The sequence below is a fragment of the Vibrio jasicida CAIM 1864 = LMG 25398 genome (assembly GCF_000400365.1).
GTDB lineage: Bacteria > Pseudomonadota > Gammaproteobacteria > Enterobacterales > Vibrionaceae > Vibrio > Vibrio jasicida.
The window spans coordinates 1-54636 of record NZ_BAOG01000111.1 but is presented as its reverse complement, the minus strand read 5'-3'; the positions used below and the strand labels follow the sequence as shown (position 1 = coordinate 54636).

The following is a 54636-nucleotide window of genomic DNA, read 5'->3' as shown; positions in this document are numbered from 1 at the left end:
AATGGTAGACATATGGTTCACCTCGTTCTGAGAGCCTACTCTAAGCGTAGGGCTTGAGAGTGAGGCGGACCATATAATTAGCCCCGCTCAATGAGCGGGGCTATTCAAAAGTCATCAGCGTGACGGGCTTAGTATGACTTCAGAATCTTACTTAAGGATCGCGCTGTTGCCGTTTTCACGGATGTGTTTAAGCATTGATTTAACGCCACGAGCGCTAGAAGCAACGATGTTGCCTGACTTCATGTACTCAGTGCCGCCAGCAAAGTCAGTTAGGATTGCACCAGCTTCACGAGCGATAAGCTCACCAGCTGCCATATCCCAAGGTTTTAGACCTAGTTCGAAGTAACCATCAACACGGCCTGCAGCCACGTAACATAGGTCAAGAGCAGCAGAGCCGCTACGACGGAAGTCAGCACATTCAGTGAATAGAGAACCTACGATTTTGATGTAAGACTCAGCGTGTTGCTTCTGTTTGAATGGGAAACCAGTTGCTAGAACAGTACCTTGAAGGTCTTTCAGTTGAGCTACACGAATACGAGCGTTGTTTAGTTGAGCGCCAGCACCACGTTGTGCAGTGAATAGCTCGTTTTGCATTGGATCGTATACACAAGCCACTTCAGTTTTACCTTTGAAGCGAACTGCGATAGATACTGCGAACGTTGGGTAACCTTTTACAAAGTTATTGGTGCCATCCAGTGGGTCGATGATCCATTGTACGTCTTTATCTTTACCTTCGATAAGACCAGCTTCTTCAGCAACGATACAGTGCTCTGGGTAAGAGTGCTTGATAGTATCAATGATGATAGCTTCTGCTTCTTTGTCTACGTTAGTAACAAAGTCATTAGTGCCTTTTAGCGTAGACTCAACTTTATCTGTGTTTTCTAATGATTTAGCAATATGATTGCCTGCTTTTCGCGCAGCGCGAATAGCAATGTTTAGCATTGGATGCATACGAATTTCCCAACGGATGTTAAAGAACAATTTAAAGCGGCGGCGAGTATACCAGAGTGCAGAGAAAAGGGAAGTGGTTATTTTTTGGTCGCATGTAAAAGCCGCACTAATTAGCCCTACCTTAAAGCTGAAAAACAATTGATGAGAATGCGAATAGAAACCTGCTTCACCCTAGGGTGTGTTAAAAAATTATGGTAATATCCTTCGGTTTTAATTTAGGTAGTAATCACAGATGTTGGATCAAGTAAAAGTCGTACTCGTCGGAACTTCTCATTCAGGCAACATTGGCTCGGCAGCTCGAGCAATGAAAGTCATGGGTTTAAGCCAGCTTGTATTGGTTGATCCGCAATGTGAGGTCGACGACCAAACCCTAGCACTAGCGGCAGGGGCAGGTGATATTGCACAAAATGCCAAGGTAGTAAAAACACTAGAAGATGCCATTGAAGATTGTGGCCTAGTGGTTGGTTCTAGTGCACGTTCACGCACTTTAGAATGGCCAATGCTTGAACCACGTGAATGTGGTGAAAAGTTTGCCGTCGAAGGCCAAAAGCACCCTGTTGCATTGGTATTTGGCCGAGAAAGAACAGGCCTCACTAATGAAGAATTGCAGAAGTGTCACTACCATGTTTGCATTCCAGCTAACCCTGAATACAGCTCGCTCAACCTAGCAATGGCTGTACAGACGCTGAGCTATGAAGTGCGTGTTGCACACCTCAACCTAGAACAAAGCCAGTACACGCCAAGTGAGCCTGAAGAGTACCCTCGCCATAAAGAATTAGAAATGTTCTTCGAACACCTTGAAAAAGTAATGGTGGAGACCCAATTTATTAGCAAAGATCAGCCTGGTCAGGTGATGAACAAGCTTCGTCGTTTGTATTCACGAGCTCGACCAGAGGCTCAAGAGCTTAATATCTTGCGTGGTGTTTTGACGGCGATTGAAAAGAAGCTCTGAACAAAGAATAACCACTTTAGGTGTAAGGATGAATACCTGACTATTTTAGTCAAATAAATACTTGACCATTTTAGTCGGGTATGGAAAAATCCTAATCATTACAAACGATGTGGATACGGTGTGGTATGAAACTTACATCTAAAGGAAGATATGCGGTGACGGCCATGCTGGATGTGGCACTGCACTCGCAACAAAACCCAGTACCTCTAGCTGATATCTCAGAGCGTCAGGGTATCTCGCTCTCATACTTAGAGCAGCTTTTTTCAAAATTGCGCAAAGCCGGTCTTGTTGCCAGCGTTCGTGGTCCTGGCGGTGGTTACCGACTGGGTACTGACGCTCACAGCATTGCTATTGGCACTGTTATCGCAGCGGTTGATGAGTCAGTTGACGCAACCAAATGCCAAGGCAAAGGCGACTGCCAAGGTGGCACTCGTTGCTTAACCCACACTTTGTGGCGTGACCTAAGCTCTCGCATTAGTGACTTCTTAAATAACATTACGCTCGGTGAGTTAATGACAGATAATGAAGTCTTAGAAATTTCTGATCGTCAGGACATTGATCTTGTGGTCACTCATGGGTTATCAAACAAAAATACAACCACCGCGCCCATCGGTGTAAACGTCCGCTCTTAGCGGTCAGCATTTTACATTGGAGTAGAGAATGAAACTGCCGATTTATCTTGATTATTCCGCTACATGTCCAGTCGATCCTCGTGTTGCTGAAAAAATGGTTCAGTACATGACAATGGATGGCACATTTGGCAACCCAGCTTCGCGTTCGCACCGTTACGGCTGGCAGGCAGAAGAAGCTGTAGATACTGCTCGTGAGCAAATTGCTGACCTTCTAAATGCAGATCCACGCGAAATCGTATTTACATCAGGTGCGACCGAGTCAGACAACCTTGCAATCAAAGGTGCTGCTCACTTTTACTCTAAGAAGGGTAAACACGTAATCACTTGTAAAACAGAGCACAAAGCCGTTCTTGACCCATGTCGTCAATTAGAGCGCGAAGGCTTTGAAGTGACTTACCTAGAGCCAGAAGCAAACGGCCTAGTTGATTTAGGCAAGCTGCAAGCAGCAATGCGTGAAGATACTGTTTTGGTTTCAATCATGCACGTTAACAACGAGATTGGTGTTATCCAAGACATCACCGCAATCGGCGAATTATGTCGTGAACGTAAGATTGTGTTCCATGTGGATGCTGCACAGTCGGCAGGCAAGTTGTCAATCGACGTTCAAGAAATGAAAGTTGACCTTGTTTCACTGTCTGCGCACAAAGCTTACGGTCCTAAAGGTATCGGCGCACTTTACGTACGTCGCAAACCTCGAATCCGTCTTGAGGCGCAAATGCACGGTGGCGGTCATGAGCGTGGTTTCCGCTCGGGTACACTTCCAACTCACCAGATCGTAGGTATGGGTGAAGCATTCCGCGTAGCAAAAGAAGACATGCAAAAAGATTACGATCACGCATTAGCACTTCGTAACCGTCTTCTAGATGGCGTTAAAGATCTAGAAGCAGTAACGGTGAATGGTGATCTAGAACAGCGTGTTCCACACAACCTAAACGTGAGCTTTGCATTCGTAGAAGGCGAATCTCTACTGATGTCACTAAAAGACCTAGCAGTCTCTTCTGGTAGTGCTTGTACATCAGCGAGCCTAGAGCCATCTTATGTTCTTCGTGCTCTTGGTCTAGACGACGAATTGGCGCATAGCTCAGTACGTTTCTCATTTGGTCGTTTCACGACTGAAGCAGAAATTGATTACGCAATTGAACAAATCCGCGTTGCAGTGACTAAGCTACGCGACATGTCTCCTCTATGGGATATGTACAAGGAAGGGGTTGATCTGAGCACTGTTGAATGGGCTCATCATTAATCTCACGGACTGAATAGAGGATTCGAGGTAATTTATCATGGCATACAGCGAAAAAGTAATTGATCACTATGAGAACCCACGTAACGTTGGTTCTTTCGATAAAGAAGACCCATCAGTAGGCAGCGGCATGGTTGGCGCACCAGCTTGTGGTGACGTAATGAAACTTCAAATCAAAGTGACGCCAGAAGGCATCATTGAAGACGCGAAATTCAAAACATACGGTTGTGGTAGTGCAATCGCTTCAAGCTCACTCGTAACTGAGTGGGTAAAAGGCAAGTCTATCGACGAAGCGGCATCTATCAAAAACTCTGAGATTGCAGAAGAGCTAGAGCTTCCACCAGTGAAAGTTCACTGCTCAATCCTAGCGGAAGATGCAATCAAAGCAGCAGTTGCTGACTATAAGAAAAAACACCAGGAATAAGTATTCCGTATATAATGGGAGCCCTTAAAACGCTCCCATTCCAAAACGTAATTTAGATAAACTTAAGGTGCAGTATGGCCATCACAATGACAGAAACAGCGGCAAGTCGCGTAAAAGCATTCCTAGACAACCGAGGCAAAGGTGTCGGTTTGCGTCTTGGAGTGAAGACGACAGGCTGTTCCGGCATGGCTTACGTACTTGAGTTCGTCGATGATCTTAACGAAGAAGATGAAGTATTTGACCTTTCAGGTGTGAAAATCATCATCGATCAGAAGAGCTTGGTGTACTTAGACGGTACCGAGTTAGATTACGTGAAGGAAGGGTTGAATGAAGGCTTTGAATTCAACAACCCGAATGCAAAAAGTGAATGTGGTTGTGGTGAAAGCTTCAACGTCTAATTGTTCGTCCTTCTGGGCGACCGAGTCCAGAAGGCTTTACTAGGACCCGATCTTAATGAATCACTTTGAATTATTTGGGCTACCAAGTCAGTTTAAGCTGGATGGTAGCCTTCTTTCTTCTCAGTTCCGAGAACTACAAAAACGCTTCCACCCAGATAACTTTGCTACTGCTTCTGAGCGTGATCGCTTGATGGCGGTACAAAAAGCAGCGCAAATTAACGATGCTTATCAAATTCTAAAGCAGCCTATTTCACGTGCGGAATATCTCTTGGCTGAAAAGGGCATCGAAATCCGTGGCGAACAACAAACTATGCAAGACCCAATGTTCTTGATGGAACAAATGGAATTGCGTGAAGAATTGGAAGAAATTGCTGACAGCTCTGATCCGGAATCAGCGCTTTTTGACTTCGACTCTAAGGTCAGCAAAATGTACAAACAGCATTTGGCGAGTGTAGAGAAAGAACTTGATAATAGTCTTTGGCCAGAAGCCGCAGACCGAGTTCGAAAACTCAAATTTATTGCCAAACTAAAGAACGAAATTGAACTGGTTGAAGACAAACTCCTCGGCTAGTTAGCGTGACAAGGACCCATCATGGCACTACTTCAAATCGCAGAACCGGGCCAAAGCTCGGCACCTCATGAGCATAAGTTAGCAGCGGGTATCGACTTAGGTACCACTAACTCTTTGGTTGCCTCAGTTCGAAGCGGCGACGCAAAAACTCTGACAGATGACCAAGGCCGTAGCATTTTGCCTTCAGTGGTAAACTACACGCAAGATTCAGCGTCAGTCGGTTACGATGCCAAAGCAAAAGCAGAGTTAGAGCCAGCAAACACCATCATCTCGGTAAAACGTCTGATCGGCCGTTCATTAAAAGACATTCAAGCTCGCTACCCATCTTTGCCTTACCAATTTAAAGAAAGCGACAACGGTCTGCCAATTCTGCAAACCGCTCAAGGTGACAAAAACCCGATTGAAGTGTCTGCCGACATTCTAAAAGCGCTTGGCAAGCGTGCAGAAGAAACGCTAGGTGGTGAATTAGCTGGCGTGGTAATTACTGTTCCTGCTTACTTTGATGACGCTCAACGTGCAGGTACAAAAGACGCGGCGAAATTGGCTGGTCTTCATGTACTACGTCTGCTTAACGAGCCAACAGCGGCTGCGATTGCTTACGGTTTAGATTCTGGCCAAGAAGGCGTTATTGCGGTTTACGACTTGGGTGGTGGTACGTTTGATATCTCTATCTTACGCTTGTCGAAAGGCGTATTTGAAGTATTAGCAACAGGTGGTGACTCGGCGCTAGGTGGTGATGACTTTGACCATCTTTTAGCAGACTACCTGATGGAGCAAGCTGGCTTAAAAGCGCCGCTTTCTGCTGAGAAAAACCGTGCGTTGCTGAACATTGCAACCGAGACGAAAATTGCGTTTTCTGAGCAAGACCGCGTTGATGTTGATGTATTTGGCTGGAAAGGCTCAGTGACTCGTGAGCAGTTCGAAGATTTGATTCGTCCTCTGGTTAAGAAAACGCTGATGTCTTGTCGTCGAGCATTGAAAGATGCAGATGTCGATGCAGAAGATGTACTCGAAGCCGTAATGGTGGGTGGCTCAACACGAACGTTACTTGTTCGCGAAATGGTCGGTGACTTCTTTGGTCGCAAACCGCTTACTACGATCAATCCAGACGAAGTCGTCGCAATCGGTGCCGGTATCCAAGCGGATATTTTGGCAGGTAACAAACCTGATTCTGAAATGCTTCTGCTTGACGTCATCCCATTGTCTCTTGGTATTGAAACCATGGGTGGCCTGGTTGAGAAAATTATTCCTCGTAACACCACAATCCCAGTTGCACGAGCGCAAGAATTTACCACATTTAAAGATGGTCAAACGGCTATGACAGTGCACACCGTTCAAGGTGAACGTGAAATGGTGGACGATTGCCGCTCACTCGCTCGTTTTTCATTGAAAGGCATTCCTCCAATGGCAGCAGGCGCAGCACACATTCGCGTGACTTATCAAGTGGATGCTGACGGTCTATTGTCCGTGACCGCGATGGAGAAAAGCACAGGCGTACAATCTGAGATTCAGGTGAAGCCTTCGTACGGTCTGAGTGATAATGAAGTCGCGAACATGCTACGTGATTCAATGGCGTTTGCGAAAGAAGACATGCAAGCTCGAGCTCTAGCGGAGCAACGTGTTGAAGCTGACCGAGTGATTGAGGGCTTGATTGCGGCAATGCAAGCTGATGGCGATGAGTTGCTGTCAGAGCAAGAAAAACAAGCATTAGTTAAAGTTATTGAAGCATTGATCGAGTTGCGCAATGGCGACGATGTCGCAGCAATCGAACAAGGTATTAAAGACACCGACAAAGCAAGCCAAGACTTTGCGTCGCGACGTATGGATAAATCAATTCGAGCTGCACTGTCTGGTCAGTCAGTTAATGATATATAAGAGATAAGTAGTTATGCCTAAGATTATTGTATTACCGCACGAAGATTTGTGCCCAGAAGGTGCAGTGTTGGAAGCAAACACTGGTGACACCGTTCTAGATGTAGCACTGAAAAACGGTATCGGTATTGAACACGCATGTGAAAAGTCATGTGCTTGTACAACTTGCCACGTGATCATTCGTGAAGGTTTTGATTCACTAGAAGAGAGTGAAGAACTAGAAGACGATATGCTAGATAAAGCATGGGGTCTGGAACCAGAATCTCGCTTAGGTTGCCAAGCGAAGGTCGCTGATGAAGATTTGGTTGTTGAGATTCCGAAATACACGTTGAACCACGCGTCAGAAGATCACTAATACTATCTCCCCAATAATATAGGGGCGAAGCAAAAGGAAGATGAGCAATGAAATGGACAGATTCTCGCGACATCGCGATTGAGCTTTGTGACAAGTTTCCTGATACGGATCCTAAAACGGTACGTTTTACGGATTTGCATCAATGGATCACTGAATTGGAAGAGTTTGACGATGAACCAAACCGTTCTAATGAAAAGATCCTAGAAGCCGTTATCTTGTGCTGGATGGATGAAGCTGACTAATACTCGATTCGGCGGTAAAACGCAGCAGAGTTAACAATTCTCACTAAAAAAAGCGGACCTCAAGGTCCGTTTTTTTATCAAGTTGACATTTTTACCCTACATAATGCTAACATCCGTTAGTTATTAAAAAGAAGAGGCGTAGGCAACGCCGTTATAAGACAAGGAGAAACCATGTCTACACAGATGTCTGTATTTCTAAGCCAAGAACCAGCGGCACCACATTGGGGCGACAAAGCATTGCTTTCTTTCGCTGAAAATGGCGCAACGATTCACCTAGGTGAAGGGCATGATCTTGGCGCAGTCCAACGTGCAGCTCGTCAACTAGATGGCCAAGGAATTCGTTCAATTCTACTTGCTGGTGATAACTGGGATGTTGAAAGCGTTTGGGCTTTCCACCAAGGTTACCGCAACCCGAAAAAACACGGCACACTAGAGTGGATTGCTCTGTCTGAAAAAGACCAAGCTGAGCTTCATGCTCGCATCACTGCAACCGACTTTACTCGTGACATTATCAACAAAACAGCAGAAGAAGTTGCCCCTCGTCAACTGGCAACCATGGCTGCGGAATTCATCAAATCTGTTGCGCCTCAAGGTACAGTTACTGCTCGTATCGTAAAAGATAAAGACCTACTGTCGGAAGGCTGGGAAGGTATCTACGCAGTGGGTCGTGGTTCTGAGCGAACGTCAGCAATGCTGCAACTTGACTACAATCCAACAGGTGATGAAAACGCACCGGTATTTGCATGTTTAGTTGGTAAAGGCATTACATTTGACTCAGGCGGTTACAGCTTGAAGCCATCAAACTTCATGACGGCAATGAAGGCTGATATGGGCGGTTCAGGTACGATTACTGGTGGTCTTGGTCTCGCTATTCTTCGTGGTCTGAACAAGCGTGTGAAGCTGATTCTTTGTTGTGCTGAGAACATGGTATCTGGTCGTGCGCTTAAACTTGGCGACATCATCACCTACAAAAACGGTAAGACGGTTGAGATCATGAACACCGACGCCGAAGGGCGCTTGGTACTTGCTGATGGTCTTATTTACGCAAGTGAGCAAACCCCAGAGCTCATCATTGACTGTGCAACGCTGACAGGCGCAGCGAAGAACGCACTAGGTAATGATTACCATGCGCTAATGAGTTTTGATGACGAGCTTTCTCATCAAGCGCTAACGGCCGCGAACCAAGAGAAAGAAGGTCTGTGGCCACTACCTCTTGCTGATTTCCACCGTGGCATGCTGCCATCAAACTTTGCTGACCTGTCTAACATCAGTTCTGGTGATTACTCTCCTGGTGCGAGCACTGCCGCGGCATTCTTGTCTTACTTCGTTGAAGATTACAAGAAAGGTTGGTTGCATTTTGATTGCGCGGGTACCTACCGTAAGTCAGCGTCAGATAAATGGTCTGCTGGTGCGACAGGTATGGGGGTTCGTACTCTTGCCCGTTTCCTAAACGAACAAGCCACGAAATAAGACTTTTACCAGTGCAGACTTTTGTCTGTACTGGTATAACTAAGAGAGACGCAAGTCCCTCATATAAAACTATTATTACAAGTACAAAAAGGAAACTTTATGGCTCTAGAAAGAACGTTTTCAATTGTTAAGCCCGACGCTGTAGAACGCAATCTGATTGGTGAGATCTACCACCGCATTGAAAAAGCTGGTCTACGCATCGTTGCTGCAAAAATGGTTCATCTGACAGAAGAACAGGCGAGCGGTTTTTACGCAGAACATGAAGGCAAACCTTTTTTCCCTGCACTGAAAGAGTTCATGACATCTGGTCCTATCATGGTTCAGGTTTTGGAAGGTGAAGATGCAATCGCTCGTTACCGTGAGCTAATGGGGAAAACAAATCCAGAAGAAGCGGCATGTGGCACTATCCGTGCAGACTACGCACTTAGTATGCGTTACAACTCTGTTCATGGCTCAGACAGCCCTACATCTGCAGCTCGTGAGATTGAATTCTTCTTCCCTGAGTCAGAGATTTGCCCGCGTTAATCTTGTTCTAATATGAATGTTGAGCCTCGGAATTTTCCGGGGCTTTTTATTATCGAAAATTGACTGAGAACTGATCACACCTATTGTCTAAAATTTAATCTATAGGATTTTAATGCCTTAGCAAACTCAGGGTCTTAGAACCCTTGTTGTAGCTGCATAAAGGCTGTACAATTCGCGCCCTTATTCTTGTTTCAGTCATTGAGAGGCAACATGACCACTGAAAAAATCAATCTACTCGACTTTGATCGCAAAGGCATGCGTCAATTTTTCGCGGAAGAGCTAGGCGAAAAAGCGTTCCGTGCGGATCAGGTTATGAAGTGGATCTACCATTTCGGTGTTGATGACTTCGATAACATGACGAACATCAACAAGAAGCTACGTGAAAAACTGCAACACAAGTGCGAAATCAAAGCACCAACGGTAGCAGAAGCTCAGCACTCTTCAGACGGCACAATCAAGTGGGCGATGAAGGTGGGTGATCAGGACGTAGAAACGGTTTATATCCCAGAAGAAGATCGTGCGACATTATGTGTATCGTCTCAGGTAGGTTGTGCGCTGGAATGTAAGTTCTGTTCAACTGCTCAACAGGGTTTCAACCGTAACCTAAAAGTATCTGAAATCATTGGTCAGGTATGGCGTGCTGCGCGCGAAGTTGGTTTGCAAAAAGAAACCGGTCGTCGCCCAATCACTAACGTGGTAATGATGGGCATGGGTGAGCCTCTTCTAAACATGAAGAACCTTATCCCTGCGCTTGAAATCATGCTTGATGATCTTGGCTTTGGCTTGTCTAAACGTCGTGTCACCGTATCTACTTCTGGTGTGGTTTCTGGTCTTGATCAGATGACGGGTAAAATTGACGTCGCATTGGCGATCTCTCTACACGCGCCAAATGATGAACTGCGTAGCCAAATTATGCCGATCAACGACCGTTGGGACATTCAAGATTTCCTTGCATCCGTTCGTCGTTACATCGCTTCATCGAATGCTAATCGCGGAAAAGTAACCGTTGAGTACGTACTACTTGATCATGTGAATGATGATATGGACCACGCTCGTGAACTTGCGGAACTCATGAAAGATACGCCATGTAAGATCAACCTGATTCCGTTTAACCCGTATCCAGGTTCTCCTTACAAAAAACCAAGTAACTCACGCATCGACCGTTTCCAGAAAACATTGATGCAATACGAACACACGGTAACGGTTCGTAAAACGCGTGGTGATGATATCGATGCCGCATGCGGGCAGTTAGTTGGTGATGTTATTGACCGCACCAAACGTACAGCATCTCTAAAAGCTGCGCGTGGTGCAGAAACCATCGACGTAAAAGCAGTATAAGTTGTAACAAATTCTTGAATAGCCAGAGCCTTATGCTCTGGCTATTTTGTTTGTAATATCTACACTGTATCCTTATAGACACAGCGTTGTGAGTAGAAATATTACTTAGCTGTGTCAATTTTTGGACAAAAGCTTGAGCTATCTGTTAATTTGAGAGCAAAGAGTTTTTGTCTTCCTTATACATTCGCTTATCATGGTGAGCGAAATATAACAAAGACACTGACTATTCTCAGTATTCTCTCAATTACGTTTGCTGATTCATTGCAAGCGAGCATTCATACTCCGAACACTGAGAATTTCTAAAAGATTATTTTGGTTAACGCGTTTAGGCTAGCTATCTTTAAGTGAGGCTTAAGAACAAAAACGAAAATAAATAACTGTGTTAGCCACCAAACAGATTAAATACCGCCATTATGACAGAACACGAAAACACCAATGAAGTCCCGCTTTCTATGGAAGCTGGCACGTTACTAAAAAACAAACGCGAATCTCTAGGGATGACTCAGAAGCATGTTGCTGATCGCCTAAGACTTCGCGTTTCTGTTATTGAAGATATTGAAAGTAATCGATTTGAAGCACAGCAAGTTACTACGTTTACTCGTGGTTACTTACGTTCTTATGCAAAGCTTGTTGGGCTTGATGAAAAGATTGTTTTGGCAGCTTTAGAGCAAACTTCTGAAGTTCACGTTAAGCCACAAGAAACAGAGATGCAAAGTTTCTCTCGTAAAACCAAACACGAGAAACACAATAGCCGAATTATGCTGCTCACATGGGCGATTGCGATTGTGATTACTGGTATCTCTGGCGCTTGGTGGTGGCAGAACCAGCAAGAAAACAGCCTTGCTCAAGTTGTGACAGAATCAAGTTCAGAAACGGAACAAACAGCGGACGATGCTGATATCGATCTAATGAGTGCCGATGAACTTATCGCAAGCACGCCTGCGGAAGTTGCGCCAGTGGTAGAAGTTGCTGAAGCCGTTTCATCTGCTGACGAGACGGTAAGTAAAGCAGAAAGCGCGGTAGCAACAACTGAAGAAACGATGACAGAAGCTGTGGCAGAAGAGCCTGTTGCGGTCATCGAAGATGCTCAAGCAACTCAAGAACCAATGACGCCTGTTGTGCCAGAGGGCATGACGTTATTAACCATGAAGTTTAAAGCAGACTGCTGGATTCAGGTTAAGGACTCGAATGGCAAAACGCTAGTAAGCGGGACCCGTAAACCGGGTCAAGACGTAGAACTTGCCGGAAAAGCACCTTTTAAAGTGATATTAGGCGCACCAGAAGGCGTAACCATGACATTTGCAAGTGAACCTGTCGACCTTTCTGGGTATACTTCAGGCAAAGTCGCTAGATTCACTTTACCGTTATAAATATTATGCAACACGAATCTCCAATTATTCGTCGTAAATCGACGCGTATTTATGTGGGTGATGTGCCAATTGGTGATGGTGCACCGATTGCTGTACAGTCAATGACAAACACTCGCACGACTGATGTGGAAGCTACAGTCGAACAAATCCGAGCATTAGAAAAAGTGGGTGCAGACATTGTACGTGTTTCTGTTCCTACTATGGATGCAGCGGAAGCTTTTAAGCTCATCAAACAGCAAGTGTCTGTGCCGTTAGTTGCGGACATTCACTTTGACTACCGTATCGCCCTGAAAGTGGCAGAGTACGGTGTTGATTGTTTGCGTATCAACCCAGGTAACATCGGAAACGAAGAGCGTATTCGCTCTGTTGTTGATTGTGCCCGTGACAAAAACATCCCTATCCGTATTGGTGTAAACGGTGGTTCTTTGGAAAAAGATCTGCAAATGAAATACGGTGAGCCAACGCCAGAGGCATTGGTCGAGTCGGCGATGCGTCACGTGGATCATCTAGACCGTCTTAACTTTGACCAGTTCAAAGTCAGTGTGAAAGCGTCAGATGTGTTCCTAGCGGTGGATTCATACCGTCTATTGGCAAAACAGATTGACCAGCCACTACACCTAGGTATCACCGAAGCCGGTGGTGCAAGAGCTGGTGCTGTTAAGTCATCGGTTGGTCTTGGTATGCTTTTGGCTGAAGGCATCGGTGATACGTTACGTATCTCATTGGCGGCAGATCCAGTAGAAGAGATCAAAGTTGGCTTTGATATTCTTAAGTCTCTGCGTATTCGCTCACGTGGCATCAACTTTATTGCTTGTCCAAGCTGTTCACGTCAGGAGTTCGACGTGATTAACACAGTTAACGCATTGGAAGAGCGTCTAGAAGACATCATCACACCTATGGATGTGTCTATCATCGGTTGTGTCGTAAACGGTCCAGGTGAAGCTGAGGTTTCACACCTAGGTCTAGCTGGCAGCAATAAGAAGAGCGCATTCTACGAAGACGGCAAACGTCAGAAAGAGCGTTTTGACAACGATGATCTAGTGAATCAGCTAGAAGCGAAAATCCGTGCGAAAGCGTCTGTATTAGACCAAGCTAACCGCATCGATATCAAACAAGAAGATTAATCTCATAGCTTGAGCACGCTAAGTGTGCTCGGGTTACTAAGCGACGGTAATAATTGTGGCAAAGAAAATCCAAGCAATCCGAGGCATGAACGACTGCCTTCCAACTCAGTCTCCGCTGTGGCAGAAACTTGAAAACGCAGTAAAAAGTACCGTGAGTGCATACGGCTACAACGAAGTGCGCATGCCAATCGTTGAAGAAACAAACCTATTCAGCCGCGCGGTTGGTGAAGAGACAGACGTCGTTTCAAAAGAAATGTACACCTTTGATGATCGTAACGGAGACAGCCTAACACTTCGCCCTGAAGGTACAGCGGGCTGTGTACGTGCATGTATTCAAAATAGCCTGATCAACCGTGACGAACAACGTCTATGGTACATGGGACCAATGTTCCGCCATGAACGCCCGCAGAAAGGTCGTTACCGTCAATTCCACCAGTGTGGTGTTGAGGTGTTCGGTCTAAATGGTCCAGATGTTGATGCTGAGCTTATCATGATGACAGCACGTCTATGGCGTGAGCTGGGTATCCATGAACATGTTCGTCTTGAGCTTAACTCTATCGGTTCTCAAGAAGATCGCGCAGACTACCGCACGGCACTGGTTGCGTTCCTTGAGCAACATATCGATGTGCTAGACGAAGATTGTAAGCGTCGTATGCACACGAACCCACTGCGAGTTCTGGATACGAAGAACCCTGACGTTCAGGCTATTTTAGGCGATGCACCTCGTCTTTCTGAGTACTTAGGTGAAGAATCTAAAGCACACTTCGCAGGTCTATGTGAACTTTTAGACGCTGCAGGTATCGAATACACAGTTAACGAGCGTCTAGTTCGTGGTCTGGATTACTACAATCGTACGGTGTTTGAGTGGATCACTGAGAGCTTAGGTGCTCAAGGCACAGTATGTGGCGGTGGTCGTTACGATGGCCTTGTAGAACAATTAGGTGGCAGTGCAACACCAGCAGTTGGTTTTGCAATGGGTCTAGAGCGTCTTGTTTTGATGCTAGAAACACTAGAGCTAACAGATGTTCGTCGAAGTGTTGATGTTTACGTAGTGACAGCTGGCGAAGGCACAATGATGGTAGGCATGAAGCTAGCAGAACAGCTTCGTGAAGCTGTTCCTGGTGTTCGTGTGATGAATCACTTCGGTGGTGGTAACTTCAAGAAACAGTTTAAACGCGCAGACAAAGTCGGTGCTGTTGTAGCATTAGTGCTGGGCGAAAACGAAGTTGCGGATAATACCGTAGTACTAAAAGATTTGGTTGGTGGTGAGCAAGAGACTTACAATCAAGCAGAAGTTGCTGAGAAGATCGCAGCACTTATCTAAGTCTTTTAATAAGCTAAAGATTATATCCTAATTTGTAATAACGAGGCTCCCAAGATAGGAGCCTTTCGACGAATAGGAGCAATGGTAGCCCTTGCTGCCATTTACATGTTTTAAGAGGACAGGAAGTGGAACTTTACGATACTGAAGAACAACAAGTTGAAGCCATTAAAGACTGGTGGAAGGAAAACGGCAAAGCCGTCATCATCGGTGCGGTTGTTGGTTTAGGTGGTCTATTTGGCTGGCGTTACTATCAGGATTCTGTCGTTCAGGCGAGTGAAGCAGCTTCTCAAAGCTACACAACAGCGATGAATGCTTTGCAAACGAAAGGCGCAGATGCTCAAACAGATATTCAAGCGTTCATTGATTCAAACAAAGTGAAAGAGTACTCAGTACTTGCTGCACTTCAATTAGCAAAAGTTCAGGTTGATGCAAAAGATCTTGCCGCTGCGCTTGAGCAATTGAAATGGGCTCAAAGCAACACGAAAGATGCCGCGCTAACTCCACTTATCAGCTACCGTATTGCGCGCATTGAAGCGGAAATGGGCAACTTTGACGCAGCAAATGCTGAGCTAAGCAAAGTAACAGATGCAGCATGGACTGGTCGTATTGCAGAACTTCGTGGTGATATCGCACTTCGTCAAGGTGACAAAGAAGCGGCATACGCAGCTTACACGGAAGCTCAGCAAGCAGCAGATGCTAGCCCGACGCTACAAATGAAATTGGACGATCTGGCGAAATAAGGACCGCATTGGATGAAAAGAGTCTTTAAGAAAGCCTTGTTAGGGGCATTAACAGTGGGAATTCTTGCCGGTTGTGCTAGCGAGGAAGACACCATTGTTATGGCTCCACTGCCTCAGGTAGATAGCCAGTTCACACCAAGCAGTGAATGGAGTACATCAATTGGAGATGGCGTAGGTCATTACTTCTCTAAGCTGTCTCCTGTCATGGCCAATGACACTCTGTTTGTTGCTAGTCGTGATGGTTTAGTTAAAGCATTGGACCCAGAAAACGGCAAGCAGAAGTGGCAAGTAAATCTAGAAGAAGATGTGATTGCTCGTCTTTCTGGCGGTATTACAGCGGCTTACGAAAATCTTTATATTGGTTCTGAAAACGGTGAAGTGATCGCGCTTGACCAAGACACTGGTGACGTGATTTGGCGTATTGAAGTTGGCGGTGAAGTATTGGCGAAGCCAATCGCAGACTCAGGTTTGATCATCGTTAATACTAGCCGTGGCACTCTCATTGCGCTTGACGAAAGCACTGGTGAGCAACGTTGGGCACTGAGCACTGAAGTTCCAAACCTAACCTTGCGTGGCGATAGCACACCAACTGCAATCGGTGGTGGTGTATTCTGGGGTACAGCGAATGGACGTCTTGCGGCGGCAATCGTTGAACGAGGTCAGTTGATTTGGCAACAGCCAGTTGGAACACCAAAAGGCGCAACTGAGATTGATCGTCTGGTTGACGTAGATTCTTCTCCTATCGTTCTTGGCGGTACTCTTTTCACTGTTGGTTACAACGGTCAGTTGATTGCTATCGACTTGCGCAGCGCAAACCCAATTTGGAAACGTAACTACTCATCAGCCACAGATATTGCGACAGATGGTAGTCGTATCTTTGTGATTACAGAGAAAGATCATGTGGTCGCTGTTGATGCTCGTAGTGGTACTGAGCTTTGGGAAAACAGCAAGCTTGAGTACCGCCAGCTAACAGCACCTGTCCTTGTTGATAACTATCTTGTTGTTGGTGATACATTGGGTTACTTGCACTGGATGGATCGTTCAACGGGTGAGTTCGTCGCACAACAGTTTGTCGATGACAGTGGTTTCGCTGTAGGGCCAACCTTGTTGTCAGATGGTTACGTGATTACCACTCGCAATGGCGATGTAAAGAAACTAACCATTAACGAATAATATCGTGATATAATTCACATTCGGCTCCTGGCTGGTAACAGTTAGGGGCCGTTTTGTTGTTTGAAATTATTATTTATTAACAGTTATTCCTGACGTGGTTATAGGTAAAAAGCTGGTTTGATTTGGCATTAGGCAAGTCGTTACCTATAACTACAGAAGAAAGATTATTGTAGAGGTTGTTATGGTACCTGTTGTTGCTCTTGTGGGGCGTCCAAACGTAGGTAAATCTACGCTATTTAACCGATTGACTCGTACTCGTGATGCGTTGGTTGCGGACTTCCCTGGCCTAACGCGTGACCGTAAATATGGCCAAGCTCGCCTTGGTGAGGAACACGAATTCATCGTTATTGATACCGGTGGTATTGATGGTACGGAAGAAGGCGTAGAAACAAAGATGGCAGAACAATCGTTAGCGGCTATTGATGAAGCTGACGTAGTGCTGTTCCTTGTTGACGGTCGTGCTGGACTAACACCATCGGATGAAGCGATTGCTGCGCATCTGCGTAAAATCGAAAAGCCAGCGATGTTGGTAGTAAACAAAATCGATGGTATTGATGCTGACGCCGCATGTGCCGATTTCTGGCAACTTGGTGTTGACGATATGTACCAAATCGCTGCGGCACACGGTCGTGGTGTAACGGCATTGCTAGAGCGTGCATTAGCGCCATTTTTCGATGATCTACTGGCAAGTGAATCTGAAGAAGGTGAGATTGAAGATCTGACTGAATTCGAAGATGAAGAGTTAGCGATCGAAGATTACACCGAAGAAGACGCAGAAGCTGAGTTCAAACGTTTGCAAGACCAGCCAATCAAACTGGCAATTATTGGTCGTCCAAACGTAGGTAAATCAACGCTGACTAACCGTATTCTTGGTGAAGAACGTGTAGTGGTATATGACATGCCAGGAACCACTCGTGACTCTATCTACATTCCAATGGAACGTGATGGTCGTGAGTATGTGCTGATCGATACTGCGGGCGTACGTCGTCGTGGTCGTATCAACGAAACAGTAGAAAAATTCTCTGTTGTTAAAACGCTGAAAGCCGTAGAAGATGCAAACGTGGTTCTATTGGTTATCGACGCGCGTGAAAACATTTCTGACCAAGATCTTAGCCTACTTGGCTTCGCACTGAATGCTGGTCGTTCAATCGTACTAGCGGTAAACAAGTGGGACGGTCTGGATAACGATGTAAAAGAGAATGTGAAGAAAGAACTCGATCGCCGTTTAGGCTTCGTTGATTTTGCACGTATTCACTTTATCTCTGCATTGCACGGTACTGGCGTTGGTCACTTGTTCGAGTCGATTCAAGAAGCTTACAAGTCGGCAACGACACGTGTAGGTACATCTGTTCTTACTCGTATCATGAAGATGGCAACAGACGATCACCAACCGCCTATGGTTCGTGGCCGTCGTATTAAGCTTAAATACGCACACGCGGGTGGTTACAACCCACCAATCGTGGTTGTTCACGGTAACATGGTTCGCGATCTACCTGATTCGTACAAACGTTACTTGATGAACTACTTCCGTAAGTCTCTGGAAATCATGGGTACACCAATCCGTATTAACTTCCAGAACAGCGATAACCCGTACGAAAACCGTGGTGGCAAGCTGACTCTTTCTCAAGAGCGTAAGCGCAAACGTATGATGTCTGCAGTGAAGAACCGCAACAAGTAATCGCCTAAGATTTTATGAATACCCAAGTTTCGACTTGGGTATTTTTTTATTCGAAGCTTTCATAAGAAGTAATCAACACATGACAATCACAGCAACCAAGACGCGTTTCTGTCACCAAACTTGGCAGTTAGAGGCGCACGTACAATTTGTTCAATCTACATCAGAAGCTACCCATGTTGTTACTGATGTCACGCCTTTTCATCCAGTCAGCCATATTTGGCCAGATCATCCAGCGGATAAAGGCACACTCACTATAAAAGGCATGAAGTTTGAAGTGGTTGACTGCCAAGTTGGTGCTGTAGAACTAGCAAGCGGCGAGTTATATATTGGCCAAGCTATTCCGGTAAAACGTGATACGGAAGGGTGGGCGTTTGTTGTAGTGCATGTCTTGCCATTCACCGATACGTTTGATGCTGGTGATATTGCGTTGCTGGAAGTAGACAAAGAATACCAACTGTCTCTAAGTCGCGGTCATAGCGCAGGACACATCACATATCTTGCGCTCAATAAGGTGCTGGCGCAGAACTATTGGCGTAAAGATGCTGACCGTAAAGACCCGCATGGTAACTACGATTTCAATAGCTATGCGCAAGAAACCAGTTTTGTCACCCAAGACAAATGTCTGGATACGTATCGTTTAGGCAAAACACTCCGCAAAAGGGGTTTAAACAGTGCAGATATGCTGTCTGACCTGAAAAGTATCGAACAACAGGTGAATGTTCTGTTGGGGGATTGGTTAAAAAGAGACGCTGCGATCACTGTTGATTGCCATGGGGAACACCTCACGGACTCACGTTATTGGCAATGTGATTTAGGCGAAGGAGAAATCGCTGTCATCCCTTGTGGGGGAACGCATGCGAGTCATTTGAGTGACTTTGGTTCTATCCTAGTCACACTAGTGGAAATAGACTCACAAACTATCGAAATGCACACCGATGTAATACGCTAAATTTGGATTCTGATCTTTTTATTAAATCCTGTTATCGTGGTTTTTGGTTCGAAAGTGTAGTTTTTAGTTCTGAATAAAATTGAGGGACAGAATATGTAACTTATGCTTTCGGTATGTGGTTATATAAATATTCTTTTAAGGGGTGATCGCTGATCAAAGGGGAAATATCCGAAGATCAGTATGTGATCTTTTATAGTGTCGCGTGCGCATAATGTGAGTTAGCTACCTGTGTAATATTAATAGATTTATTATATTCCTAGCTAACAAACATAATAACAATGTGAATACGCAGTACGATGGATAAAGATAGACTGTTAGATGCTCACCGAGCAGTCAATCGTCTTTTAGGTAAGCTTGCTCTTGGGATGAGTCGCGATAAACTTAATCATGAAGTGATTGAGTTAAGTGAACATTTGTTCGGAAAGAGGCAAGCTTCAATATTACGATTACAGCCAGATACAAACACACTTCATTTAGAGTTTGCCCCGCATTTGCCTGATTTTTATAACCAAGCGATTGAAGGCGTTCCTATTGGACCTGATATTGGTTCTTGTGGGGCTGCCGCATTTTTAAAGCAAACCGTTGTAGTGAGTGATATTGATCATCATGTTAACTGGGCGGCTTTTCTTAAACTTACTCAGCAGGCTCAACTCCGGGCTTGTTGGTCTGTCCCTATTATTGCTTCCGATGGTCATGTGCTTGGTACATTCGCGGTCTACAGTACTGAGCCGTCAACACCGCACCCTTATGAAATTGAAGTACTAGAAATGCTTGCGGCTTTGTATGCGATTGCATTGGAGAAGTTTCGCCTGGAAGAGCAGCTCCACTTTCATGCAAGTCGAGATTCATTAACTCACTGCTTCAATCGTCGAGCTTTGTTGGCCGAGGTTGACCACAAAGTGAATGGTGAATGTGGGCGGAATGCCGTTGTCGGTTGCTTTTTTGTCGATATCGATGAATTTAAGTACATCAACGATCGTTTTGGTCATGAAGCGGGTGACCAAGTGCTTATTTTAGTGGCTGAGCATTTAAAGCAGGTCTTTCGTTCATGTTCAGTGATAGGGAGATATGGAGGGGATGAGTTTGTTGGCTTTAGCTGCTTTGCTGATGATCGCGCTTATCAAGAGTTTGGTATCCGTTTAGAAGCGGAGCTCAACCAAATCTGTCATTTAGAAGAATATTCAGTTAGGGCAAGTATTGGTTGGGCTTGTAGTTTAGCGAGTGAACGTGCAGTGTTAGAGCAGCTTATCCAACAAGCTGATGTGGTAATGTATCAAAACAAGCGTGCCAAACGAGCGTGATTAAGATCAAAGCACAAGATTGCCTTATGATTAAACTGTGAGTCAGTAAATAGAAGTTTTTAGGGGTAACCATGCAACCGAATATTTGCCCAACATGCGATATTGAGCTGGAGTGGACAGGTCAATACCACTGTAATCAATGTGAGTCGGATTATAAGAAAGTGGGATTTTGTCCAGATTGCGACGCTGAACTAGAAAAGCTACAAGCTTGTGGTGCGGCGAACTATTTCTGCAACAGTTGTAATGAACTCAAATCGAAATCACGTGTTCGATTTGAGTTTCAGAAAGTCAGTTAATTAACGGTTGAGCGAAGCTCACCATCAGATAAGCGGGTGACCAATACGTCGCCCGTTTTTACATCTTTCGCTTGAGTAACAACCTGACCTTGCTCAGTTTGAGTGATCGAGTAGCCACGTTTTAGCGTTGCCAGTGGGCTTACCGTATCTAGCTTCTCAGCCGCGATTGCCAGTTGATGGCGCATGGTTAGTAACTTACGGTCCATCGCATCCAGCAATTTTTGCTCAACTCGATCAAGCTTCGACTTCTGCTCAGCCAAGCGCTTTACTGGTGAGTTCAGTTGTAGGCGATGATGCTTACGCTCAACAGCTTGTTGGCGTGTAGTAATGAATCGTTGCATCGTGCGTTGTAGGCGCATCTCCAACTCATCAAGTTGTTGCGTCTGGCGTTGCAATTGATAGCTTGGGTGTTGGCGCTCTAAACGGTGTATAAGTTGAGCTGATTGCTGTTTTTGCTGCGCTAGGTAGTAACGCATTGCACTGGCTAGCTTATGTTGACGAGTCACCAAAGCTTGATCTTTGTGGCTGTTATCGCGGCTTACCAATTCAGCCGCCGCTGATGGAGTCGGCGCTCGCATGTCCGCTACAAAGTCGGCAATAGTTACGTCAACCTCATGACCAACTGCACTGATGATCGGAATTTGGCTTGCAGCAATCGTGCGAGCAAGAATTTCGTTGTTAAAGCACCAAAGGTCTTCTAACGAGCCGCCACCACGACCAACAATCAATACATCACATTCATCACGACTGTTTGCACGACCGATCGCTTGCGCAATTTGAATGGCCGCTTCTTCACCTTGCACCATGGTCGGGTAAACCACCACGGGTAGGGAAGGATCACGGCGTTTCAATACGTCTAAGATGTCGTACAGCGCTGCACCGGTTTTTGAGGTGATCACACCAACGCGTTTTGGGTGCTCAGGTAAAGGCTGCTTATTGGTTTGAGCAAACAAACCTTCTGCTGCCAATTTCATCTTAAGTGCTTCGAACTCTTGTTGCAGACGACCATCACCTTCAGGTTGCATGCTTTCAATGATCAATTGATAATCACCACGAGGCTCATACAGAGACAGACGTGCTTTAACTAATACTTGATTGCCGTTAGCAGGTTTGAAAGTGACGCGACGATTGTTACCACGGAACATGGCACATTTAACTTGAGCGCGAGAATCTTTAAGAGTGAGATACCAGTGACCAGAGACAGGAGCTGAGAAGTTGGATATCTCTCCGACAAGCCAGACGATCCCCATTTCGTTTTCAAGTAACAGGCGGACTTCCGCATTGAGTCGAGAAACAGTGAAGATGTTTTGATTGGTCTGGGAGAGCACAGCTAATTCCGTAGACGTGAGTATGGAAATTAGCGGCAATATAATACATATCAAGGGGGTAATTGCAAGAAAAAAATTAAAAAATTTGTGGTCAAGCGATTGCGTTAACCGTATAATCCCTCCGCAATATCTAATCCAAATGTAGCCAACAACCTAAAACTGGTTACCCTCATTATGCGAAACGATGAGATTGGATTGTTCTTTCTACTCCTCTAATTGTGAGATATTGCAAATGCTAAGAATTGCCAAAGAAGCGCTGACATTCGATGACGTACTACTCGTGCCAGCTCACTCCACTGTTCTCCCAAACACAGCTGATCTTCGCACTCAGCTGACTAAGAACATCACCCTAAACATCCCAATGATTTCAGCGTCTATGGACACTGTTACTGAAGCTCGTCTAGCTATCGCGCTAGCGCAAGAGGGTGGCATTGGCTTTATCCACAAAAACATGTCTATTGAGCAGCAAGCTGCTGAAGTTCGTAAAGTTAAGAAGTTCGAAGCTGGTGTCGTTTCTGACCCAGTAACGGTAAACCCTGAAGCGACAATCGCTGACGTGGTAGCTCTAACTGAAAAACACGGCTTCGCTGGTTTCCCTGTCATCACAGAGAACAACGAGCTTGTAGGCATTATCACTGGTCGTGATGTGCGCTTTGTTACTGACCTTTCTAAGAAAGTGTCGTCAGTAATGACAGCAAAAGAAAACCTTGCAGCAGTTAAAGAAGGTGCAACTCGTGAAGAAGTGCAAGAGAAGATGCACGAAGCACGCGTTGAAAAAGTACTGGTTGTGAATGATGATTTCCAACTAACCGGTATGATCACTGCGAAAGACTTCCATAAAGCAGAACGTAAACCAAACGCATGTAAAGATGAACGCGGTCGCCTACGTGTTGGCGCAGCTGTTGGTGCTGGCGCTGGTAACGAAGAGCGTGTTGCTGCTTTGGTTGAAGCTGGTGTTGACGTTCTACTTATCGACTCTTCACACGGTCACTCTGAAGGTGTACTAAACCGTATCCGCGAAACTCGTGTTGCTTACCCAGATCTAGACATCATCGGTGGTAACGTTGCGACGGGTGCTGGTGCTAAGGCTCTTATCGAAGCGGGTGTTAGCGCAGTTAAAGTTGGTATTGGCCCTGGTTCAATCTGTACAACTCGTATCGTAACGGGTGTTGGTGTTCCTCAAGTAACAGCAATCGCAGACGCAGCAGAAGTGGCGAATTCATTCGGCATTCCAGTTATCGCTGACGGCGGTATCCGTTTCTCTGGTGACATCTGTAAAGCAATCGTGGCTGGCGCATCTTGTGTGATGGTTGGTTCAATGTTCGCTGGTACAGAAGAAGCCCCTGGTGAAGTGATTCTTTACAACGGTCGTTCTTACAAGTCTTACCGTGGTATGGGTTCTCTTGGCGCGATGTCTCAAGGTTCATCTGACCGTTACTTCCAGTCTGACAATGCAGCAGACAAGCTAGTACCAGAAGGTATCGAAGGTCGTATCGCATACAAAGGTCGTCTAAAAGAAATCGTACACCAACAAATGGGTGGTCTACGTTCAAGCATGGGTCTTACTGGCTCTGCAACGATTGAAGATATGCGTACTAAAGCTGAATTTGTTCGTATCTCAGGTGCGGGCATGGCTGAATCACACGTACACGACGTTCAAATCACTAAGGAAGCTCCAAACTACCGTCGCGGTTAATTTTTACTGTTGTAAAAATAAAACCTATACACTCGACGTAAACGTTTGCTTTTTTCCTTGAAGCATTAATAAGAGGCGAGTACACTCGCCTCCGTTTTAATAACCTAGCTTATAAGACTGCTCAAAATGACTAAAAATATTCATGACCAACGTATTCTGATCTTGGACTTCGGTTCTCAGTACACTCAGCTAGTAGCGCGCCGTGTACGTGAAATCGGTGTTTACTGTGAACTGTGGAGCTGGGACGTTGAAGAAGCGGATATTCGTGAATTCAATCCAGACGGTATCATCCTATCTGGTGGTCCAGAAAGCGTAACGGAAGATAACTCTCCACGCGCTCCTCAATACGTATTTGACTCTGGTGTGCCAGTACTAGGTGTATGTTACGGCATGCAAACTATGGCTGAGCAGCTAGGTGGTAAAGTAGCGGGTTCTACTGAACGTGAATTCGGCTACGCACAAGTTAAAGTTTCTGGTGAATCTGCACTATTTAAAGATCTTGAGCTAACTCAAGACGTGTGGATGAGCCACGGTGACAAAGTAGTAGAAATTCCTGCTGACTTCGTGAAAGTCGGTGAGACAGACGCATGTCCGTACGCTGCGATGGCGAACGAAGAGAAGAAATACTACGGCGTTCAGTTCCACCCAGAAGTAACGCACACGAAAGGCGGCCTACAAATGCTAGAGAACTTCGTTCTTGGCGTATGTGGCTGTGAGCGTCTATGGACTTCTGAATCTATCATCGAAGACGCGGTTGCTCGTATTAAAGAGCAAGTGGGTGACGACGAAGTTATCCTAGGTCTATCTGGTGGTGTGGATTCATCGGTAGTAGCGATGCTGGTTCACCGTGCAATCGGTGACAAGCTAACGTGTGTATTTGTAGATAACGGTTTGCTTCGTCTAAACGAAGGTCAACAAGTTATGGATATGTTTGGCGACAAGTTCGGCCTGAACATCATCAAAGTTGACGCAGAAGAGCGTTTCCTAAATGCATTAGAAGGCAAAGCGGATCCTGAAGAGAAGCGTAAGACAATCGGTCACGTATTCGTAGACGTATTCGATGAAGAGTCTAAGAAGCTGAAAAACGCGAAATGGCTAGCTCAAGGTACGATTTACCCTGACGTTATCGAATCTGCTGCATCTAAGACTGGTAAAGCGCACGTGATCAAATCACACCACAATGTGGGTGGTCTTCCAGATGACATGGAAATGGGTCTTGTTGAGCCACTTCGTGAGCTGTTCAAAGATGAAGTTCGTAAGATCGGCCTAGAGCTTGGTCTTCCATACAACATGCTTTACCGCCACCCATTCCCAGGTCCCGGTCTAGGTGTTCGTGTTCTTGGTGAAATCAAGAAAGAGTACTGTGACTTGCTACGTCGTGCAGACGCTATCTTCATTGAAGAGTTACACGCTGCGGACCTATACAACAAAGTATCTCAAGCGTTCACGGTATTCCTACCAGTTCGTTCTGTAGGTGTAATGGGCGACGGTCGTAAGTACGATTGGGTTGTCTCTCTACGTGCGGTAGAAACTATCGACTTTATGACTGCGCATTGGGCGCACCTACCATACGACTTCCTAGGTAAGGTTTCTAACCGTATCATCAACGAAGTTGAAGGTATTTCTCGCGTGGTTTACGACATCTCTGGTAAGCCACCAGCGACAATCGAATGGGAATAATATTCCCTTCATATTTGAAGTAGCAACGTTGTTGACTTCTCCATTTCACCCTAATCACATAGTAAACCTATGCTCATAGGGCTGAAATGGCTTGTCGCCTAGTTGCAACTCCAACTATTTTGGGAATTAGCTTTCGTATTTGACGTAAAGATTAAAATAGTAAAGCCAGCCTTCGGGCTGGTTTTTTTATGCCTGAAAAGTGTGAACGCAGGTCTCAACTTTTTTATTAGAAAATATATACATGCGAGATTGTTGAATATATATTCATTTTTAGTGTTTGAATATTAAAGTTGGTATTGCTATGGAACAGGCAGAAGTTACCTCCCTCATCCCCATCATTATTACGTTAGTCCTCGCGCTAACTACAAGAAACGTTGTTGTCGGTCTTTTTGCCGGCGTTGTTAGCGGTGTGGCTATGTTAGAAGGCACATTCGTCGATAAAGGTCCGCTCGATTCGTTTAGCGCACTGATGAAAAGTTACCTGTTGCCGCAACTGACTGACAGTTACAATGCGGGCGTCATTTTGCTCTTAGTCTTTATTGGTGGCTTTGTGGCCTTGATGGAAAAATCTGGCGGTGGCGTGGCGTTCGCTAAAAAGATCACTCAGTGGGTTGCAAGTAAATGCCAAGCGCAGCTTTCTGCTTGGTTTGGTGGCGTTGTTATTTTCTTTTCAGACCTTGGTACACCGTTAATTGTTGGCCCTGTCTTTCGTCCTCTTTTTGATAAGCTGAAAGTCTCTCGCCAGAAACTTGCGTTTATTATTGATTCCACTTCATCCCCTGTGGCTATCCTGATCCCTTTCATTGGTTGGGGCGTTTACATCATGAGCCTGATTCAAAAAGAGTTTGCTGCGTTGGATGTGGGTATAAGTGATTGGGATGCCTTTATTGGCGCGATTCCTTACCAGTTTTATGCCTTTTTAGCGATCGCGATTGTGCCGATTGTCTCTTTCTTCAAACTGGATTTTGGACCAATGGCGAAAGCCGAACAGCTTGCTGAGCAGGGTTCTGATTTTGGAAAAGTGCAAGATTCATTGAATGTGTTTGAGCATAAAAATGCAAAAACAAGTTTTGTTTGGGCACCGCTGCTCGTCATGCTTGTGGTGCTTTGTTCAATCTTGGTTCCTCACGGTTTTCCATTTCAGAAAGTAGCAGGCTCAACTTTCCGTGCTGCACTGTCGTCGGCGTATTTCTTTGCTGCAATTACCCTAATTAGTTTGATGGCGTTTTATGGCGTGAGAAAGCTCTCTGATGGCATTCAGGTTTACCTAAAAGGGATGTCGAACATGATGTCCGTTGCGGTGATTCTAGTTCTCGCTTGGTCGCTGAGTTCTGTCGGTAAAGAGCTTGGCGCTGCGGCTTACATTGCAGAGCAGGCACAAGCTGGCTTCCCATACTGGTTATTACCAGCGGTGGCATTTTTACTGGCGGGTATTATCTCTTTTGCCACAGGGTCGTCATGGGGCACTTTTGCCATCATGATGCCATTGGTCATTCCAACCGCAGTCGCGATTGATGCGCCATTATTGGTGTGTATCGGTGCGGTGCTATCTGGTGGCTTATTTGGTGATCACTGTTCGCCAATTTCGGAAACCACCATCTTGTCCTCTACGGGTGCAGGTTGTGAGCAGTATGAGCACTTTAGAACTCAATTGCCTTATGCGGTACTCAACGGCGCTATCGCTCTGACAAGCTTCCTTGTTGCGGGTGTGATGGCTTCTCCTGTAATTGTGCTGGTGGCAATAGTCGCGCAGTTTGCCATTTACTTGGTGCTCTCTAAACAGCAATCTTCACCGACGCTAGAGCAAGCAACAGCAGATCAATAACAATAAATGAGAGCGGGGGATTATCCCCCGTTTTCTTTTGAGTCGAGGTAACAGTTTTTGTGATACCCACTGTGTAACAGTATTTATTTATGAAATTTGCGTCGCAGAATTAATTCACTTCACTCGGCGTTTTTTCTACATGATCCACTATGTGTCTAGTTATTCCTTGTATATTGTATTGTTAAATACGGAGATTAGACATGTTTGCACTCAAACATCTGCCTCTCGCATTGGGTTGTGTACTCGCTGCACAAGCTCATGCCAGCATGAATATCCAACCTGATCCACAAAACCCAAATGGTTACGTGATTGCTCGTGGCGACATCCAAGCTATGGAGCAAAGTAAAACCTCTGACCCTATGTATGCTATTTGGTCACAAGCGCTAGAGACTCGTCCAAATACGGTTGTTGAAGCGATTGTTCCCGGAGCAGCAAGCAATCCGGAAAACGTTAAGCGAGTTGAACGTGTCTTCCCTGAGAGCGAATGGAACTTCCTTACTCAGATGGCGGCACCAGAGTATACGTACACACGTTTCTTGCGTGCGATCGGTAAGTTCCCCGCATTCTGTGGTGAGTACACCGACGGGCGTGATTCAGACGCGATTTGTAAGAAATCTATCGTGACAGCATTTGCGCACTTTGCTCAGGAAACCGGTGGTCACATTGCGGTTGATAACGTATCGGACAACCCGCTTGCATTAGAAGAGTGGCAGCAGGCACTCGTGCACGTACGTGAAATGGGGTGGTCAGAAGGTCAAGAGGGCTACACCACAGGTTGTGGTCAGAACGATTGGCAAAATAAGCGTTGGCCTTGTGAACCTGGTCAGGGGTATTTCGGTCGTGGTGCAAAACAGCTTTCTTACCACTTTAACTACGGCGCTTTCTCTGAAGTTATGTTCGATGGCGATGCATCGGTATTGCTGAAAAATCCGGGCTTAGTCGCAGACTCATGGTTGAACTTAGCTTCTGCGATTTGGTTCTTCTTAACCCCTCAAGCGCCAAAACCAGCAATGCTGCACGTGATTGATCGTACTTGGGTACCATCGCAGCGTGAAATTGATGCGGGCATTGGCTACGGCTTTGGTACCACGATCAACGTCATCAACGGTGGTATTGAGTGTGGTGAGCAAAACAAAGACAAAGGTCAGCCAGTTAACCGCATTCGTTACTGGGAAGGTCTAGCGGCGCACTATCAGATTCCTATCGAAGCTGATGAAACCAATACCTGCTGGCAACAAACGCCTTACGGTAGCTTAAACCTTAACGGTGCCACTGACGTGCTTTACACCAACTGGGATGGTAACTGGAAGTACTACTCAGATCGCCCAGGCGGTCACTCATTTGAATGTGAATTGGTTGGTTTCCAAACCGCGTATTCAGCGCTAGTGGCTGGTGATTACGAGAAGTGTGTTACTAACTTCTACCAATCTCATGCAGGTTGGCCTGAAGTTCGCGTTGTCGATAAATTAGACCCAGTCGATCCGGTTGACCCACCTGTAGGCGGTGTTGCTGCATGGGATGCTGGCAAGGTTTATAACACGGGCGACCAAGTCTCTTACAAGGGGGCGGTATATGAAGCGAAGTGGTGGTCACAAGGTAATGAGCCTACTAAAGGTGACCCTTGGAAATTGGTCTCAGGTACGCCAACAGAGCCACCAGCGACTGAACCGCCAACGACTGAGCCACCTGTAACAGAACCACCTGTCACCGAGCCGCCAGTGACAGAGCCTCCGGTTACTGAACCACCAGTATCGGGTGACTTTATTGCATGGGAACCAGGTGTGACTCAAGTGGCTAATGGCGACAAAGTGACTTATCAAGGTAAATGCTTTATCGCGAAAAATGGGCCGGGAGTATGGGAATCACCGACACAGAGCAATTGGTTCTGGGATGAGATCTCTTGCCAGTAGTTGAACAATAAATAGTCTAACTATCTATAAAGACTCTTCTTTTTAGCAGGGTCTTTTTTTATTCGTTTGGTTGCTTATTTGTGCAATCTAAGTTTTCAATAACGTCTTTTCTCTTTTGTTTTTGAGTCCATTAAAATTCGCGCGCAATTTTTATCAACATTTTTGAAAAGGTAATGTACATGTCTACAAAACTGGCTAACCCAGCGCCACTAGGTCTAATGGGTTTTGGTATGACTACCATCCTGCTAAACATCCACAACGCAGGTTTCTTCCCAATGGATTCTATGATTCTGGCTATGGGCATCTTTTACGGTGGTTTAAGCCAAGTACTTGTTGGCATGATGTGCTTCAAGCGTGGTGACACGTTCGGTACGACTGCATTTACTTCTTACGGTCTATTCTGGCTAACACTGGTTGGTCTAATCGTAATGCCTTACATGGGCCTTCCAGCAAGCCCAGCACATTTCATGGGTTGGTACCTACTACTATGGGGTATCTTCACTGGCTTCATGTTCATTGGCTCTCTATGTTACCCAGTAGCGAAGCAAGTAGTATTCGGTTCTCTTACTATCCTGTTCTTCCTACTAGCGGCACGTGACTTCACTGGTAGCGAGCTGATCGGTACTATCGCAGGCTTCGAAGGTATCTTCTGTGGCGCGAGCGCAATCTACTTTGCAATGGCTCAAGTACTAAACAACGAATACGGCCGTACCGTACTTCCTGTTGGCGAAAAGCAAAAGCCACAAGTTGCTACGCAAGAAATCGCTGCATAATCGCTTCGAATTGAATGCAAAAGAAAAGGGTTAGCCACTGGCTAACCCTTTTTTAATGTCCGTTGTTCGGACCACTGCTTTTTCTTATATACCTGCCAACCCATTGGGGGAGGATGTTAAGTGAAGCATTAGGTAGATGGTTGCTCTACCGTTTCTGTTGTATCGCTTTCTGCGGTTGGTGCTTTACCTGTTTTGCGCTTGTACTTCTCTTCCCAGTAAGTCGCGCCTTTAATACCAAGTGCTACTGGGTTGAACGTAAACTCAGTCACACCACGTTTCTGTTGCTCTTCGTAGTCAGCCAGCGCTTTTAGTGCAGGCTTCGACATGAAGAAAATGATCAGAATGCCGACAATGTTCAGCCATGCCATTAGACCTACGCCCACATCACCCATTGCCCACGCAAGGTTGGCAGTCTTCACGGTGCCGTAGAATACCGCAGAGATGAGTACCAGCTTCAGAATGAACATCAGACCGTTTACTTTTACAGTGCGACGGATGTACGCGATGTTCGTTTCTGCGATGTAGTAGTAAGCCAGAATCGTCGTGAAGGCGAAGAAGAACAAGGCAACCGCGATGAATGGTTTACCAACCCCAGGTAGAGCGCTTTCAATCGCCATCTGTGTAAATACAGGGCCATTAGCACCGATATCTGCAGGTAGGTTTTGCACTAAGAATGAACCCTCTACTGCGCCTTGTACGTTGTATGCACCCGTGATAAGAATCATAAACGCGGTTGCTGAACATACTAACAACGTATCGATGTAGATAGAGAATGACTGAACAAGACCTTGTTGCGCTGGGTGGTCAACACTTGCTGCCGCTGCTGCGTGAGGGCCAGTACCTTGACCTGCTTCGTTAGAGTAAACACCACGTTTTACACCCCAACCAATCGCAGCACCAATACCAGCCATCGGCGTGAATGCATCACCAATGATCATGCCAACGATACGCGGAATCTCTCCGATGTTAAGTAGGATGATAACGAACGCGGTGATGATGTAAGCCAGCGCCATGAACGGAACCACAATCTGCGTGAAGTTCGCGATGCGCTTTACGCCACCAAAGATAATGAAAGCAAGAATGACACAGACAACCGTACCAGTGAAAATTTTAGCGAAACTGAAGGTACCAATAGCGGTTTCAATCATGTCACCTGAGCCAAAGGCTGCTTCTACTGCGTTACCAATACTGTTTGATTGAACGCCGGGAAGTAGAACGCCACATGCAAAGATGGTTGCGATAGCGAAGACCCATGCGTACCACTTCTGACCCATTGCTTTTTCGATGTAGTAAGCTGGACCACCGCGGAATTCGCCTTCGTCTTCCTCTTTGTAAATCTGTGCGAGTGTTGATTCTGCGTACGCCGTTGCTGCACCAAAGAAGGCAACAACCCACATCCAGAATACTGCACCTGGGCCACCGAAGCCGATAGCAGCAGCAACACCTGCAATGTTACCTGTACCTACACGGCCAGATAGTGAAACGGCCAAAGCCTGAAATGATGAAATCCCCTTGGTTGAACTCTTACCATTAAGTAGCAAGCGCCACATTTCAAAGAAGTGACGAATCTGCACAAAGCGCGTCATGATCGAGTAGAACAAACCAGCGCCAAGACACAGATAGATCAGTGCCGGACTCCAGATAATTCCATTCAGAAAATCAACTAATGACTGCATGAGTATTTTCCCTGTTTGTTATGGTTGTGGTTGTTTTTCGTACAACACATTACCCTTTTTTGTAATGCAATTGTTAACCTTTTTAACTAAAAATCCCTTGTAGCGTGATGGTGGGCACAGAACGGTTAAATATTGTTAAAAATTGGTTCTTGTTATGTATCTGTGTGGTTTTTATTGGAAATAACAATGAATTGATTGAATATGCAGAACATTGTCATGAAAATGTTCCGCGAGAGATGATAGTTATATCTTCTGAATGCTATTCAACTTGTGGAGTAATGCACTGTTTGAAATGGTTTGCAGGTGTTTAGGCGTAACGACTCAGGTTCAATTCTGAGTGATTTGTCACTTTGGGAACGGCGTTCATGATGACGTCTGTTAGTATCTGAGCTGAGCCACAAGCCATAGTCCAACCGAGCGTGCCATGCCCTGTGTTTGTAAACAAATTCTTGTAAGGTGTTGTCCCTATAATGGGCGTACCATCGGGTGTCATAGGGCGAAATCCACTCCAAAACTCGGCTTTAGTAAAATCGGCGCTTTGCGGAAACAGATCTCGAATCACCATTTCAATCGTATTTTTGCGTTTTTGCGGTAACGAAGGATCAAAGCCTGCTAGCTCCGCGGTTCCTGCGACACGAATACGGTCATCAAAGCGCGTCATTGCGACCTTATAGGTTTCATCCATGACGGTAGAACGAGGCGAAAATTGCTCACATTCAATTGGTACCGTCAGTGAATATCCTTTGACGGGGTAAACAGGAATGTCGATCTCAAGCTGTTTGAGTAACGCTGTAGAATAGCTGCCAGAGGCAAGGACAAACTGGTCTGCTTTAAACAAACCACGGTCCGTTTGGACACCCATGATCTTTTTGCCTACGGTAACCCAATTGCTCACCTCTGTATTGAATTCAAACCTTACACCATGGGCTTTTGCTAGCTCTGTTAACTGCTGACAGAACTGAAAACAATCACCCGTTTCGTCATCAGGCAGATATAACCCACCGACCAATTTTTCTTTTACTAATGCCAATCCTGGCTCTTGCTTTATGCACTGTTCGACATCCATTAACTGAAAACGTGTACCGCTTTGCTCTAACAACTCAAGGTCTTTCTCTATGGCATCGAGCTGCTGTTGAGAGCGAAATACTTGCAAGGTGCCTAACTGCCGCCCTTGGTATTCAATCGCATGATCACGGCGCAACTGCTCCAAACACGCGCGGCTATGATTGGCGATAGAGAGCATTCGGGCTTTGTTGATTTGATAGCGGGACAAAGTGCAGTTCGACACCATTTGCGTTGCCCAGCGGATAAGCTCCGGGCTAAGAGACGGTTTTATTTTGAGTGGTGCATGTTCTTCAGTGAGCCACTTTATGGCTTTGAGTGGAATCCCCGGCGCAGCCCATGGTGAAGAGTAACCATAAGAGATTTGTCCGGCGTTAGCGAAGCTGGTTTCCATCGCACTGCTTGGTTGGCGATCGATCACGGTCACCTGACAGCCTGCCTGAGATAAATACCAAGCCGAGGTTAATCCGATAACACCACTGCCTATTACGATGACTTCCATTGATGTGCTCCACACATTTTTGATGTTGCGCAGTTTCTCTTCTTTACCTTTTGTTAACAATCGATATAAATTACATTTAGCGTTTAGAAAATCTATAGGCTCAAAGATGAAAAGTAGTGTCGTTAGCGGATTGTGGTTATTCTGCCAAGTGGCGGAACACAACAGCTTTACCAGTGCTGCAAAGGCATTGCACCTAACGACGGGGGCGATCAGCCAGCAAATCATTCAGTTAGAAGAACAGCTTGGTTTTACTTTGTTTGAACGCCACTCGCGTGGAATTCGATTGACGCCTAAAGGATTGCAGTTATCTCAATCCTCACAATTCCACTTCTCCGAACTAGGAAAGACACTTAAAGAACTGCAAATTGAAAAGCCCCACAATGAAATTCGCCTCAAGCTGACGCCTTCTTTTGCGTTTAAATGGTTAGTTCCACGCCTTGAAAGCTTTCATCTAGAAAACCCCGATCTCCAAGTGCAGATTTTTGCAGAGGGAGCACTAGTGAATAGTGAGCGAAAGGACTATGACGTTGCGATAGACTACGGTTCTCATCCCTATCGAGATAAAAGCGCAGAGCGGATTCTCAATGAGCAACTTCTACCGGTGATGAGCCCCAAATACCTTGAGGATCATAGGTGGCTAAAAACTCTTAAAGCGTCACCAGAACAATGGAGAGACGCAACATTACTGCACGATGCTATGCCATGGGATAAGGCTCCGCGTGACTATGAATGGCTGTACTGGGCATCAAGCATGGGGTTTGATTTCAAAACAGAGGTAGGGCACTTCTTTAATCGTACGGATATGGCAATGTCTGCCGCCGAAGCTGGAGTGGGGATAGCAATGGCACGTATGGCGCTGGTGGAAGATGAACTTGAAAGCGGTCGCTTAGTCTCGCCATTTGAACCTGTGGATGCTAACGCAGGCTACTACCTGATCATTAATACCAAAAGTGAGCCTACAGCACGATTTAGACGTTGGCTTTTACAGCAAGTCCAATCATCAATGTAGAGAGATAATTGGCACAAGTGTTTAAGAAATAATAAAAATAAATTTCTTAATTACATGATACTTCGAATTGCTTCCCACAAATTGCCTTCCGTTTATTAACTCCTCTCACTCTGTCTTCTTTTTCCATATCATCCAAAAATTAATCAATGGATGAGAAAGACTATGGCTAAAAGAATCTCTCTTATGTTGGCCCTAGCTCTATTTTCGGTAGGAGCAAGTGCAATGTTTTGGCCGTTCAAAAAATACGATGTGGAAATGTCTCCGGATGTGCGTGGTGTTATCAAGCTTGATGGCGTGCCACAGGCGGGGTTAACGGTTCATCGAGAGCTTTATTATGAAGGGTACAAAAAAGGCAAAACCTTATCAGATGAGGTTCAGACCAATGAACTAGGAGAGTTCTCTTTCGAACGGCTCATTGTTCGTTCTAGTGCTCCTGGAGATCTCTTTGGAGGAAGCTTAAGGGTTCATCAAAAGATTTCGCTCACTTATAACGGTGAACAAAAGAAGCTTTGGGGAGTTTGGTCTCCTACAGATGGGCGGAAGCCTTTGGTATCAATGCTCTCTAATATCGATTGTGAGTTAACCAATATTGAACGTATTCATGAAGTAGAGATCGCGCCGGAAAAAGGTGCGCCAATTTCGGTTTACTCGGTTTGCGACTGGAATCACGACAGGGTAACCACCTATCTGTATGACGAAGACACTGATACATACATTGCAAAAAAGGATATGGCTAAATAATTATGAGTGATATTTCCCCAAAGCAAGCCAGTTACTTGGCATCCGCAGCTTATGCCATAAAAAACAACTTAGAAGACTTAGAGGTGCCTCTTTCTCTTCGCAATGATTTTTCTTTCAAAAACATGGTTACAGGAACTAGTGGTGGTTTTTTCTTTCGCCCAGAAACTGGATTTGCTTTGTTGGGGAAAGGAAAAAGTCAGCGCCATAAGAACGACTTAGTTTTAGCTTTTAGAGGTACCGCAGGATTAGCTGATGGAATTACCGACTTAACTTGCAGTGGAAAGGGGACGGGGACAGGAGAGATCGTGCACTCTGGGTTTCAAACGACTTTCTATTCTATGAAAAAGGGCCTAACTCGTTTTCTACGTGATAATCCGGTTGTTGGTAATGGTACTATTCATTGCGTCGGACACAGTTTAGGTGGCGCACTTGCCACTTTGGCTGCGAACTGGATATCGGCTTCCCCTGAGTTTAAAGGAAAAGTGAATTTGTATACCTTTGGCTCACCAAGAGTGGGAATGAAGCCGTTTTCTGTTAACTCATCCTCGCGCATATCGTCACATTTTCGTTGTGTGAATGGTGCAGACCCAGTGACAAAAGCGCCAGTGTGGCCTTTTTATCATGTGCCTTATGATGGTTCAGAATACATATTAAATCGTGCACAAGGACTGCTTCCTAGCGCGCATTTTATGTCGGAATATAGTTCTTACACACAATCAGCAACGTGGGATAGCCTAGGGCTTCAAAAAGCGAACTCAGCTTTTAAGCGTGTTGTCCTGAATTACGAGAATCGATTGCAAGCGAAACCTTCTGCTGATTGGGCAGATAAGATTTCAGCGGCAATCCTTACGCTGTTAATTGATGGTGGCTTTGCAGCAACAGTCTTTGCATTGCAAAGTGGTGGTGCTGCAATCGCAACTATCTACGATGCGATGGCGCGCTCAATGGTAAAAATCTCAGAACTTTCTAGTGAATTTGCCTCTCGCGTAAAAGGCTTACTTGGTCATATGTTGGTGTTTGCAGGTAAAGTCGCCCAAATTGCGATTAAATTTACTTACTCCTTTATCCGTTGGGTATTCGAACTGGTTTTAGGCAAACTAAATACAGCAGTAAAAGCCGCACTAAAAACTAGCTTTTAGTCTTCAATATAAAACCGCCTCATTCGAGGCGGTTTTTTAAATCTCTATGTTTGAGGGACTGCTTGAACGGTCTTGGGTGTGACTGCTGGCTGTAAAGTATCTGTGGCGAGGTATGTGGTACTTGAAGGGAAAGCAAATTGAGCGCCTTCTGCGGTAATGATCTTATCAATCAATATAAGAAGTTCTTGCTGCAAGTTGAGGAATGTCTCTCTATTTGTGGTGTTCAAGTGAGCGAGTATCTCAATATCCAGGCTGTAAGCATTGAAGGCACTAAAGTGAACTCGAAGAGGAGAATCTAAAACATCGGGATGCTCTTTGAGTAAGGACGTGATTTTCTCTGTAATGCTCTGCAATTGAGACATGCTAGTCTCATAGCGTAGCCCGATAGTCGCTTTGAAAGGATATCGGTCACGACGGCTGTAGTTGATGATCTCTCGCTTAATAAGGTCACCATTGGCAATGGTGATTTGTGTTCGGTCTTTCGCTCGAATTCGTGTTGAACGCACACCTATTTGTTCGATAACTCCTGACTGACTGCCAATTTGGCAGTAATCACCCACCGATAACGATTTGTCTAGGAATAAGATAACCCCGCCGATTAAGTTCTCCATAGTTGGACGGATAGCGAGTGCGATTGCCATGCCCCCTAAACTCAAGCCTGTCACGATGCCATAAACAGGGACTCCTAAGCGATTCAAACCATAACCAAGACAGGCAATGGCTGCCATTGAACCTAATAAAGTGCCAATAATTTGGGTCAGACTTTGTCGAAGTATGGTATTCGTGCGCTGCTTACTCATTAATAAACGACAAGTTTTGTAAATCAATAGGTAAGCCACTTGACTGAGTAATAGCCAACAAATGAGTTCTATGATGACGTTAAGCGTCGACATCAGTATGCCAGTTAAGTTGAGTTGATAGTCTGCGAGATAGAGAAAACCACTCAAAGTGATTACGGCACATATGGCTTTCGAAATCGGAGAGTGAATATGGTTATAGAGCAAAGCAAGTGCGGAGATGGTTAGAGAAAGAGAAAGAACCAACCCGAGCCATTGCCATATCGCTTGATCTCCATATTCAAGCATAAATACGCTTGGTAATGTTTCTACGAGGTGAAACCATGTTGGTGGAATCAATCGTCCTGCGCTTAGCGAATAATATTGGTAGTAATCCAAGTCCGCGCCTGAATGAGAGGGTAGATGTTTTACCAACAAGTAATCACTGTAAAGCCCATGAACGGTTTGCCCTGAGAAACGATACTGCCCATCAGCTTGTTTGATCAACTCCAAACCTGTCTCTGGTATTTGCCAGCGATCCAGTGTGTTGCTATCTGGAATGAGTGATAAGTCCAAAGGCGGGGCTCGGTCGAGAATTTCCTTCATCAACATGACCGATTCAATAGCAACTCGATTTTGGCTAGATTCCGGTACTTTAGACAGATCGAAGGCTTGAGTTGCTTTGTCGAAAAGTGCATAGATGTGTTGTCGGTTTGGTTCGGTATTTTGGGTTGGATCTTCGATGATTTCTGTCAGCTGCTGATTCGCTTGTGAAACCAAAGTCTCAAAGCTTGTGAGTGCTTTTTGAGGGCTAGAGAGATCGGGAGGTGCGAGGGGGAAAGCTTCCTCAGCCTGAGCAAAGAACGTGAAAAGTACACAGCAGACACTGAGCATCGATGATGTGATTGTTTTCATTATATTATCCTAGCCTTGTGATTATTGAATAAGTCTAGTCAATGATTTTCATATGCGGAAAAGCCTTGTTGTTATCTCTTTATCTCCGTCTGACTTGAATAAAGTCCAATCCCTTCAATGTGACTCAAACTGCTTTTCTTTGCTGAAAAAATCGGCAATATAAAAGAATAACCATTCACTCAATAGTTCAGGGAAGATGCATGAAAGACGAAACACTCTCAATCCATTTTGGCTACGAAACAGACCCAACAACCAAATCTGTTGCGACACCGATTTACCAGACCGTCGCGTATGAGTTTGATAATGCTCAGCATGGTGCCGATCTATTTAACCTCGAAGTTCCAGGCAACATTTACACCCGCATTATGAACCCAACCAATGACGTGTTGGAAAAACGTATGGCAGCACTAGAAGGCGGTATTGCTGGTTTGGTTGTTAGTGCAGGCAGTGCGGCAATTAACTATGCCATTCTCACGCTCGCGCAAGCCGGCGATAACATCGTTTCTACTCCTCAGCTATACGGCGGCACTTACACTTTATTTGCGCATATGTTGCCGAACCAAGGTATTGAGGTACGTTTTGCCAAGGATGACAAACCTGAAAGTCTCGCTGAGCTTATCGATGAGAATACCAAAGCGGTTTACTGTGAAAGCATTGGTAATCCGGCTGGCAATATCATCGATCTTGAACGTGTTGCTGAGTTGGCTCATGGGCAGGGCGTGCCTGTGATTGTTGACAATACGGTCGCAACTCCTGTGTTATGTAAACCAATCGAATTTGGTGCAGATATCGTGGTGCATTCACTGACTAAGTATGTGGGTGGTCACGGTACGACATTAGGTGGCATCATCATTGATTCGGGCAAGTTTCCTTGGGCGCAGCACAAAGATCGTTTCCCGGTATTTAATCAGCCTGAACCTTCCTACCACGGCGTGGTTTACACCGAGGCATTTGGAGAGGCAGCGTTTATTGGTCGTGCTCGCACCGTTCCTTTGCGTAATACCGGTTCTGCTTTGTCACCGATGAATGCGTTTATGTTGATGCAGGGGCTGGAAACGCTGTCGCTGCGTATGGAGAGACACACCGAGAATGCACTCAAAGTTGCGGAATATTTAAGCCAGCACGATAAAGTGAGTTGGGTAAGTTACGCAGGCTTGCCTGACTCTGAGTTCTATCCGTTGGCTGAGAAATACATGCAAGGTAAGCCGTCGGCGATATTGTCGTTTGGGTTGAAAGATGGTTACGAGGCGGGTGTACGTTTTTACGATGCGCTTAAGATATTCAAGCGACTGGTGAACATTGGTGATGCGAAGTCGCTTGCTTGTCATCCTGCATCAACTACACATCGACAGTTGAGTGAGGCGGAGCAAAAGCAAGCGGGCGTTTCTCCAGAGATGATTCGTTTGTCTGTCGGCATTGAACATATCGATGATATTCTGGCTGATTTAGAACAAGCTCTGAACGCATAATTATACTTTTCAACAGAGCTTTGGGTTACCCATAGGTCAGCCTTACTAAAAGCTGGCCATATTTCTATAAGGTGCTTATTTATAATGATTTTTGAGTATTTGGGTTATAGTATTCCAAATGCTCATGATGGTGTACTTTTCTTACCTTGCGTATAAGTCTCATCTTACTGACTATGCTTAGAAAATAGTCACTAGGAAGGGGCGCTCATGTCTTACGTGTTTCACCGTCATTGCCACGCCAAATTGCCCACTATCGCCAGAGGGGAAGGGGTTTACCTGTTCGATAATCAAGGCAACCAATACCTCGATGCTTGCGGCGGAGCTGCTGTTTCAAACCTTGGGCATAGCTACCAAGCTGTTAAACAAGCCATGCTCGACCAAATCGAAAAAGTGCCTTTTGCTCACACGGGCTTTTTTACTAGCGAAGCTAGTGAGCAGTTGGCTGAGTTGATTTGCCAGCAAATGCCATCGCAATTTAATCATGTCTACTTAGTCAGTGGGGGCTCTGAAGCGGTTGAATCTGCGCTAAAGATGACAAGGCAATATTTTGTGGAATGTGGCAAACCTGAGAAAAAGCAGTTTATTGCCCGCCAACAAAGCTACCACGGTAATACACTTGGTGCGTTGGCTGTTGGTGGTAATGAATGGCGGCGTGAGCCTTTTAAACCCATCTTGCACCCAAGCCATCATATTGCGCCGTGTTATGCCTATCGTTATCAAAGAGAAGATGAGTCAGAACTCGATTATTCACTGAGAGCCGCCAATGAGCTTGAAGCTAAGATTTTAGAACTGGGCGCGGATAACGTTATGGCGTTTGTTGCAGAGCCGATTGTTGGCGCAACAGCGGGTGCAGTACCTGCCACTCAAGATTACTTCAAACGAATACGAGAGATTTGCGATCGCTATGATGTGTTGCTGATCATGGATGAGGTGATGTGTGGCGTTGGGCGCAGCGGTAGCTTTTTTGCTTTTGAACAAGAGCAAGCTGTCCCAGATTTAGTCTGTATGGCGAAAGGGTTAGGGGCGGGTTATCAACCTATCGGTGCGGTTGTTGCCAATGACAAAGTCTATCAAGCAATCGCGTCTGGTAGTGGCTTCTTTCAACATGGGCATACCTTTATGGCGCATCCTGTTGCGTGCGTAGCTGCCGTTGCAACCATTCAAACCATCGGTGACCAAAAGCTCCTGCAAGCCGTCAATCAACAAGGGGCGATGTTAAAAAGAGAGCTCGAATTGGCGCTTTCAGACTTCCCATATGTTGGGGATATTCGTGGTAAAGGGTTGTTTCTTGGCATTGAGCTTGTCGCAGACAAAGTAAGTAAAACCCCGTTGTCTAATTCAACTTTGGCAGACAAAAAGATCAAGCAAAAAGCGATGGAAAATGGACTGATGTGCTACCCAATGGGCGGCACGATTGATGGTGTAAATGGGCATCATATCCTTCTTGCACCGCCTTTTATCATCGAGCGAAGCCACATTGACGAGCTGGTGGAAAAGCTCACTCGTACACTTAGAGAGGTGTCGCAGAAATGGCAGTGAACTCCCAAACTAAAAGAGCTCGAATCGCGATTATTGTTGCGCCCAATGGAGCGAGAAAAACCAAGCAAGACCATGCTCAATTGCCGATGACTATTGAAGAAATGGTTGTCGAGGCGAAAGCATGTCAAACGGCAGGGGCTGCCATGATCCATTTGCATGCGAGAGATGCGCAAGGCAGGCATTCTCTAGAGGTTGAAGACAACTTAGAAATCTACCACGCGGTGAAAGCTGCGGTTGGTGATTCGATGATTGTTCAGCTCACGACTGAGGCTGTTGGGACGTATTCGCCACAACAGCAAATGGTGCTGATCAAAGCGGTAAAACCAGAAGCTGCTTCTTTTGCTTTGCGTGAACTGATTCCTGATGAGCAGAGTGAAGAGCAAGGTTTTGTCTTTTTTGACTGGGTCGCTGAACAGGGCATTCTCAGCCAAATCATTTTGTATGATCAGGCAGACATTGAGCGCTATTTATCCCTAAGAGAGCGAGGCGTTTTACCAAAGCAAAACCAACACGCGTTAGTGGTGCTTGGTCGATATCATGAGGCTCAACAATCTTCGCCATGGGATTTACGGGCTCTGCATTTAGAGCGATTTATCGAAGAGAAGGTTAGGTGTGCCGTGTGCGCGTTTGGCGCGAGAGAGCAAGACTGTTTAACCCATGCATTGTTATTGGGGTTGGATGTTCGGGTAGGCTTTGAGAACAACCATTTGAGTGCTGATGGTCAGCCCGCGAACAGCAATGCGGAGCAAGTTCAACGATTAAAAGAGATCTGTGAATTGCTCGATGTGCCACTGCATGATGCGGAGAGTTTTCGAGAATCCATTTAGCAACAGGTACAAAAAAGGCTCCAATCGGAGCCTTCTTCAAATGTATTTTAGTTTTCAGCCTGAGTCACTGTTTGGCGCGCTGGGTGTTTGATAAATACTGCTACGACAGCGGCAATTGCCAGAGCAAAACAGTAGTAAGAGTTCGCAACAACTTCTAGTGGAGAAAGGTTAAATACCGAGCCCAATAGCAGAACCTGTGCACCGTATGGCAATACACCTTGGATAACACACGAGAAGATATCCAACAAACTTGCAGAGCGACGCGGTGAAACGTTGTTCTCTTCTGCCAGTTGGCGAGCCACGCTACCTGATACGATGATGGCAACGGTGTTGTTAGCGGTACAGGTATTCACCATCGAAACCAGACCAGCAATACCTAGTTCGCTTGCACGACCATTTGCTTCTTTCGAGTGGCTAGAACCAAACGTACGGATGATGCCGCTCACTAGGTTAGTCAGAAACGCGAGACCACCTTGGCGACGCATAAGCTCACTCAAACCGCCAATCAGCATGGACAGCAAGAAGATCTCTTGCATATTGCCAAAGCCTGAGTAGATGTCTTGTGCGAAGTTGGTTAGACCGTAATCATCGATAGAAGACAAGCTCACGCCACCCGCCAAAACGATACCAATAGTAAGCACGACAAATACATTCATGCCTGATACCGCAAGGATAAGAATCGTTATGTAAGGAAGTACTTTCAACCACTCAATAGAACCGGTTTCTGGTACTTGAGTCGCTGTGCTGTTGAAGGCGAAGATAACAAGCGCAACCAGTGCTGCTGGCAGTGCGATACGGATGTTTTCTTTGAATTTGTCCTTCATCTCACAGCCTTGAGAGCGTGTTGCCGCAATGGTGGTGTCCGAGATGATCGAAAGGTTATCACCAAACATTGCGCCGCTTAGCACTACGCCTGCCGTTAGTGGAAGGCTCATACCTGCCGATTGAGCAATGCCCAGAGCAACAGGCGCAACTGCTGCGATGGTGCCCATTGAGGTGCCCATCGCTGTCGCGATAAATGCAGAAATCAGGAAGATACCCGGCAAGATCATGCTGGTTGGAATCGCAGAAAGACCAAGGTTAACAGTTGCATCTACGCCGCCAGACGCTTTTGCAACTGCAGCAAAGGCACCGGCAAGCAGGTAGATCATACACATCGCGATGATGTCTGGATGACCAACGCCACGCATAAAGTGTTCGATAGAACGATTGAGTTTGTCTTTGCTTAGGATGAGCGCAAGGATCACCGCAGGCAATACCGCGATAGGCGCTGGCAGTTGGTAAAATGCAAAATCTACCCCTTGCAGAGACAAGTAAGTGCCCACGCCAATAAACAGCGCAAGGAATAGTACTAAAGGTAAAAGTGCGACCGCTGATGGTGCGATTGCTTTATTAGAATTTTTAGAACCAGACATGTGAACGACAACATAATCAACAAATAAGGCGAGCAGACTAATCGGACACCAAAGACTTGTCAACGTCTAGACGTCTAAATGGCTGGTTATTTTAAATGGAAAAGACCCAGAAAAAAGGCTCACATAACATATCTTATTGATACCGTGAGCCTTTGCGGAATTATATTGGTTTAGATCACTTACGCTTTTTTTCGTTTAAGAAGCGCGAAGATCATCAGTGAGAACAGCAGTGCTGCGCTAGACCAAACCACGTAATGGTGTTCGGTGTAGAACTGGCTAAGGGCACTCAAGTGCTCAAACGCGAAGTTGGTGAGCAAACTGAACACGGCAACCCAAATGGTGGTTGCAAGCGCGTTACCCAATAAGAACTCTTTGCGCGGCATCTTAGCAATACCGCAAGCAAGCGGCATAAACTGCTTCATCCCTTCAACAAAGCGACTGACAACTAAACAAGCAGGACCATACTTCTGAATCGTATTTTGTAGCTTCTGCATTTTGGGGCCAGAAATATAGCCTTTCTTGTCTAACCAACCTTCAAAGTAATAGCCAATCAGGTAGCCGCACGTGTTGCCAAAAAAGCAACTCAACCAAGAAACTATCATCACCAAGCTAAGGTTCATGACATGCTCTGATGAGATGATAGACGCTGCAATCATCAGCGATTGCCCCGGCATCGGAATGCCAATGCCTTCAAGAAAGATGCTGACGATAAGGGCGAGATAGCCATATTGCTCAAGCAGCGGCTTCATCGCCATCAATAGTTCATTTATGTGTTCCAAACGCTTTCCTCTAACAAAACTGGAACGAAGCTGGAGTGATACTCCTGTTAGTTCGCTTGGTCAATCGACGTTGGTCTCCGTCAGTAAAATCTGACACGCCGTTGATAATAGTGCTGGGTATTTAGTCTTTTAGGTTACGCCTTACTAAGTCGTGCATTTGCTTAATCGTCATCAATGCTAACCAGATGATCTCTTCGACAGATCGTTGACCAGCCGTTGAGGAGGGATGATCGGCATCGGTTTTATTGCTCAGTGCTGGCAGCTCATGAACACGATTGTCACGAATCGTACTGATCAACGCATCCATCGCATCATGAATCAGGCGTTCGACTTGCGTTGAGCCTTCATAATGGGTGCCCGTTCTCACTAGAGGGATCAGCAAGCAAAGGTAGTGACTCAACAAGCGATAATGGCTCAGCATATCTTCATAATAATGCGGATCGGCGCGAGTGTGCCTTGGCTCTTGTTGCATCTCGTTGTAAATCAGTTCAAGATCGCTTTCAGCGGTGAGCATAGCGGCACGTTGCTTAGTGAGCGCCATGTGATCACGTTGCTCAGTGTCTACTTGTAACTGCTCATAGCAATACACAAATAAGCTTTTTGAACTATCGAGTGCTTTTAATGCTTGGGTATGAATCTCTTTACCTCGCCACTGCGGCCACAGTAAACCATAACCGAGTAGGACAATTGCGCCACCGACGATATTGTCTATCAGGCGCGGTGCAGCAAAGTCGAGTCCCTGGTGTGCCATGGTCTGATAAACCAAAATTAACAGTGCGGTAATACAGCCAATCGCCAGCGAGTAATGACGCATAATATTGAGCATTGCGACGGGTAATAGGACAGCTATTAACACAAACAGGATGGTCGTTGGTACGCCAAGGTGAATCAAGGAGGTGGCGAACAGTACCCCGAGCGCGGTACCTAAACAGCGTTGCCAGGTTTTACTTCGGGTTGCCAAGAAGCTCGGCTGAATCACCATCAACATGGAAATTAATACCCAATCCGGGCGAATCAATTCAAAGTATTCAGCAATCCCAGATCCAAGAGCAAACATCAAACCAACGCGAGTCACGTGGCGCCAAATCGGGTTGCCTCGACTTGGTAAACGAAAAGACAGCTCGAATGGTTGCACATCAAAGGAGCGTTCATAAGCGGGTTCATTGAGCTCAATACGACGAGAAATATGCTTGACCGCGTATGCCCAGTAGCGAAAGCGAGGTTGGTCTTCTAGCTTCACTGCTTCAATCAAATCATGAGCTTCCTGTTCTAGTGAGCTCAAGTGTTCCATCTCTTCATGCGTGTTATGCAAAAGCTGCTTGGCTTTGTGTCTTAATCTTTGCTGACAGTGTTGGCTCCAAACCAAGAGCAGATCTCGTTTCGGTTTACTGGATTGAAATTGCTTGAACAGATCAGGGTTGCTGGTATGGCTGCTCAAGACGACTTCAAATGTATCGAGCGCCAAAAACAAAGCCTGACGTAGTGAGTTGGCGCCTTCATGTTTCGATCGAAAAGATTCCGATTGCAGAGCTTGCTGAAACAGTTCAATCAACTGATATTTGATGCGTCGTTTCGGGGCATCATTTTCGCTTCCAAGCAAGAAAGCTTGGCGATATTGAATGTAGTCCGCTAGCGTTTCGTAAATCGCAGAAAGACAAACACGCAGCGCGTAATGTTTCCATAAGGCAAACCAAAGCCAACTGAACAGCGCAAAAGTGAGTGGTCCCAACACCAACATAGGATAGAGACCAAGTACCGCGCTGGAATTATGTAGCGACAAGCTCACGACCGCGATCAGCAAGCTCGACATGCCAAGACGTCCCCAAAACGGACCATTCACTGCTGTACTCGCCAATACTGCTCCCATCGCGCCGTAAGTCAGCCACAGTGGTAAGCCCATATTCAGCAGAGCATAACTGATGACGAGCGTAATGCTCCACGTGAAAGCAGTAATCGCAAAGCGTGTCCAGCGCCTAGGGCCGGCAGTGTCTAAACCACTGATCAATGCTGCGGGCATGGTCATTAAAGCCGTCATGGCGAGATTGATTTGGTTGAATAGCACACCCAACCCCATGAACAGAACAATCGCGCTGGTGGCACGCAAACCAAGGTTGATAGAAGGGGAGTACCAGATTTTACGCAGAAAGGCAGGAGATAACGTCATAAACCCTCATTACAGTTGGCAACCCCTTCAGTGTAACGCGAATATCTTTAGATGTGCTGGCTTCAACCACAGATTGAAAAATTGAAGCGGAGTCGTTATCTAACCGACGCCTTCTCCAAGCTGAGCAAATAACCAATCATTGAACAGTGAGACTTTTCGCGCCGCTAGACGGTAGTTCGGCACAAATACGTAATAGCCATAATGGCTCAGCATACTCAGCTGTTGGATGTGGTGGACCTCATCTCTCGACATCGCCTGTTGCACCATAAAATCAGGTAGAAGAGCAAGCCCTTTGCCAAGCTTTACCGCTTCATAAGAAAGATAGAAATGCTCATGACCGACGGGGTGATAATGAATCGCGCTTTGCAGAGATTGTTCTAGTTTGAACTGCTCCCACAACTGCGGGCGTGTCGTTTGAGGAATAAATGCGAAATCTGCAATGGACTGTTTGTCGTTACATGTTGAAGAACTTGATGAGCCCGTTAGCAGTAGCGTTTCTTGACGCAACAATCGACCATGTTCGTAGTGACTAGAAAGAGGAAGGCAACGGATGGTGATGTCGCTGTCTACGTCTAGCTGATTTACTGGACCATCACTGGTGCGAACTTTAACGCGGATATCAGGATGGATTTGATGGAATGCATCAATGTTTGGCACCAACCACAAACTGGCGAAAGAAGGCGTAACATCCACCACCAGTAACTCTTGCTCTGTGTCGGTTTGAATTAGGCTCGCTGTGGCATGTTGGATGATTTCCAACGCTTCAGTTACCTTGGGTAAGTAACGTTTTCCTTCTTCAGTGAGCTCAATACCATTGATACCACGTTGGATTAAAGGTAGCCCAACCAGTTGCTCTAACGTCGCAATTTGTTTGCTCACGGCACCTTGAGTCACGCACAAACTCTCTGCCGCTTTAGAAAAACTCAGATGGTTAGCAACCGCAACAAAGGTTCGAAGTGCACGAATAGAAGGGTATTCACTGCCTTTTAGCATGATCTCATGTCCATTGATGAATGCTTAACCACAGACTAAGAGATTTTGGCTAGGAATCAAAGCGATGAGTTGAGGGGGAGATATAAATTGCAGATACAAAAAGGGCCAACCCTTTCGAGTTGGCCCTTTCCAAACGTTTGGTGGAGCTGGCGGGAGTATCCTTTAAACCTAATAAAAACAGTTACTTAGCTTGTAATCTAGTTGCATATGTTTAGCTCTTAGTACCGAACTGTAGCACCGACATTAATGCTTAATCAAGTGTGTTCGCTAACTTCGCTGTAGTTCGGTATTAACTAATTGATTCATTTTGGGTTCAACTCCTCGATAGGGAGCTGAATTGTGGTGAAAGGACTCTTAGTGCTTGTAAACTATCTAACGTAAGTCACTAATTTGGCACCGAAATCAAGTTTCTCTTGAATGTAGTCATTGCCAATAAGACAATAAGTTCATATCAATATGGACCAAGATAATGAATTACAATTACTCAGACTTGTCACCAACTCAATTTGAACACCTAGTTATTCATCTATGCGAAGAACTTTTTGGAATTGGTACTGAGACTTTTTCTGATGGCCCTGATGGAGGTCGAGATTCTCGGTTTCAAGGTTTGGCCCAAATCTATCCATCAAAAACAAGACCTTGGGACGGTCTAACAGTAATTCAAGCTAAACACACGATTAGCTACAATAGTAAGTTCAGTGACCCAGACTTTTTTAACCCAGACTCTGCTAGTGCGACCGTTACGCTCGAGGTCAGTAAGATTAAGAAGTTGATAAAGAACGATGGTCTAAAGAACTACATCATCTTCTCAAATCGTCGCCTACCAGCCAATATCAATGAAAAGATAAAAACATATCTATCTGAGCAAACCGGATTAGATAAGGGGAATATAGGGTTGATTGGTATTGAAGCTATGGCAACTTTATTTAGAAAGTTTCCAGAGGTGGCGAGTATGGTTGACTTAAATCCTTACGATGTTCCTTTGACTATTGACCCTGAAGACTTAGCGGAGGTCATAGTATCGATAAAAGATGTCCTGCCCACTATTAAGAAGAAAGATATCTCCTCTAGCCTTGATAGAACTGGGTTTGTTCAGAAGAATGAAATAAATAATTTAACAGAGGGTTACTCAAAGGCAATTCTCAAGAAGCTTGCAGACTTTACAGCCATTGAAGAATTTCTTTCCATGCCAGAGAATGAAGATTATCAAGAAAAATACATGGAAACAGCTGAAGAGTTACATGCAAAAATCTGTATCTATAAACAAGAACATCATCAGTTTGATATCGTTTTAGAGAAAACAATAGAGCTAATCTTGAGTCGGGATAATGACTGTAAGAGAAACAAAGCGCTGACTAGGTCTATGATCTATTACATGTACTATAAGTGTGATATTGGTGAGAACTATGCTGCTTAAACCTAACAAAAATGCTAATCCAGATTTAACAGTTCTTGCTGCTTCCTCACAGGTTTTGTCGATTCTGATGAAAGCTCAGTTTGAAACTATTACTGAATTAAGGCTCGCTCTTGTTAAATATCACAAAGATTCAGCCGCTTTGCTTGAGCCTGCATTGGAGCTTTTGTTCCTTTTAGGCTTGATTGAATACCATCCTAAGAATGACCTGATTGAGTACATAGGATCATGAAACTTTCAAAAATATACTCCAACAAACCCTGTACCTTTGAACCGATTGAGTTTAATGATGGATTTAATGTAATTATTGGTGAGATAAGGCTACCTGATAATAAAAATAAAGATTCTCATAACCTTGGGAAAAGTAAGCTTGCGGAGTTGATTGATTTTGGATTCCTTAAGAAAAGAAGTAAGGACTTTTTCCTTTTTAAGCATATAGATCTGTTTAATGAGTTCATTTTTTTCTTTGAGATAAAGCTTAATGATGGCTCTTTTTTGACTATTCGACGTTCTGTGGCTAAAAATACACAACTCTACTTCAAAAAACATAGCACTAAGTATCAAGATTATCGTTTTCTGGATGATGAAGAGTGGGATTATCAGAAGCTCACTTTTGATAAGGCAAAGCTTCTTCTTGATAGCTTATTAAACTTAAAGTCAATAATGCCATGGGACTATAGAACGGCAGTAAGTTATGCACTTAGAAAACAAGATGATTTTAATGACATATTCCAACTGAAGAAGTTTAGTCGTGGAAAAGACATTGCGTGGAAGCCTTATGTCGGTCAGATCTTAGGCTTTGATTCTGAGCACTTGAAGCTTAATTATGATTTGAGAGCTAGTTTAGATAAAATATCTTTACAACTAACTGATCTTCAAAAAGAAATTGGTTTGTATCAAGGTGATGAAGAGGAAATGTTACATGATGCTTTATCATTGAAATCTAAAGATGCCTCCTCATTACAAGAACAGTTAGATTCACTGAACTTTGATAGGTCTGACGCAAAAATTTTAGAGGAACTTTCTGAAGATATTGATGAAGAAATTGAAGAGCTAAATCGAGTTAGATACTACTTAAGCAATAACCTTAAGAAACTGAAACGTTCTCAATCAAAGCAACCCTCATCTTTTAACACTGATAAAACTAAAAAACTGTTTGCTGAAGCTGGGATTATGTTTGGTGAGCAAATTAAGAAGTCATATGATGACTTGTTGGATTTTAATCGAAAAATTACAGCTGAGCGTACAATTTTTGTAAAACAGCAAATCTCTGATTTAGAGCAACAGTTGTTAGATGTGACGAATCGATTAACTGAGCTTAATGCCGCTAAGTCATCTAAAGTGTCCTTTTTGACCAATACAAATGCTTTTGAAAAATACAAAGAGGTATCTCATCGCCTTTTACTAGTGACTACTGAAATTAATGCGATTGAGCGTAAATTAGATATTAGTGAACGTATCAAAGAAGTTCAGACTGAATCTAGAGATATCAGTCGACGTAAAGATGAGGTAGTTGAGAGGATTAGGTTCGATAGAGAAGCAGTAATTAAATCTGAAACATCTATCTACAAGTCTATAAAGGAAAATTTCACTAATTTTGTCAAACTTGTCCTTGATAAGAACGGACTCATATCTACTGAGCAGAATGGTGAAGGTAACTTAGTTTATCATGCCGGATTTATTGATAGGGACTATAGCTTCACCAGTGAGTCAGATGGTTGCAGTTACAAAAAAATTCTTTGCATAGGGTATGATTTAGCTGTGAATTTAGCATACTCAGAACGAGACTTCGTCCAGTTCATTTATCATGATGGCGGTCTAGAGACTCTAGATACAAGGAAAAAACAAGAATTTCTTAAATACGTACGCACCATACCAGAAGCTCATGGCACGCAGTACATACTGACCCTAATTGATTCAGACTTGCCGAGTGATGTAACTTTTACTGATGATGAAATAGTTTTGACCCTTCATGATAATGGTGATGATGGGTTGCTATTCAAGATGCCGCCTTGGTAGGTATTGTTTGTTTAAGTTTGGATGTTAAAGCGTTCTCGTTCTAATCGTCAGTAAATAGCGCAACATAGTCAATTAGATGTAGGTTGCGCTTTACTCCTTTCAGGTCTCGATATGCCCATTCTTTTTTAGCTATGCGTATTGGACGACCGGTGTCTAACGTCTGCTGCTCTATTTGTTTAGAGGGGTGTTCAACATGCACAAATTCAAATCTTCCAAATGGAGTAGAGTACCAACCAGAAGCTCCAGTTGTTGCAAGGATCATCATCATTGGAATCTGCGATATAACACCCCACCTAGATAGGGCATCTTCGAACGAAATATAACAATCGTATGAGGGTCTTAAAGCCAGTATCAAATGCTCGAATTCAACCGATGATTTGATATGACCATAGACGAACAATTCATTATCTATGCTTGTTAGGTAAGGGCTTCTTAGTAAGATTTTGTCCAGATCGGCAGATTGGTAAAGGCTACCAATCTCTTCTTTGCTGTAGAGGAATTTACCTTCTCTGCGATAGCGCATTTCTAAAACCATTTTCATACTGTTTTACCCAAACAAACTAATTGCCAATGCTTAAGGCAGTAAGATGTTCTGCCGTCTGTTCTAGGGCAGTTAATTCCCCAGATGCAATGAAGCTCAACGGAGTTTTACCTTCAAAAAACGAGCTGCGGTTCTTCATAGTCATAAATCCAAATACATTGCTTTGATTGTTGAACAACGTCCGAAGCGCTGCATGGATATTAAGGATATAGCTTATTCTAACTAATTGTTCTGACGAAAATTTACACGAGGGTAGGTTAGCGAGTTCAGCACTTGAAATATTTAAGATTGAAAGTGCTTGAGAGTCGTTGGCTCCCCATCTTTTCAGTATTTCTAGAGAAGTCTTTAACCCTTTTAGTGATATTTCTGAGGCTGGATTTGACAACGCATTACCCCCTAAGTGAACTCTTTAGTTGATCATATGTCTAGGTCGTAATTTTGTCAAAATTTACTTATAAATCATTATATTACCACAATTTTAGGCGTTGACTTTTTATGTTTTCATCACTAGGTTTGGTAGGTGATTTAGTCAAAGGTTACGCCGTATGAAAATTCAATACTTATCTGATCTACACTTAGAGTTTGCTTCTATGAAGCTTCCTGTAAGTGAAGCGGATGTGGTTGTTCTCGCTGGAGATATCCATTCGGATGGCAGAAAGGCTATCGACTGGGCATCAAGCTTCCCACAAGAGGTGATTTATATCCTAGGGAACCATGAGTTCTATACTGGCGGGACGATTGTCGACTTACCTGCTGACTTAAAAACTTATGCAAAAAAATATCCCAATATACATGTGCTCAACAATGACTCGATAGTGGTTGATAACGTGGCTTTCTATGGTTGTACACTGTGGACGGACTTCGAGTTATATGGAAAGCCGGAGGTGGCTTTCTACTATGCTGAAAAGGGCATGAGTGATTTCAGGGTTATCAATTTCGACAGTGCTCAAGTTTTTACGCCTTCGATAGCAGCAGCATTACACAAGCAATCAATGTTATGGCTAAGCCAAGCAATTGAGTCTTCCCCATATTCAAAAAATGTTGTTATAACACATCACCTTCCCACTCCAGAGGCCATACACGAACGGTATGCACGCAATAGTTTAAACCCTGCTTTTGCGTCAGATTGTTCTCGGTTATTTAATCAAAACATTACCGCTTGGATTTATGGTCACAATCATGATTGTAGGGAGTTTGAAAAAGAGGACGTTAAGTTTGCCTCTAATCAGCGTGGTTACCATGGCCACGAAATCATTGCAGATTTCGATGCATTTAAGGTAATGGAAATCTGAGGTAAGTAGCCTCCAGATCCCCATTTAATTATTAGCATTCTAGATACGTTACCGACTGGTGAGTGGCATCATTTGCACTTTATTAAAGGAGTTCTTAACCTTTAAGTAACCAGCTACGCACTTTCACACTTTTGCTACGCAAAAGATGAGCAAAGTGCTGCTGGCGAGGCTTCGCCCTCGACCCTAAGTCCCCAAAAAATCAACTGATTCTATGATCAAAACTACCATGATTTATCGTCATGTTAACTATCGAAAACGTGCGACTTTCAAGAAGAGTTTAATGCACTCTCTGCGTCTCAAATCTAACGAACTTAAACCCAATGAGTGGATTGAACAACTAGCAGATAAGAACTGGGTATTTACAGAAGGTAACCCCAAGGGGTTTAAGCTAAATGAACAGTCAGAAGAGGTACGCTCGGCTTTCGTCAGCAAGCTAATTTCTGATGAATTTGCTCCTAAACAAGTTCCTGCTTCAGTCAAGAGTAATTACAAAAAGTACGAGTACAAACTTAACAAGAAAATCCACTCTGTTATGAGTTCTGGAGATGAACATCTTGCACGTCAACTGACTCTGATTCGAGACCAAAAATTAGAAAATTATAGGGAGATAATCGAATCTATCGATGGAGTGAAACGTCGTAATCAACTATTAAAAATGCTTGATACTTATATGAATTTGTCAAAGCAAGTGGAAGGTAGTGAGGACGGACGTAGTGCTAAAATACACGAAGCATTTTTTAAGTTTCCTCATCGACATGGTGTGGTTATAGAGCCACAGCGTATGGCAGAGTGTATTAAAAGCTTTTACGAGAAACATTTACCAGATTATCCGATACGTCTCCTAGTTGTTCATGATGATGAGCGGAGCATCGATATGGAAACTGGCACACACCCTCACATATTTCTGAGTACGAAGAATAGCAATACGGGAATGCGAGACCTTTGCTCTTCTCTTAAGAAAGTAGTTGGTAAATACCTTTCAGCAAACCCTACAGAAGTTTCTATGTGGAACCCTGCTACTCGGCGGCACGAGAAACACACTATTTCTAGCATCGATAGTTCTTTTGTAGGTGGCTTGGCTGCTTCTAAAATCCAAGGGATAATTTTACAAGATATGTTCATGGCCCATGTTAGGTCTAATTTTCAAGATCTTGATGTGAGATGGACAAAATTTAGAAAGCGGAAGGTGATGTCGTTTCATCAACAGTACGAGAATGCCAAAAAGCCTAAAGCAGATAGGCAATACAACCTAAATCATCTCCTTGATATGCATAATCAACGCTTAAGGAACGAACGCAAAACTATCATTGCAAGGAGTAAATCAAGTAAACAAGCGCTACTTGAGGCCGAAAGGCGTGTAACGGATGAGGAAGGGCACTTGAATAGCGTTCGTTTGAGTATAGAAGCTAAAGAACTAGAGCTGAGAACCTTAGAGAAATGTATCAGTAGCATAAGAGAGATTCTAACTTTATTCCTTGCACCCTATAAAAAGCTTATAGAAGGCATTGTTGCAAACGACCAAGCTAAAGCTATTGAAAGCGCTAATGAGTGCCTCTATAGGCACTACGAGGCTACTCCTGAGGCAAAAAAGGTGATTTTAGAGACCGTTAGGTCTGATGCGGAGGAGATCAATAGCTTGTGTGTGGATAAGGATGTAATTGGTGTTTTCAACAACATACATGGACAGATGGAGTCTCGAACTCCAGAGTTACCCTCTCAAGAACGAAAAAAAGATACGCCTAAAATGAGACCAAGATTTTAAATTTTAAGGTGTACTAGTCAGGAAGAAATCTTTCACTTCTTAATTCACTGTTGAGTGAGGTCTGACAGATTGATTTGACTCATTAATTGCCCCAAATCTCTGCTTCATTAAGCTAACGAACGTTAGCCTAATGTTCGTTAGCCTAATGTTCGTTAGCCTAATGTTCGTTAGCCTAATGTTCGTTAGACTAACGTTCGTTAGCTTAGTTATTTCATGAAAATTAGATTGTTCAGTGGTTCTTACCCAATCTTTTGGTGCCTTTGGATGCCCGTTTCTGGAGTGGTTATGCTCTCAAGTTATTGATAAAAAACATTTTAATATCGATTTGTCACACACATCTCACTAAGGTATTAGGTCGTGTCAGTGTTTAATGTGTTACGTGGTTCTCACCTAGTCGTTTTGTGATTCTAGAGGCGTATTCATGGAGTGTTTTTATTTTCAAGTTATTGATAAAAAACATTTTAA

The 54636-nt window shown here is 44.7% G+C and carries 48 protein-coding genes; 37 read left to right on the top strand and 11 right to left on the bottom strand.

All coding sequences use genetic code 11. The features are described from left to right. Positions 1–147 precede the first annotated feature (147 nt). On the bottom strand, positions 148–951 hold the full coding sequence (gene suhB, locus VJL_RS23780; RefSeq protein ID WP_038869570.1) for an inositol-1-monophosphatase: 804 nt from the start codon (positions 949–951) through the stop codon (positions 148–150). Positions 952–1183: 232 nt separating this feature from the next. Here suhB and trmJ point away from each other — a divergent pair, with 232 nt between their 5' ends. From trmJ to VJL_RS23675, 21 genes are all read left to right on the top strand, one after another. After that, positions 1184–1903, top strand: a complete 720-nt coding sequence (gene trmJ, locus VJL_RS23775) for a tRNA (cytosine(32)/uridine(32)-2'-O)-methyltransferase TrmJ (RefSeq protein WP_038869573.1) — start codon at positions 1184–1186, stop codon at positions 1901–1903. Positions 1904–2028: 125 nt separating this feature from the next. Then, complete coding sequence (iscR, locus tag VJL_RS23770) at positions 2029–2535, top strand: Fe-S cluster assembly transcriptional regulator IscR (RefSeq protein ID WP_038881779.1); 507 nt, start codon at positions 2029–2031, stop codon at positions 2533–2535. A gap of 28 nt (positions 2536–2563) precedes the next feature. Then, entirely contained in the window at positions 2564–3778 is a 1215-nt protein-coding gene (locus tag VJL_RS23765) for an IscS subfamily cysteine desulfurase (RefSeq protein WP_038881778.1), read from the top strand. Between the two features lie 37 nt (positions 3779–3815). Beyond that, positions 3816–4199: a Fe-S cluster assembly scaffold IscU gene (iscU, locus tag VJL_RS23760; RefSeq protein WP_005424883.1), complete on the top strand. Its 384-nt coding sequence runs from the start codon at positions 3816–3818 to the stop codon at positions 4197–4199. Between the two features lie 74 nt (positions 4200–4273). After that, a complete protein-coding gene (gene iscA / locus VJL_RS23755; protein WP_038869579.1) occupies positions 4274–4597 on the top strand; it encodes an iron-sulfur cluster assembly protein IscA in 324 nt (107 codons plus the stop codon). Between the two features lie 55 nt (positions 4598–4652). Then, positions 4653–5168, top strand: a complete 516-nt coding sequence (gene hscB / locus VJL_RS23750; protein ID WP_038869581.1) for a co-chaperone HscB — start codon at positions 4653–4655, stop codon at positions 5166–5168. 21 nt (positions 5169–5189) lie between these two features. After that, positions 5190–7043 (top strand): Fe-S protein assembly chaperone HscA, encoded by a 1854-nt coding sequence (gene hscA, locus VJL_RS23745; RefSeq protein ID WP_038869582.1) that lies wholly within the window; start codon positions 5190–5192, stop codon positions 7041–7043. Positions 7044–7056: 13 nt separating this feature from the next. After that, complete coding sequence (fdx, locus tag VJL_RS23740; protein ID WP_005424889.1) at positions 7057–7395, top strand: ISC system 2Fe-2S type ferredoxin; 339 nt, start codon at positions 7057–7059, stop codon at positions 7393–7395. Between the two features lie 47 nt (positions 7396–7442). Beyond that, positions 7443–7637, top strand: coding sequence for a Fe-S cluster assembly protein IscX (iscX, locus tag VJL_RS23735; RefSeq protein WP_038869586.1), 195 nt, complete (start codon positions 7443–7445; stop codon positions 7635–7637). Positions 7638–7808: 171 nt separating this feature from the next. Then, positions 7809–9107: an aminopeptidase PepB gene (pepB, locus tag VJL_RS23730; protein ID WP_038869587.1), complete on the top strand. Its 1299-nt coding sequence runs from the start codon at positions 7809–7811 to the stop codon at positions 9105–9107. A gap of 99 nt (positions 9108–9206) precedes the next feature. Beyond that, positions 9207–9632, top strand: a complete 426-nt coding sequence (gene ndk / locus VJL_RS23725) for a nucleoside-diphosphate kinase (RefSeq protein ID WP_038869590.1) — start codon at positions 9207–9209, stop codon at positions 9630–9632. Positions 9633–9842: 210 nt separating this feature from the next. Beyond that, positions 9843–10970 (top strand): dual-specificity RNA methyltransferase RlmN, encoded by a 1128-nt coding sequence (gene rlmN, locus VJL_RS23720; RefSeq protein WP_038869592.1) that lies wholly within the window; start codon positions 9843–9845, stop codon positions 10968–10970. A 413-nt stretch (positions 10971–11383) separates the two neighbouring features. Continuing rightward, entirely contained in the window at positions 11384–12340 is a 957-nt protein-coding gene (gene rodZ, locus VJL_RS23715) for a cytoskeleton protein RodZ (RefSeq protein WP_038869593.1), read from the top strand. Between the two features lie 5 nt (positions 12341–12345). Beyond that, positions 12346–13464, top strand: a complete 1119-nt coding sequence (ispG, locus tag VJL_RS23710; RefSeq protein WP_038881777.1) for a flavodoxin-dependent (E)-4-hydroxy-3-methylbut-2-enyl-diphosphate synthase — start codon at positions 12346–12348, stop codon at positions 13462–13464. A gap of 55 nt (positions 13465–13519) precedes the next feature. Next, complete coding sequence (hisS, locus tag VJL_RS23705; protein WP_038881776.1) at positions 13520–14788, top strand: histidine--tRNA ligase; 1269 nt, start codon at positions 13520–13522, stop codon at positions 14786–14788. A gap of 125 nt (positions 14789–14913) precedes the next feature. After that, positions 14914–15528 carry a YfgM family protein gene (locus VJL_RS23700; RefSeq protein ID WP_038869596.1) on the top strand — a complete coding sequence of 205 codons (615 nt, stop codon included), beginning with the start codon at positions 14914–14916 and terminating at the stop codon, positions 15526–15528. A 12-nt stretch (positions 15529–15540) separates the two neighbouring features. After that, positions 15541–16701: an outer membrane protein assembly factor BamB gene (gene bamB, locus VJL_RS23695; RefSeq protein WP_038881775.1), complete on the top strand. Its 1161-nt coding sequence runs from the start codon at positions 15541–15543 to the stop codon at positions 16699–16701. 181 nt (positions 16702–16882) lie between these two features. Further along, positions 16883–18379, top strand: coding sequence for a ribosome biogenesis GTPase Der (gene der, locus VJL_RS23690; RefSeq protein ID WP_038869600.1), 1497 nt, complete (start codon positions 16883–16885; stop codon positions 18377–18379). A gap of 79 nt (positions 18380–18458) precedes the next feature. Further along, positions 18459–19328 carry an alanyl-tRNA editing protein gene (locus VJL_RS23685; protein ID WP_038881774.1) on the top strand — a complete coding sequence of 290 codons (870 nt, stop codon included), beginning with the start codon at positions 18459–18461 and terminating at the stop codon, positions 19326–19328. A gap of 296 nt (positions 19329–19624) precedes the next feature. Then, positions 19625–20629 carry a GGDEF domain-containing protein gene (locus VJL_RS23680; protein WP_038881772.1) on the top strand — a complete coding sequence of 335 codons (1005 nt, stop codon included), beginning with the start codon at positions 19625–19627 and terminating at the stop codon, positions 20627–20629. A gap of 71 nt (positions 20630–20700) precedes the next feature. Further along, a complete protein-coding gene (locus tag VJL_RS23675) occupies positions 20701–20925 on the top strand; it encodes a zinc ribbon domain-containing protein (RefSeq protein WP_033006191.1) in 225 nt (74 codons plus the stop codon). Here the strand turns inward: VJL_RS23675 and xseA are convergent. After that, positions 20922–22253, bottom strand: coding sequence for an exodeoxyribonuclease VII large subunit (xseA, locus tag VJL_RS23670; protein ID WP_038881771.1), 1332 nt, complete (start codon positions 22251–22253; stop codon positions 20922–20924). The genes VJL_RS23675 and xseA overlap by 4 nt on opposite strands. A 232-nt stretch (positions 22254–22485) precedes the next feature. Here xseA and guaB point away from each other — a divergent pair, with 232 nt between their 5' ends. The 5 genes from guaB (at position 22486) to VJL_RS23645 (ending at position 30137) form a co-directional block, all read left to right on the top strand. Next, the gene (gene guaB / locus VJL_RS23665) at positions 22486–23949 is read left to right on the top strand and encodes an IMP dehydrogenase (RefSeq protein WP_038881770.1); all 1464 of its coding nucleotides are present in this window, start codon (positions 22486–22488) and stop codon (positions 23947–23949) included. 126 nt (positions 23950–24075) lie between these two features. Continuing rightward, entirely contained in the window at positions 24076–25629 is a 1554-nt protein-coding gene (guaA, locus tag VJL_RS23660) for a glutamine-hydrolyzing GMP synthase (RefSeq protein ID WP_038881769.1), read from the top strand. A 301-nt stretch (positions 25630–25930) separates the two neighbouring features. Next, positions 25931–27454, top strand: a complete 1524-nt coding sequence (locus tag VJL_RS23655) for a Na+/H+ antiporter NhaC family protein (protein WP_038881768.1) — start codon at positions 25931–25933, stop codon at positions 27452–27454. Between the two features lie 200 nt (positions 27455–27654). After that, entirely contained in the window at positions 27655–29364 is a 1710-nt protein-coding gene (locus VJL_RS23650) for a glycoside hydrolase family 19 protein (RefSeq protein WP_020194993.1), read from the top strand. A 179-nt stretch (positions 29365–29543) separates the two neighbouring features. Continuing rightward, positions 29544–30137, top strand: coding sequence for an acetate uptake transporter (locus tag VJL_RS23645; RefSeq protein ID WP_009705589.1), 594 nt, complete (start codon positions 29544–29546; stop codon positions 30135–30137). Between the two features lie 128 nt (positions 30138–30265). Here the strand turns inward: VJL_RS23645 and VJL_RS23640 are convergent, their stop codons facing one another. Together VJL_RS23640 and VJL_RS23635 are read right to left on the bottom strand one after the other, a co-directional pair. Beyond that, positions 30266–31813 carry an alanine/glycine:cation symporter family protein gene (locus tag VJL_RS23640; protein WP_038881767.1) on the bottom strand — a complete coding sequence of 516 codons (1548 nt, stop codon included), beginning with the start codon at positions 31811–31813 and terminating at the stop codon, positions 30266–30268. A gap of 307 nt (positions 31814–32120) precedes the next feature. Further along, on the bottom strand, positions 32121–33377 hold the full coding sequence (locus VJL_RS23635) for a D-amino acid dehydrogenase (RefSeq protein WP_038881766.1): 1257 nt from the start codon (positions 33375–33377) through the stop codon (positions 32121–32123). A gap of 106 nt (positions 33378–33483) precedes the next feature. On the opposite strand from VJL_RS23635, the gene VJL_RS23630 reads away from it, so the two are divergent. The 3 genes from VJL_RS23630 (at position 33484) to VJL_RS23620 (ending at position 36266) form a co-directional block, all read left to right on the top strand. Then, on the top strand, positions 33484–34386 hold the full coding sequence (locus VJL_RS23630) for a LysR substrate-binding domain-containing protein (protein WP_038881765.1): 903 nt from the start codon (positions 33484–33486) through the stop codon (positions 34384–34386). 162 nt (positions 34387–34548) lie between these two features. Beyond that, a complete protein-coding gene (locus VJL_RS23625; protein ID WP_038881764.1) occupies positions 34549–35127 on the top strand; it encodes a DUF6795 domain-containing protein in 579 nt (192 codons plus the stop codon). A 2-nt stretch (positions 35128–35129) separates the two neighbouring features. Then, positions 35130–36266: a lipase family protein gene (locus VJL_RS23620; protein ID WP_038881763.1), complete on the top strand. Its 1137-nt coding sequence runs from the start codon at positions 35130–35132 to the stop codon at positions 36264–36266. 44 nt (positions 36267–36310) lie between these two features. Here VJL_RS23620 and VJL_RS23615 read toward each other — a convergent pair whose 3' ends face one another. Further along, positions 36311–37957: a mechanosensitive ion channel family protein gene (locus VJL_RS23615; RefSeq protein WP_038881761.1), complete on the bottom strand. Its 1647-nt coding sequence runs from the start codon at positions 37955–37957 to the stop codon at positions 36311–36313. 200 nt (positions 37958–38157) lie between these two features. On the opposite strand from VJL_RS23615, the gene VJL_RS23610 reads away from it, so the two are divergent. The 3 genes from VJL_RS23610 to VJL_RS23600 all read left to right on the top strand — a co-directional run bounded on the left by VJL_RS23610 (position 38158) and on the right by VJL_RS23600 (position 41792). Then, positions 38158–39426 (top strand): O-acetylhomoserine aminocarboxypropyltransferase/cysteine synthase family protein, encoded by a 1269-nt coding sequence (locus VJL_RS23610; protein ID WP_038881760.1) that lies wholly within the window; start codon positions 38158–38160, stop codon positions 39424–39426. A gap of 207 nt (positions 39427–39633) precedes the next feature. Then, positions 39634–40965 (top strand): aspartate aminotransferase family protein, encoded by a 1332-nt coding sequence (locus VJL_RS23605; RefSeq protein ID WP_038881758.1) that lies wholly within the window; start codon positions 39634–39636, stop codon positions 40963–40965. Continuing rightward, positions 40956–41792: a beta-keto acid cleavage family enzyme gene (locus VJL_RS23600; RefSeq protein WP_038881757.1), complete on the top strand. Its 837-nt coding sequence runs from the start codon at positions 40956–40958 to the stop codon at positions 41790–41792. The genes VJL_RS23605 and VJL_RS23600 overlap by 10 nt, the downstream gene beginning before the upstream one ends. A 47-nt stretch (positions 41793–41839) precedes the next feature. On the opposite strand, the gene VJL_RS23595 is transcribed toward VJL_RS23600, so the two are convergent. From VJL_RS23595 to VJL_RS23580, 4 genes are all read right to left on the bottom strand, one after another. Further along, positions 41840–43207: a Na+/H+ antiporter NhaC family protein gene (locus tag VJL_RS23595; RefSeq protein ID WP_038881756.1), complete on the bottom strand. Its 1368-nt coding sequence runs from the start codon at positions 43205–43207 to the stop codon at positions 41840–41842. 179 nt (positions 43208–43386) lie between these two features. After that, entirely contained in the window at positions 43387–43962 is a 576-nt protein-coding gene (locus VJL_RS23590) for a DedA family protein (protein ID WP_038881755.1), read from the bottom strand. A gap of 145 nt (positions 43963–44107) precedes the next feature. Continuing rightward, positions 44108–46150, bottom strand: coding sequence for an FUSC family protein (locus VJL_RS23585; protein WP_038881754.1), 2043 nt, complete (start codon positions 46148–46150; stop codon positions 44108–44110). Between the two features lie 99 nt (positions 46151–46249). Continuing rightward, positions 46250–47143, bottom strand: a complete 894-nt coding sequence (locus VJL_RS23580; protein WP_038881753.1) for a LysR family transcriptional regulator — start codon at positions 47141–47143, stop codon at positions 46250–46252. A 469-nt stretch (positions 47144–47612) separates the two neighbouring features. Here VJL_RS23580 and VJL_RS23575 point away from each other — a divergent pair, with 469 nt between their 5' ends. From VJL_RS23575 to VJL_RS23565, 3 genes are read left to right on the top strand one after another with little or no spacing between them, the layout of a single operon-like run. Further along, positions 47613–48560: an ABC-three component system protein gene (locus VJL_RS23575; RefSeq protein WP_038881752.1), complete on the top strand. Its 948-nt coding sequence runs from the start codon at positions 47613–47615 to the stop codon at positions 48558–48560. Next, a complete protein-coding gene (locus VJL_RS23570) occupies positions 48550–48789 on the top strand; it encodes an ABC-three component system middle component 8 (protein ID WP_038881750.1) in 240 nt (79 codons plus the stop codon). The genes VJL_RS23575 and VJL_RS23570 overlap by 11 nt, the downstream gene beginning before the upstream one ends. Continuing rightward, on the top strand, positions 48786–50576 hold the full coding sequence (locus tag VJL_RS23565) for a DUF2326 domain-containing protein (protein WP_038881749.1): 1791 nt from the start codon (positions 48786–48788) through the stop codon (positions 50574–50576). Before VJL_RS23570 ends, VJL_RS23565 begins: the two co-directional genes overlap by 4 nt. Before the next feature lie 40 nt (positions 50577–50616). Here VJL_RS23565 and VJL_RS23560 read toward each other — a convergent pair whose 3' ends face one another. Both VJL_RS23560 and VJL_RS29235 read right to left on the bottom strand, forming a co-directional pair. Continuing rightward, positions 50617–51117, bottom strand: a complete 501-nt coding sequence (locus VJL_RS23560) for a hypothetical protein (protein WP_038881748.1) — start codon at positions 51115–51117, stop codon at positions 50617–50619. A gap of 19 nt (positions 51118–51136) precedes the next feature. Continuing rightward, complete coding sequence (locus VJL_RS29235; RefSeq protein WP_152436680.1) at positions 51137–51502, bottom strand: hypothetical protein; 366 nt, start codon at positions 51500–51502, stop codon at positions 51137–51139. Between the two features lie 160 nt (positions 51503–51662). Between VJL_RS29235 and VJL_RS23555 the strand changes: the two genes are divergently transcribed. Further along, complete coding sequence (locus VJL_RS23555) at positions 51663–52409, top strand: metallophosphoesterase (RefSeq protein ID WP_038881746.1); 747 nt, start codon at positions 51663–51665, stop codon at positions 52407–52409. 280 nt (positions 52410–52689) lie between these two features. Next, positions 52690–54171, top strand: a complete 1482-nt coding sequence (locus VJL_RS23550) for a hypothetical protein (protein ID WP_050568889.1) — start codon at positions 52690–52692, stop codon at positions 54169–54171. The last annotated feature ends 465 nt before the right edge of the window (positions 54172–54636 follow it).

Bases quoted from the DNA above. Each gene is read 5' to 3' on its own strand.
- VJL_RS23635 (WP_038881766.1), bottom strand. From the start codon at position 33,377: ATGGAAGTCATCGTAATAGGCAGTGGTGTTATCGGATTAACCTCGGCT.
- VJL_RS23680 (WP_038881772.1), top strand. From the start codon at position 19,625: ATGGATAAAGATAGACTGTTAGATGCTCACCGAGCAGTCAATCGTCTT.
- VJL_RS23585 (WP_038881754.1), bottom strand. From the start codon at position 46,150: ATGACGTTATCTCCTGCCTTTCTGCGTAAAATCTGGTACTCCCCTTCT.
- VJL_RS23630 (WP_038881765.1), top strand. From the start codon at position 33,484: ATGAAAAGTAGTGTCGTTAGCGGATTGTGGTTATTCTGCCAAGTGGCG.
- VJL_RS23625 (WP_038881764.1), top strand. From the start codon at position 34,549: ATGGCTAAAAGAATCTCTCTTATGTTGGCCCTAGCTCTATTTTCGGTA.
- iscR (WP_038881779.1), top strand. From the start codon at position 2,029: ATGAAACTTACATCTAAAGGAAGATATGCGGTGACGGCCATGCTGGAT.
- ispG (WP_038881777.1), top strand. From the start codon at position 12,346: ATGCAACACGAATCTCCAATTATTCGTCGTAAATCGACGCGTATTTAT.
- ndk (WP_038869590.1), top strand. From the start codon at position 9,207: ATGGCTCTAGAAAGAACGTTTTCAATTGTTAAGCCCGACGCTGTAGAA.
- VJL_RS23550 (WP_050568889.1), top strand. From the start codon at position 52,690: ATGCACTCTCTGCGTCTCAAATCTAACGAACTTAAACCCAATGAGTGG.
- VJL_RS23605 (WP_038881758.1), top strand. From the start codon at position 39,634: ATGTCTTACGTGTTTCACCGTCATTGCCACGCCAAATTGCCCACTATC.
- VJL_RS23555 (WP_038881746.1), top strand. From the start codon at position 51,663: ATGAAAATTCAATACTTATCTGATCTACACTTAGAGTTTGCTTCTATG.
- VJL_RS23645 (WP_009705589.1), top strand. From the start codon at position 29,544: ATGTCTACAAAACTGGCTAACCCAGCGCCACTAGGTCTAATGGGTTTT.
- VJL_RS23650 (WP_020194993.1), top strand. From the start codon at position 27,655: ATGTTTGCACTCAAACATCTGCCTCTCGCATTGGGTTGTGTACTCGCT.
- pepB (WP_038869587.1), top strand. From the start codon at position 7,809: ATGTCTACACAGATGTCTGTATTTCTAAGCCAAGAACCAGCGGCACCA.
- VJL_RS23560 (WP_038881748.1), bottom strand. From the start codon at position 51,117: ATGAAAATGGTTTTAGAAATGCGCTATCGCAGAGAAGGTAAATTCCTC.
- VJL_RS23565 (WP_038881749.1), top strand. From the start codon at position 48,786: ATGAAACTTTCAAAAATATACTCCAACAAACCCTGTACCTTTGAACCG.
- VJL_RS23590 (WP_038881755.1), bottom strand. From the start codon at position 43,962: ATGGCGATGAAGCCGCTGCTTGAGCAATATGGCTATCTCGCCCTTATC.
- suhB (WP_038869570.1), bottom strand. From the start codon at position 951: ATGCATCCAATGCTAAACATTGCTATTCGCGCTGCGCGAAAAGCAGGC.
- VJL_RS23655 (WP_038881768.1), top strand. From the start codon at position 25,931: ATGGAACAGGCAGAAGTTACCTCCCTCATCCCCATCATTATTACGTTA.
- guaA (WP_038881769.1), top strand. From the start codon at position 24,076: ATGACTAAAAATATTCATGACCAACGTATTCTGATCTTGGACTTCGGT.
- iscU (WP_005424883.1), top strand. From the start codon at position 3,816: ATGGCATACAGCGAAAAAGTAATTGATCACTATGAGAACCCACGTAAC.
- iscA (WP_038869579.1), top strand. From the start codon at position 4,274: ATGGCCATCACAATGACAGAAACAGCGGCAAGTCGCGTAAAAGCATTC.
- trmJ (WP_038869573.1), top strand. From the start codon at position 1,184: ATGTTGGATCAAGTAAAAGTCGTACTCGTCGGAACTTCTCATTCAGGC.
- bamB (WP_038881775.1), top strand. From the start codon at position 15,541: ATGAAAAGAGTCTTTAAGAAAGCCTTGTTAGGGGCATTAACAGTGGGA.
- VJL_RS23765 (WP_038881778.1), top strand. From the start codon at position 2,564: ATGAAACTGCCGATTTATCTTGATTATTCCGCTACATGTCCAGTCGAT.
- VJL_RS23575 (WP_038881752.1), top strand. From the start codon at position 47,613: ATGAATTACAATTACTCAGACTTGTCACCAACTCAATTTGAACACCTA.
- VJL_RS23620 (WP_038881763.1), top strand. From the start codon at position 35,130: ATGAGTGATATTTCCCCAAAGCAAGCCAGTTACTTGGCATCCGCAGCT.
- VJL_RS23570 (WP_038881750.1), top strand. From the start codon at position 48,550: ATGCTGCTTAAACCTAACAAAAATGCTAATCCAGATTTAACAGTTCTT.
- VJL_RS23675 (WP_033006191.1), top strand. From the start codon at position 20,701: ATGCAACCGAATATTTGCCCAACATGCGATATTGAGCTGGAGTGGACA.
- hscB (WP_038869581.1), top strand. From the start codon at position 4,653: ATGAATCACTTTGAATTATTTGGGCTACCAAGTCAGTTTAAGCTGGAT.
- VJL_RS23610 (WP_038881760.1), top strand. From the start codon at position 38,158: ATGAAAGACGAAACACTCTCAATCCATTTTGGCTACGAAACAGACCCA.
- VJL_RS23595 (WP_038881756.1), bottom strand. From the start codon at position 43,207: ATGTCTGGTTCTAAAAATTCTAATAAAGCAATCGCACCATCAGCGGTC.
- VJL_RS23615 (WP_038881761.1), bottom strand. From the start codon at position 37,957: ATGAAAACAATCACATCATCGATGCTCAGTGTCTGCTGTGTACTTTTC.
- VJL_RS23640 (WP_038881767.1), bottom strand. From the start codon at position 31,813: ATGCAGTCATTAGTTGATTTTCTGAATGGAATTATCTGGAGTCCGGCA.
- rodZ (WP_038869593.1), top strand. From the start codon at position 11,384: ATGACAGAACACGAAAACACCAATGAAGTCCCGCTTTCTATGGAAGCT.
- rlmN (WP_038869592.1), top strand. From the start codon at position 9,843: ATGACCACTGAAAAAATCAATCTACTCGACTTTGATCGCAAAGGCATG.
- der (WP_038869600.1), top strand. From the start codon at position 16,883: ATGGTACCTGTTGTTGCTCTTGTGGGGCGTCCAAACGTAGGTAAATCT.
- VJL_RS23580 (WP_038881753.1), bottom strand. From the start codon at position 47,143: ATGCTAAAAGGCAGTGAATACCCTTCTATTCGTGCACTTCGAACCTTT.
- VJL_RS23600 (WP_038881757.1), top strand. From the start codon at position 40,956: ATGGCAGTGAACTCCCAAACTAAAAGAGCTCGAATCGCGATTATTGTT.
- hscA (WP_038869582.1), top strand. From the start codon at position 5,190: ATGGCACTACTTCAAATCGCAGAACCGGGCCAAAGCTCGGCACCTCAT.
- guaB (WP_038881770.1), top strand. From the start codon at position 22,486: ATGCTAAGAATTGCCAAAGAAGCGCTGACATTCGATGACGTACTACTC.
- VJL_RS23685 (WP_038881774.1), top strand. From the start codon at position 18,459: ATGACAATCACAGCAACCAAGACGCGTTTCTGTCACCAAACTTGGCAG.
- fdx (WP_005424889.1), top strand. From the start codon at position 7,057: ATGCCTAAGATTATTGTATTACCGCACGAAGATTTGTGCCCAGAAGGT.
- iscX (WP_038869586.1), top strand. From the start codon at position 7,443: ATGAAATGGACAGATTCTCGCGACATCGCGATTGAGCTTTGTGACAAG.